The organism is Enterovibrio nigricans DSM 22720 (genome assembly GCF_900167155.1).
Classification (GTDB): domain Bacteria; phylum Pseudomonadota; class Gammaproteobacteria; order Enterobacterales; family Vibrionaceae; genus Enterovibrio; species Enterovibrio nigricans.
In genome coordinates, this window is sequence record NZ_FUXU01000030.1 from 1 (window position 1) to 49775 (window position 49775).

Genomic DNA, 49775 nt, shown 5'->3' on the forward strand with positions numbered 1-49775 from the left:
CTATAGTGCGGAGAGCGTATTGATCACGAAAGAGTACTGTCCAATCTCTTTCCTACTCTCGTGCCTTTTGGCCACAGCGTATTAACCACTTCCGCTGATCCTCGTATAACGCACCTTACATGGATTCACTTACGTTCATCATACCGACACCCTAGCACTTACCCGATTTGTGGTTATCAGGAGGAACGTCCTCTCACGATTCCATTCCCGTCCCATGATTTACTGGACTTCGTTACATTGTCGGATCCGCTGCTTTATTCAGGATCCTAGGGTCATCTGGTGATACAGATGGTTCACTCTTATCGCGGTGAACAGCGCTTCATACGACTTCAGGTCGCACGGAACAGAAAAGAGTTACCAACTTGGGAAACACCGTTTCTCACCGACAGAGCTTTGCGCACTGATTTTACGATCGCTAAAAGCCGATGCAGAGGCCTACCTTGGTGAACCCGTCCGTGAAGTGGTGATTTCCGTTCCTGCCTATTTCAGTGATCAACAGCGAAAACAGGTTCACCACGCGGCTGAACTCGCTGATTTGATCGCCGTGCGGCTTATCAACGAACCCACAGCCGCGTGCCTTGCGTATAGCCTCCATGAGTCTCACGAGCGACGCTTTCTTGTTTTTGACCTTGGCGGCGGCACGTTTGATGTCACTGTCGTCGAGCACGCTGACGGCTTTGTTGATGTACGCGCCTCCGCTGGCGATAACCGATTGGGGGGCGAAGACTTCACCCATAATCTCGCCGATTTTGTCCTCGATAAAATCAGCAAAGACTTTATCGACATCACACTGGCAGACAAAGCCAAAATTCTCAGAGCATGTGAAATAGCAAAGCGCGAAAATGCGCCAGAAATGCGAGTTTTCTTACCCGAACCCTTTTCCCGCAACGTCACCATAACGCAACACGAGCTTGATGACGTATGGAAAACATCACTGCTACGCCTGTCCCAACCTTTGCGCCAAGCACTCAGCGATGCACGAATTTCACCTCAGGATATTGATGAACTCATTTTCGTGGGCGGCGCGACGCGCTTACGTCAAGTACAGCAACTGGCAACGCGGCTCATCGGTCGCTTTGGTCAATCGTCACTCGATCCCGACCTCGTTGTCGCGATGGGCGCAGCGACGCAAGCAGCCTGCCGCTTACGAGACGAAGCAGTTGAAGAAATTGTTCTTACTGATGTCAGCCCATTTAGCTTAGGCGTAGCCTCCAATCGTAATGGCCAAGTTGATGTATTCAGCCCCATCATCGAACGAAACACGGTCATTCCTACGTCTCGTGTAGAGCGCTACTACACGACCACAGATCAGCAGAACAAAGTCCGTATTGCCGTGTATCAAGGTGAACGTTTTTGGGTAAGAGAGAACATCAAAATTGATGAATTCGAGATAGAAGTGCCGGAAAACAAAGCGGGAGATGAAGCCATTGATGTGCGATTCAGTTATGACATCAATGGGTTTCTTGAAGTCGATGTCACTGTCGTTTCCAGCCAAATTTCTACACAGAAAGTCATCGACAGAACCCCAGTTGGCATGAGTGACGATGACAAAAAGGCCAGCCGAGAACGTCTCGCAGGGCTGAAAGTTCATCCTCGCGATAAACTGCCAAATATCGCATTATCTGAAAAACTCAATCGTCTCTATGAAGAAAAATTGGCCGACGAACGGTACATTGTGGAGCAACTGATTGTTCAATTTACCCGAGCCTTGGACACCCAAGATGAGAGGACAATTCGAGATGTACGAAAAGAGGTGGACAGACAATTAAAAATTTGGGGATTTTAGTACTTCACGTGGAAAATGCCCCCAACAACGTGTCACCAGCCCTGTTACCTTGCAAATCATCAATTTCCTGCAAGACGTAAAACGCGTCTGTTTTGCTAACACAAGTTTAAAACACCCAAAGAAATACAAACAGCGATTGTAATGAGAGTGAGAATAACGAAAACTTTTAACTTTCTTACCTATAAATGACCTTTCAATGCGTGCTTATCCAAGAGGACTTGGGCTACGCTCTATATCCGAAACAACCTAAAGATGTCTGAATTCAGAAGGTGTTAGTACATTCTAATGTAATTAACAAAAATGACGTCGAGGCAAATTCCCGTCGGAAATGGCCTTTCTTTTTTAGGGGTATTTAACGAATAAATCAGCGTTCAACCGCAATGCCTTAGGGTACAAAGTTAAACACTATGCTGTCGATCGGTACCTTTTTATAAAGAGATCACTGCACCGACAATTCACGGTACAGACAACCCGTTGTACAGACAAAGGGGCCTCGTTTTTAACGTCATTTAATCTCGCTGGCCAAGTCATATTTAGGTCGTTTGGATAAAACCGACAATTACTCATGCCGGTTTTTAATTCTCTATATTGCGCGTTCCAATATTTATTAATTAAAGGAATAGTTCACGTTATGACTAAAGTAATTTTTCAAGGCAACGCTATTACACTTGCTGGCTCTTTTCCTCAAGTAGGAACACAAGCACCCGAATTCACATTATGTGGTGCAGATCTTTCTGATGTTGTACTGACATCACTGCGAGGTAAGCGAGTCGTACTAAACATCTTCCCAAGCATTGACACGCCTGTGTGTGCACTTGGCGTAAAGGCATTCAACGAAAGAGCTGCAAATTCACAAAATACCGTCGTACTGTGTATTTCTGCCGATTTGCCGTTTGCTACGGCACGTTTTTGCGCAGCTGAAGGTATTGAAAACGTAGCAACTGCATCGTTTTTCCGTGCTCCAGAATTTGCTGAATTATACGGCGTTAAATTAGCGGAAGGCCCACTAACAGGACTCGCAGCGCGCGCTGTTATTGTTATTAACGAAGAGGGACTCGTTACTCATGCAGAACTTGTTTCTGAAATAACAAATGAACCAAATTACGATGCAGCGATGACCACTCTGGGGTAAATAATAATGAGAAACACCATATTTCTAACAACCTTACTTTTGTCTAGCAACGCTGTAGCTGAATTCTCAACGACCGAAGCAACCGCTCCTTTCGGCGAACAACAAGTTGTTACTCTGGAAGAGACAAATACCTTTAATTTGTCAGGTTCAGCGATCAAAGTTGGTGATTACATGCCATCCGCGCATTTGATGACGTCGGATCTTAAGCCTTTTGACACCAGTGCAGAAGATGATCAAGTAAAGATTTACAGTGTACTCACCTCCGTTGATACCCCAGTATGCGTACAGCAAGCGATTGATTTATCCAAGCATATCGCTTCACGTAAAGCAGACCTTAAAGGTATCGCGTTTTACGCAATTAGCGCTGATACCCCATTCGCCCAGCAGCGCTTTATCAAGCAACATGAAATGAATGACATTGTTTATTTGTCTGATTCTTCAAAGCATCAGTTCGGCTTGAAAACAGGGTCTCATATTGAGGAACTAGGCTTACTAACACGCAGCATTATTGTGACCGACAAAAATAACAAGATTGTCTACACACAACGTGTGCCCGAGCTAACAACCATTCCAGATTTAGAGCGTGCGATTTCAGTCGCGCAGGAAAATCTATAGTGCTTGGGACAATGGCATAACCCCGAGACTATTCGGGGACTTTAGAATAAACCACCTACGTCTATAGGTGGTTTCATTTATTCCCACTGAGAATCGAAGAGAAATCCCGTTACAGACTGGTACAAAGCTGGGATAATACGCAACCTAAAGCCCACGTAGATAAAGCACTCTGCTTTCTATGATGGTACTAAGCAATACTCAAATCATCAGGATTTTTTATGCGCGCCTTTGTACTTCGAGCACGTTCAGCACCGACTAACAGCCAGCAACTGTTAGCCTCCGTGGGCCAAGAAGCCCACACTGAAATTTTGGCTCATACCTTAATGAATTCAATCTTCGTTGCTCAATCCCACCGCGACGACGTCATTGTTTATTTGGTTCTCGAAAGCGCGCAAGATTACTCTCGCACGATTTGCTTTAAACTTAATGAGATCAGCGATTTCAACGGCTTTCATGAGCAAGCATTGCTAGGTAAAGTTGCAAAAGCGCTGGATGCATCGGTTGGCATGACGAAAGAACAAATGCGACAGGTTGAACCTGGAATCACGGTTCAAACGATGAGCTTTGAAAGGCTTTTGCAGGATCTGGTTGAAGATTATCAAGTCTATATGATGGATAAGAAAGGCACGCCAATTCGTGAAGAAGAGTTCAAAGGCGATGTTTGTTTTCTCTTGACTGACCACATCCCTATGCCAAAGAAAACCTTTAACAGCATGAAACGCATGGGTGTGAAGAAGATAAGCTTGGGGCCAAAAATGCTCTTCGCTTCGCAATGTGTTGTCATCATTCAAAACGAGTTGGATCTTCAGCTCTCGTAGACAAAGAAAACCCAAACGAATGTTTGGGTTTTCTTTTAATCAGACACCTGAGATTGTTGTGCTAACTCTTGAACTTTCGCGATCAACATTTCAGGGTTTGAATAGGCGTAGTAATTGACAACGACGCTGTCTGTCGCCGACTTAATGACAACCGAAAACTCACTCGGCTTCGTTTCAACCACATCTTGCCAATGAATCAACGCCTCACCTTTCGCTATATAGCTGTCAGTCACTTTCGTTCGGTATGAGTCAAACACCCAAAAGACCGATATAAACAAAGCCACCGCTGCCATCACCGCGTACATCAACGTCATCAGAACACCGTGTGCTTCATCAGACAAAATAAGCTTGATATTCAGGATACAAAACGACAACCCTAGCACCAAAATAATCAGGGCCAGCGGTTTGTTCAATTCAGCGTAATTTTGGTTGTCTGTGGGGCTTACTGTCATCGCACCACCTTTGATTGATTTACTTTTTAAACCCAAGCACCTTGCGCATGTTTACCGTTCGCGTCGCCACTACACTTCTGTTCCATCCCCCTTTGGCGTACAAAGGCGAAAGATGTGAAACAGTATAGAAATGCGCAAACACGTTTACCAACGCAAGAAATGGGGACTTAAAAAGTAAAGCAGCAAAACAGGTAAATAGCGAATAACCTATATACTTATTTTTGTTTGATTTTTCGAGAATCGGCTGCGATAACCGCCATACAAGTAAACCTTGTATTAGTGTCATAAAAACTGCTGCACCGATCACAGATTCAGTATCGAAAGACGATGACGTCAGGACTGACATGGGAAACACAAAAAACCAAACCAGCACCATAGCTATCGACATAAATGTCAGTTGTTTCCGACTGTAGGTTGATGCATGTTCCCCTTTTTTTTCAATATCTTGATCTAATTTTCTTCGGTACATGTTTTCTAGCTGTAACACCGCAATATCGGTAATATCTTGCTGCAACGGCGTCTGCATCGCTCTTCGATTTGACAATTCTTTAAGCGGCAATAAATTGTACCCTGCCCCGTTCAGACCCAAATGCAGTTGAGTCAACAGCAACGACATAGGGTAATGAAAACACTTCGCCTCCTCGATGGGATCAACTTCTTCAATTTGGCTTGGCAGACTGAACCATTCTTTATTCGTCGTTAACATCGCATGCAAAAACTCGGGTTTAGCGTACTCATAGCTTTCTTTTACCCAGTCATTTTCTTCTCGAACGGTAAGTAAGCTTTGTTGTTGCCAATCAACAACCGCTTGAAGATGAGGGCTATCGCTCGACACAGCCGCAACCAAATTCCAAAGTACGACTGCCTCATCAAAACTGTCATTTGTTAACAGTCTCGACAATGCCATGATGGCGAGCAAATCCCCGTTCTTACCCTTTTCAATAAGCGATGCACGCTCTTCGTCTTCTAGCACGGTTACCTGTCGATCAACGATGAGACGAAAAACAAACTGCTCCGGATAGCGATTCAGCTGTTGAACGGCATCGGGAAGGTAAACGTCCGGTTGTTTCGCAAAGGGTAGCAAGAGACCGATCTCAAGCTCCTTTTGAGCGTCTGGGAGAGCGCTCAACTCACTTATAATGTCCCGTTTATCGGCTCCCCCCGTTGCTAAATGCGAATAAAACCATAGTGCCCAATCAAACACGCCTTCAAAAGGTGCATCAGCCCAGCAACTGGATAAACAAACGTCGCGATTGATGGCACGATAGAAGCACAAGGCATCCGCATAATGCGGGGAAAACGAACGGTCACGGAATTCCTCAAATACAATAACCTGGGCCTCTTCCAACTGCCTAAACCAGCTATCAGGTAGAAGTGGATGGCGACGAATGCTTTCTAGCCAGTCTGGTTTAGACATCGAAGATAACTCTTCATAACTCAAAGGCTCCACACTGAACATTGCATCACTTTCATACGCAGAAAGCTTTGCCTGTAACGTGTCGCAGCCCTTTGCTTTGCTCAGTGCATCACTTACCCACTGTTCTGCCAGCAGCATCAATGTTTGTCGGTTGCCTGATTCAAATTGTTGAGCAGAGTGCAGCGCATTTTTAATTTGTTTTAACCACGCCCAACTCCCTGAATGTCCCGCCCACAATGCGCCACCAATTAACTGCCAGAATTCAGATAGCCCCACTAAATCGAGTCGATGGTTAATACTCCCATCATCTTGATCTAACAGCTGTCCATGCAACCAATTAAATAATCGCCATTCCGCAGAATTATCACTTTTAATCAATAGCCTACGTTCAGCTCGCCAATAAACAGCAGGAAGAGGCATCCAGTTTTGACGTAGAAATGCAGCGCAGACGGGCAGCAAACTGTCGTCACCGACCGTGCTGCGAAAAAGCAAATCTGCCACTTCGGGAAACGCGTTTAACGCCAGTAAACGGGTTGTGATAACACTGACCAGATCCGCCCTGTCAAACAAAAACGCCACATCAACCATAATTTCCCATTGCTGCAGCGAAAGTGATGAGGCTGAACGTTGGCACAGTTCATCAAGCCCCGAATTGAGCACAGAATCAGACGTTAATCCGCACGCAACAGCACATCTGAGCAATATAAACTGGGTTTCAATTCGGTGGCCGTGTAACGCAACAATTGGCTGGCTAAACAAATAATCAATCGCTTCTGGCTGACCAATACTCAACGCAACTTCTAGGGGGCGTGAAAAACCGAGAATCGCCCGTTGTTCAGCATGGCTTAACCATTGAAGCTCTCCTAGCGGAATAAGAAACGGTTGTTTTTGCCAATCATCAATAAACTCGCCGAGTTCTTGCTGCTCTTCTGTGCCACGCAAATAAGACTGCCAACCAAGTCGTTCCCAAAAGACATGCACGATGGGTGGTGGCAACCAACGATTTGCCATCACTGCTTTCAATACATACAGGGAAATTTCTTCTTGTTGGCTAATAGAAAGCATCATCACTGATTCGGCCCATTGTTGCCAAATGCTCAGATTCATTCTATTTTCTGCGCTTGCCAGAATCATATCAAACTGCGCGATTTCAGACAGTTCTGACGTTTGTCTAACATCACTCGACGCGAGAGGAACATGTGTCTCCGAATCGGATTCGAGTCGAGACGAGATATGCGTCAATGCTTCTTCGTAGGCACGTCTCACACGCTGGAAGCCGTCAGGGTCCTCTTCTGGATGATGGAGGCGAACCTGTTTCCGATACGCTTTTTTTATCAGCGCATCGTCCAGCGTTTCATCAATTCCAAGGATTTCCCATATTGTCATTATTTGACCTCGGGTTCTTCGTTTAAAATGGCTATCAGTGACTCCGGTGCATCCAATTCGGGTAATGGCACTCCCCAGTCTAGCCAATGAATCGGGCAGTCTTTGTCATTTTCAATATCCTCGAAAAAGCGACTGAAACTGACGTGGAAACCATCATTGAGGAGGTAGGGCACATTCACCAAATCATCATCTTCATCGTGAATATAGTCCCAATAGTTTCTACCAAAAATGAAGCTATGCAGGTATTCTGACCACCCCGCAAATCGATGACGAATCTGCTTGCTTAAAAAATTCAGCAAAAACGCACATTCCTCCTGAGTCACTTTGCCCAAGCAAAAGCCCGCGCGAACAAAAAACCCTGCTCGGCTATAGTCCCACGCCAGAAAACCAAATTTACCTGAATGTCGGTATGTCGCATCAAGATATCGCATTTCCGCTTTCGCGACTTCACTGTGAACGGCGTGGATCCTTTCCTCCCACTCTTTGCCTGTCATGCAAGCACGTCTGCCAAATTCATTGCGCCAAATGTCACCATGAACCTCCCCCATTGCGAGCCGATGGATCATTTCATGCCATTCTCTACGCGTCGAAATCCCCCACCATTCAACAAAACTTTTCTCCCAATCACTCACGTCTTCAACCTGACGTCTGAGTTCAGGGAGTAAATAATCAAAATCTTGGCGGTTATAACTGATCTGCGGAGCGGCGATGGCCAGCCACCATTGGCAATGAGGTTGTCGAGGATCTAATGCATATCGATGAGAGGAAGGCATCTAAATTACCCAGCTATAAACTCAGTATGTAGCCATTAAGTTTACTTGGGCACTTATGAAAGGTACATGCAGAGCCCGTCAGCATGTTTAAAAATTGGCGATTGATCAGCAGAGGAATCTGCTCTTTCCCTGCACATGTGCCAGTAGCCAGTAGCCAGTAGACAGTAGCCAGTAGCCAGTAGCCAGTAGCCAGTAGCCAGTAGCCAGTGAGTATTATTCAGTTATCAGAATAGCGGCCAACCGGAGCATCCAATTGGCCGCTTTCCCGACGACATCACGCGGTACAGATACACGTTAAGCAAGCATTCACCAAAGTGCCTGCTTTTTTAACTCGGTATACGCATCCATAACGTGCCCAGGGATAAACTGTTCCGTTTGGTAGCCCAACGCTGGATAGTCTCTGATTCGTTCAAAATCCGCGATCGTCGCCGCCACAACTGCGTCAAAAGGCAAATCTTCATTGGCATATTCAACAAAGGGAATCGGGGGTGATGTGACCAGCACCTCGTCCACCAGCTCAGGCCACTGCTTCATAAACGTCGCATAGGATCGCCGTTCCATAAACGGTTTCTGAACCAACAAAATACGTTTGAAATCCAGCCCTTTCTCTTTCATTAACTGATAAGAAAAACGAACGTTCTCGCCGGTATTTGTTGCAGTTGTTTCCAGAATCATTGCGGCATCCGGTACCCCTTCATCTCGCATGAGCTCGGCAAAGGTTTCTGCCTCTGACTTATCAAACACACCGTCAGTAAAACGGCCAGATCCCCCCGAAATCATGATGTAAGGGGCAAACCCTTGTCGGTATAGTGCAGCAGCATATTCAGCCACACGGATATCGTTACTGCCTAGCACAAAAATGCAGTCCGACAGCTGTGGGGAGTGGCCCAATATGTGGTAATTCCAGATGGTCTCGATATGTTGATATAAATGAGATGGCATAAGCGAATATCTTGAATGTTTTGTAGTGGTTTTTTTTACCTTTACCATTTGAAAGTTTCAAATAGTTGACACTGTAAGTATGGTTCCACCCAAAGTTTTTTAACTATTCATCTTTTCTGTGCCTATTTCGGCCCATTTTTATTGGCGCATTGAAACCCATGCATTAAACGCCAACGACAAAATTCAGGTATAAAAAAGCCGCGCAATCGCGCGGCTTTTTTATCAAGGTGTAGAAATTACACTTTCTTCACGAACTCAGATTTCAGCTTCATCGCGCCGATACCGTCAATTTTACAATCGATGTCGTGGTCACCGTCTACTAGACGGATATTCTTAACCTTGGTGCCTACTTTAACCACCAGTGAAGAACCCTTCACTTTCAGGTCTTTGATGACAGTAACTGTGTCGCCATCTTGCAGCACGTTACCGTTTGAGTCTTTGATAACCTTTGTATCTTCAGCATCTGCAGATGCGTCTTGAGACCACTCATTGCCACACTCTGGACAGACGTATAGTGCACCGTCTTCGTAAGTATATTCTGAGTTGCACTGTGGGCAGTTTGGTAAAGACATGTTGATTACCTCGGTTAACATGGGCAAAGAGGGCGTAGTCTAAACCAAGATAAGGCATTCGGATATAGCGAAAAGTGATAAGCACATACTTTTTATGTGTTTAAAGATATTTACACTGTACACATAGGCTTAAAGTCGCGGGATTATTATCCGATAGTGCGTGAAAAACAGCTCATTTTAGGGGCTACACATACGGTATACCTTACCTTCAGCCTACAACGAAATCTGCACACCTTCACATAACGAGAAAAAGTTAATTCACAACTATAAATTCACAAAATCAATACGATCACGCGCTTCCCCTACCAAAACCTTGTCAATCCTGATACGTCACTCATCCCATCATTCAACACACCAACACATTGGCAAACAGCTCCCTTTTTGAGGGCCTGCAGGTTTTCCATCGCCTGCTAGACTCTTCGCAGTAATTATTTATTTTTTAATGAGTTATCTATCAATTAAGGGAAATAACCATGAATGCCCTGTCCATTCGTCAACGGTTGTCGCTTATCATCATCATTGCCGTACTGTCTTTGGTTTCTGTCACCATCGTTTCTCTCATACTTAAGCGAGAAAACATGTTGGAAGACCGCAAGAACCAAATTCAAGTACTGGTAGAAACGGCCGAAACGCTCGTCACACGTCTGTACAGCAAAGCAGAGGCGGGTGAAATCAGTATGAACGAAGCGAAGGCGCGCGCGATTACTGCGTTAGATGCAATGCGCTACGGTGATAATGGTTATTTTATGATTTACGGCATGGATTCGGTGATGGTCCATCACCCTATAAGCGCCAAATTAATTGGTCGAAACCTCGCCAACCTTCAGGACACAAACGGCGTTTATATCATTAAAGAACAGGTTGCGGCTGCGCAAAAAGGCGGTGGGTTCGTTGAGTATCAATGGAAAAAAGCAGGGAATGACGATAAACCCTACCCTAAGATTGCCTACTCGTTACCGTTTAAACCGTGGGGATGGGTGCTGAATACCGGGCTCTATGTTGATGACATCGATGCTATTTTCTATTCAGATATGAAACGTTTACTCTTGCTGGTCACGCTTATCGCAGCGTTCCTCGTCGCCGTTTCCATCACTATCGCCAGAAGCATCACAGCCCCCATCGCTAATCTGCAAACCCTACTCCATGCAGCAGAAAAAAACCTCGATTTGACAGTCCGTTTCAGACCGAAGGGGAACAATGAGATATCCCAGTTAGGACGCGCCTTCAATAATTTAATGTGCGCTTTTGAAGAAACGCTGTCTGGTATTGCTAAAGGTGCGAATCAGCTAAATCAGGAAGTCGCTAAGCTGGAAAACCTCTCGAACCACATTGTCGGCGTCTCTACGCGTCAATCTGAGGACACGGTCAATATAGCCGCTCTTGTTGAAGAATTTGCCGCAAGCATTAATACAATCTCACATGACGCCGACCAAATGAAATCGCTGTCCAATGAAAGTGGTGTTCAGGCCCAACTTGGTGCCACCACCATGCGACAAACTATTCAGAATATGGATCAGATGTCGGAGAAGTCTCAACACTCTAGTGCCGCCGTTTCTGAACTAGACCAGCATTCGAAGGAAATTGAAGGCATTATTAGTGTCATTAACGATGTGGCCGAGCAAACCAATTTACTCGCTCTCAACGCTGCCATTGAAGCGGCTCGCGCGGGCGACCAAGGCAGAGGATTTGCCGTTGTGGCGGACGAGGTCCGAAACCTTGCAGTTCGCACATCGGATTCCACCAAACAGATTGCGTCGACGATTCAAGAGTTACGCTCTGGTATCGAAACTACCGTCACTCGAATCGAAGACAGCCTTACCGTGGTCAATGACAACATGACGCAGACTCACTCTGCCGAGCAATCCGTTCGCGAAATGCACCAGAAATCGCAGGATCTCATCGATATCATTGAAGAAGTGTCACGTTCATTGCATGAGCAATCCATTGCAAATCAAGAACTCGCTCGACGGATTCAAGCCATTGCCGATATGGCGACAAACAATCATCAATCTGCATTTGATGTGCAAGGCTCAGCGCGAGAGGTGAACACATTGGTCACTGACTTTAGGCGCTCGGTCGGGCGCTTTAAGGTGTCGACGGCCGTTTAAATACTCCCCCGCCTTCAAATGAAAATGCCTCATCCTTTTGATGGGGCATTTTCTATGAGCTAGAGCAAACAACGGCGATTTCTGGTACTCAGAAAACCCATACAAGAAAAAGCCCGTGAATATTTTCACGGGCTTTTTCTTTGCTCAAACGCTGCTTAAGACGCTTTGTCGAGCTTTTTCTCTTTCAGCCAGCCACCATGACGCTGACGTTTGTGAACATGGCACGGTAGACCTTCATTTGGCTGCGTCCACGGTGATTCCTCAATGGCCAATTTCATATCTTGGTAACCACTGTCACTGCGTAAACGTATAGAACGACGAGAAAACTCAGTGTCACTCAATGGAATATGGCCCGTTAGCGGGTCGAACGTGATATGCACGATATCAATTTTCTTACCGGCTTTGAGCGAGGTAACATCTGGCACTTGTTTGCTGTCCACCAGCTCAGGTGCTTTAGACAAAACGTGGTCAAGGTTTCGCTTCGCAATCAAGGCTTCAATATGTTCACAAGTTCGGCTGGCATACTGAATTTCTTTCTCACGCCATAACACTTCACTCATGGTTTTTGGCATGTCACCCACAGCGTTCCACAAATCAACCATGAATATCAGCAGTTCTTCATCGCCTGCTAAATCAAGAATGCCGTTCAGCGGCGTGTTAGACACCACACCACCATCCCAATAATGGTCGGTACCAACTTTTGTTGCAGGAAATCCAGGAGGCAGCGAACCACTTGCGACTGCATGCGCAGGGATCATCTTGTCGCTTTCACTGTCGAAGAAGACCAGCTCTCCGTCAGTCACGCGTGTTGCGCCCACCGTTAGACGTGCCTTCTTTGAATTGATCAAATCCCAATCTGCGAGATCTTCTAACGTAGAAAATAGAGGGGTTGTATCATAGAAGCTTGTCGCAGCTTCCCCGGGAGCAGCCAACCACGGACTTACCGGACGTGGAACAAAAAAATCTGGCTGCCCAAACATGAGTGCTTGCGTCGCACTGGCTGTATTGAAGGCTGTGGCCATTTGAGGTGGAAGAAGTGCGTCTGTTCCGGGGCGAGAAATTCGGTGCCAGAATTCTTCGAGTTTAGATAAGCGCTCTTCGGGTTTATTTCCCGCCAGCACAGCGGCATTCAGAGCACCAATAGATATCCCTGCAAACCAATCTGGCGTATAGCCCGCCTCTTGTAGCGCTTGATACGCACCAATATGATACGCACCCAGCGCGCCTCCGCCTTGAAGTACCAAACATACCGTTGGCTTTTTCTTTCGTCTCGTTGTCGCCATTCCATCACCTTTTCTGTGAGAGTTTAAAAGATACCTCCTTGTGTATAGACCAAGTATTTAGACACATTGTGAATAGTTCCCTTCGGCACCTAACAAGTTAAACGAACTCACATAACCCCCTAGAAACCTTTCATAAATTACAATATCACGCGTAAAACTTGAGATCAGACGCCTTTCGCGGCTTCGCACAAAGTAGACATATTGCTACTAGCTACCTGCTATTTTTAGAGAAAGGAAATGATGGTTGTGACAATACCGAGGCTGACATGGAAAACGTATTCTCCCGTAAAGATGACTCACTGTACGCGAATCCATACTCTTTTCTCAGACTTCCCATGGTCAAAGACCCTACCGACACGGCGGCAGAAATCGTCGTTTTGGGTATGCCTTATGACATGGCGACAACAGGTCGTTCTGGTGCTCGACTGGGTCCTGATGCCATTCGTCGTGCGTCTGTCAATCTGGCATGGGAAGGACACCGTTACCCATGGCCTTTTGACCTGAGAGAAACATGCAATATTGTTGACGCAGGGGATTTAATTTTCACCTGTGGTGACAGTGAGGATTTCGTCAATATGGCGGCTGAAGCCGTGGGGTTGATTCTAAATTCCGATAAAACGCTGCTAACGTTAGGTGGCGATCACTTTATCACCCTCCCGCTTCTTCGTGCCCACCACGCGAAACATGGCAAGATGGCATTGATCCATTTTGATGCCCATACGGACACTTACAGCCAGGGGAGCCGCTTTGATCACGGCACTATGTTCTATCATGCGCCAAAGGAAGGTTTGATTGATGCCCCATCATCCGTCCAAATTGGCATACGAACTGATTATGACAAAGAAAATCATGAGTTTAACGTTATATGCGCGGAAGCGGCCAACGATATGACACCGGAAGATATCGCAAATCATGTAAAAGCCCTTGTAGGCGATAAGCCCGCTTACATCACGTTCGATATTGACTGTCTTGACCCTGCATTTGCACCAGGCACAGGCACGCCGGTTATTGGGGGCATCACCTCAGACAAAGCATTGCGTATTTTGCGAGGGCTACGAGGCATCAACTTGGTCGGAATGGACGTTGTCGAAGTCAGCCCACCGTTTGATAACGCCGAAGTGACAGCGTTGGCAGGCGCGACAATTGCGACTGAGCTGCTTCACCTCTGGGCGTCTCAATAACGTTTAGACATACACCGATGAAGTCCAACAACGCGGAGAGTTACCCCGCGTTTCTTTTGTCTTCCTGTCGTTCTATCAGAGGGTGTGACTCGATAAAGTGCTCTACATCTTTGCGATAAGATGGATAAAACATATTCGGCGCATGGCCGCAGCCTAGGTAGTAATTTACAGACATGTCAGGCTGCTCATCACGCATGCGTTTTACAATCTCTTTTGTCAGCACATCGGAGTGCAAACCGTGCATCAGCATAAGTGGTTGACGTAACCGTTTAAATTGACGCCACAGGTTTATGGGAGGGCCTTCAGGATCATATCCAGCCAAAATATTGGGGTCATAATGCGTCGTGTACTCGCCGTTATCTAGCCGCCTGACTGATGCCGAAATCATGGTTTGCCACTGATGCGACGTATGAGGTCCAAAAGGCTGGTAGAGCGTTTGGAGGTATTGGTTAATATCGTTATGGTATTTAAAAGAAGGGGGGGAATTTACATAGTTGACAATACGTTGCAATGCGTTTTTTGGTACTTCCGGCCCGATATCATTCAGCACTAGCGTACCGATACGATTGGCATAAGCATTATGAGAGGCCAGAAGCATGCCAATCAGTCCGCCCATGCTTGTGCCCACCCAATGCACCTTTTCACAGCGATAAAAATCCATGAGCTTGAGCGCAAGTTCAACATAGTTCGTGTAACAATACTCTTTAGTGGGTGAATCCGCCCATTGTGAAAGTCCTCTCCCCAACGCGTCCGGTGCAATCACACGGAAGCCCTTGGATGCCAGTTCATCTCCCAACTCGACAAAATCGATACTGTTTCTGGCTAAACCATGCCAACAGATGACGGTTTCACCGCCTTCTGGATTCCAAGTACGAACGTGTATTTCTCGGTTATTTAAGACCGGATACTGTTGAAGCATTTCTGACATAGGCAGACTCCCCTCCTGAGTCTTAAATTATTTGACTTAATTCACGTTTTCTCAACTTTTTAGCGGGAAATAATTTGTCAGGTGAAACGCGTGAACATCCTTTCACCATTCAACACCCTGAAATCAGGTTGTTTCGTGCTGTTTAGCCTTCGACAGTGATAACATTCGAAACCATTTACACGAGATAAAGAATTGAATAATGGAAAAAATTCTTATTAGCGCCTGTTTATTTGGGCAAAAAGTTCGCTACAACGGCAGTGACCTCATGCTGGCACAAACCGATTTAGAGACGCTTGGCGAAATCGCAGAACTCATTCCATTTTGTCCTGAAGTTGCTGGCGGATTAACCACGCCTCGCCCCCCTGCAGAAATTTTCCCTGCCAATGGTGAAAAGGTACTCGATGGTTCTGCAACTATAAAAACCACGGACGGTAATAACGTCACTCGCGCCTTCATCTCGGGTGCTCAGCAAGCATTGTCTTTGTGTCAACAACACAAGATCCGATACGCTATTTTAACCGAATCAAGCCCTTCTTGTGGTTCGAGCCTGATTTACAACGGAAAGTTTGAAGGAGAGAAAACTGAAGGACAAGGCGTTACTACTGCCTTGCTACGCCAATCAGGTATTCAGGTGTTCAGTCAATTCACATTAGAAGCGCTCATCGAACAGCTTAAAACCGAAACGGATACACCCACACTGCCTGTTTAAAGGTAAAGGCAGTGAGAGGATAAGAGTTTTAGACGTAGATGTCTTGGAATAAGTGTCTTGGTAATAGATGTATTGGTATACATCTCTAGGTACAGATGTCTTAGGTTTATTTTTCATCAGACCTTAGCACTAACTCAACCCGCCTGTTTTGTTTCTGTCCATCCTCATTGAGGTTATTGGCAACAGGCGCGTATTCACCCACACCCGCTGCAGTAAGCTGCTTTTTGGGGATTTGGTGATTATGGGTCAGTACTTTCACTACCGCATTTGCGCGTTTTTCTGCCAATTTCTGGTTATACCCTTTAGCTCCTTTATCATCGGTATGCCCTACCACATAGAATGCCCCATTGGGATTCGCTTTTAAATATGTGGCTAGGGTATCCATCACGGCTTCTGATTCCGGTAGCATTTTGTCGCTGTCGAACTCAAACAACAGCCCATCAAGCGCGACATGCCCTTCTTGGGCCATCTTGTCTGTGAGACCGTCGAGGTCGATCACCACTCTGTCATCGACAAGCTCAGTTTCTTCGACGATACGCAGTTCACCCCATAAGCCACCTTTAAAGCCAATAACATACACCATGACATGTACGTCACCTTCGGGTCGTTCAAGTTTATATAACCCGTAGTGCTGGCTTTCATCGTTACCAATCTGAGCTAGCGCTTTAAGGGGCTCATTGAGACTCGCTTCACGGCCGCATTCTTCCTTGCCCTTACAGCGAAATGACGGTTTGAAACCCAATTTGGTTAAGGCTGAGTGATAGTTCGCATACACTTCATATTCCGAGTACTGACGCGGCAGCTGATATTGAATATCGGTCACTTTTCCTTCTTGAGAAACGATTTGAGGCTGACGCTTATTAAACCCAGTAAGAAGGCGAGCTTCGCCAAAACCTAGGTGTACATAATCTTGAATCCAAGCTCCCGGCAATCGCTGAATCATCGGGTGATCAGCACTGCCTTCAATGTCCTTTTGGCTCAGATCGTTAAACGTGATGACCTCAGGCTCACTATCCAAATAACTCGTATTTGTGACTATCAAATCAAGGGGTTCTGGGATTTCTTCCAACACATCCACCTGCAGCCCTACGCCTTTTGACCACCTCGCTGAAAACACAGACACCGTGATGGGTTTCGTTGCGGAAGGGATCCTGGCAACAATGATGGCAGGGGCATTTTTCGAAATTTGATCTTTAGGTTGGATAATCGGCCAGATAACCCGCTTGGGGTTACCACAGGCTTTTTCACCCTCGCAGGAAAAGAGTATTTCTCCCCCTAGCATGTTTATCTGAGCGCGATAGTTGTTTAGGACATTGGATGTATCATAAGAAGGAGGAAGCGCGTAAGCATATCGACTCAGACGTCCACCAACGTCACGCGTTATCAGCGTTCCTTTTTCAGATCCAATGATTGCAGGAAAATGGGTATAGTGACGAACACTCTTCTCTTTTAGCTCCGCATCAGGAAACGGGCTAAACAAATCCGCTGCATTCACGCCAGTGGCGAGCAATGAAGATGCGACAAGAAACAACATCGCTTTCTGGGTCTTTTTAAAGCCAACGTGCATCACTTCTCCCCCTTAAAACACATTTTCCCGCGAACACTCCACCAAGACGCTGGTAACGGTAGCGTCATGATCCCCCACGCTCACGTATTTTCCATCGCCAACAAACGCAACCGCTAAGTTCTTAGATTGAAGATAGGGTGCACGTGCTCTGCAATCTTTAGGTGGCTCAATCGCAATTTGATCTGCTTGGGACTGCGCCAAACCACGCCAATCCGAGACTGAAACATAAAGCACTCCATACTCATTTTTGTTTTTTCATTCCAAGGCCTTTTTATGCGGCATCCACATAAAAAGGCTTGTCACACAAGGTGGCAATGTCTTGTCCGTTTTGAATCAGTGTGTCTTTGCTTCCCGCCAACAGTTTTTCCCGTTTACCTGACGCAAATAGCACCGCTAACTCAAACACTTTTCTTCCATAGCGATCACGACTGATTAAGGCTCGGGAAACCGCAAAACCTCGAATTGCATCAAGGTTCGCTTCAAACCGATAAATGGAATAAAGGCTAGATATCTTGCGAGCAAACTGGCGAGTATTTGGGTTGATCACGATTTGATGGTTAAGAAATGTCATGTGCCAACCAAACGCCGTACATACCGACCAGTAAAAGATTTTTTCACCACTATTCACACTTCCTAACACGGCAAGAAAAACAGAAGTCGCTAAAAGGAGTAAGCCAAATACCTTGAGCCCTGTGCCACCGCCAAGCCTCAGTCGAATATCACCAGAACGGGCATCCCTCATCTTCTTCATCTTGTTTATGCACTCAATACGCTGAATAGGTACAAAGCCGTGGCTGCAATCATCGCGGCAGGAAACGCAAACAGCAGTCGCCACAACGAACCGTGGACCTGATATTCCAAATACGCATCTTGCGATGACGCATTCAAGGGATAGACGTTTGCGGAAGACTTTGCGCTTACAGAAACCTTGTCGCTTGCCGAAAAAAGAGGCTGGATATTGGGCCAGTCAGAGACATGATCAAACACCTCAATGCCATGTTGCACACCCAGAAAATCAGCCAGTTCTGCCGTTTGTTCAAAGTTGCCGATGCTGTTTCGCCAAACACGCTCTCCCTTCGCGCTCAGCTCAAGCCAACAGCCTTTTTTATACTCAATGATGGGGGTCACCGTCAGTTTGCAATCAGAAACAAGCCAGAAAGTCACCTGAGACAGCGAAAGGCCACGCCATCCAACACAATGCGCGATACGATTTCGACCGAAAATGAAGCGTTCCCTGCAGGAAAAAAACACAGTACAGAGAAGGGAAAGAAAGATTGCACAGCCAATAAAAAAAACCTCATTGCCTGTGCCTCTTACGACAGAAACAACGGCCATCACGACTGAACTTACTAAGGGAATAAGACAGACAACACCCAGCACCACAAAAATTTTTTGCTTTACCCCAACAAGGTAATACTGGCCAAGCTCATCTTTTTTAAGGTGGTAGCGCGCGCCCCAATACAAATCCTGATAAGTGATGTTCATCCACGTCCCTGCGGTATGCCACTTGAACAATTACCATACTGGTGCAGTGATAATCGGTCGATATCGAAGGTGTGTTAATAGTTAGACATTCGAAGAGTTTGAACAAAGAAGTGATGTCACTTGCCAGCAATGAGGAGGAATGAAGACGACATCTAAAAGGACAAGAGGAGGAGTAAGAGCCTCGTTTGAGGCTCTTGGTAACAGGTACTCAGTCGTGCCAAAAAAAACGAATCATTATTCGCACGTTTGTTGAAGTGAAGGCGCGTTTGCTCAACCACGGCCAACACAACATCACTTGCCGCTTGCAGTGATTTAACGGGCAAATATTCATAGATGGAATGGAAGTTGTGTGCGCCCGTAAACAAATTAGGGCAAGGCAAGCCATTTTGAGACAGAATTGAACCATCATAGCCGCCACGCATTGGAATCACGTTTGGCGTAATGCCGCATTGCGCATAGGCTGCTTTTGCAATATCGATAGGGTAACGGTTTTCGCCTTTCAGGCTGTTTTCGACGTTGGAGTAACGATCAGAGACGGTTAAGGTCACACTGCCTTCTCCCCACAGTGCATTGCAGCTGGTCTCCATCGCTTTCATGAACACTTTGCGCTGTTCATAACCTTCTTCGGTAAAATCGCGAATATCAAGGGTCAGAACAGTTTGTGCGCTGTTGCCGTGCAGCTCTTTTACCCAGTAGTAACCTTCGCGGCCTTCTGTGTATTGAGGAGCCTCACCCCCCGGCAGCATGGCAATGAATTTGTGCGCCATCAGCAGCGAGTTCTTCAGCTTTCCTTTGGCGGACATTGGATGCGCAGACTGACCGTGGAAAATCACTTTCACATCGCCCGCATTCCAGTTTTCATACACCAAGTCGCCGATCGCACAGCAATCCAACGTGTAGGCAAAATCAGCACCAAACGCGTCTACATCAAACGCCTTAGCACCGCGAAGGCCTACTTCTTCGTCAGGAAGGAAACCGACCTTGATGGTGCCGTGAGGGATCTCAGGGTTCGCTTTCAAATGTGCCAGCACGTTCATGATGGCTGCAATCGCTGCTTTGTCATCTGCGCCCAGCAAGCTAGTACCATCAGTCACGATGATGTCGTCACCCATGTAGTTTTCTAGTTCTGGGAATTCAGACTGCTTCAGATAAATGCCCAGGTCAGCATTCAAGCAAAGATCAGCACCGGAATACGGCAAAATTTGCGCATGCGTATCAGTATCACGCTCTGCACTGGTATCCAGATGACCGAAAAATGCCACGGTCGGGATATCTTGGTTGGTATTGGCAGGTAACGTCGCGGTAACAATGCATTTTTCATTGACGTTAACGTCTTCCAGTCCAAGCTCTAACAGTTCTTTTTCCAAGTGACGGGCAAGTTCCCACTGCCCATTTGAGGACGGTATTTGGCCTTCAGCGGCATTTTTGCGATTGCAGGTAGTGTTGAATTGGGTGTAACGGATAAAACGACTAACAATATCCACGGTGCGCCCTTTCTATATACTTCGGAAAATTGCCGTCAATATAAGCACCTATCCCACAATAAAACGTGATGTGCACCGCTTTTATTTTGAAAGAAAGCAGATATTTACTTCGTAAAATCAGCAAGTAAACAAGGTGTTACACATCTGTTCCCACTTCGCATTGTCTGCATTTATAACCCGTTACCTGGCGTATGAATTTTGTTCTGTTCGCGTTACCATTTACCCGTGAGTTCAACGCCTCTTTTTCCTAACACAATGGAACGTGAATGCTTTCAATTCCTCTTCCCTTTGTCGCTTCCTTACTTTTGCTTCTCACCGCCATTATTGTGAGGGTAAAGCAGCCCCACTCAGGAATAAAAACGATGGGGTTTATTCTTCTTTGCGCACTCGCAACCGCCATCGTCGGGTTAAGGTGGAGCTTTGATATCGCTCTGCTTAGATTCCTTCAGCCCATTACTGGCGCATTTATCCCCATGGCAGCATGGCTCTGCTTTGCCAGAGCACATGGCAATCACTCTCGACCTTGGCGCCATCTAATCGGCCCTCTTGCCGTGACCATCTGCGCGTTTAACCATGAGTTATGGTTAAATGCCGTCGACATACTCCTTGTCAGCCTGTATTTGGGGTATGGCAGCTTCCTTATCGCCTCGTCTTTCTCGATACCCGCTGGCGTTCGGATATCCACAATTCGTAACGTTGTCGTCGCTGAACGCACCGCTGGCGGGTTACTCCTGTTTTCAGCCCTCATTGATGGCGTCTTAAGTTACGATTTTATGGTGAACAACGCTGAGCACGTGCAGCTAATCCTTTCCACCAGCTATCTTGTGCTTATCCCTGCAATTGTATTTACCGTTGTTATTGTCAGCGCCAGCGTACCGTCAAGCGTGAAACATTCTCAGGAAGAAACGGCCTCATCCCCCACTTCAACAGCAAGCCTGATAGGTCACATCGATGCCAAAAATATCGTCAATAAATTCGACGTTCTTATGAAAGAAAAACAAGCATTTCTCGACCCAGACTTAACGTTGAATCGATTAGCCAGAAAACTCGGCATTCCGGCAAGGCAAATATCTTCAGCTGTGAATCAAATCTACGGAGAGAATATTTCCAAAGTCATGAACGGATACAGGATTGAATTTGCCAAGCAACTCCTGATAAGCACGAATGAGAGTATTACCGCGATCTATCTTCAATCAGGCTTTCAAACCAAATCGAATTTCAATCGCGAGTTTTTGCGTATTACAGGAATATCGCCTTCGGCATTTAGGCAAAAAGGTGAATAACGAATAGCTACACCGCAAAAATTGTCTGTTCGACCAAAGCCCTTACTTTCTCATTGGGAATCCGTGAGCATTAACTAAACCCTCACGCTGCTTAATTAAATCAATAATGAGACATGTGAATTATTTCCTATACTCACAAGTAACTCATCTATTGATAGGGGATTTATCAATGAGCTCTTTACGTTGCATCATCGGCGCACTTTGGGTGTTTTCCTGTTCAGTTGCTGCCGAAGTTGGCGTCACCGACAACACGATCACCTTTGGTATGAGTAATGCCCTATCTGGCCCTGCATCGGGGTTAGGTAATGGCGTAAAAGCAGGAACGCTCGCCTACTTTGAGAAGATTAATCAGCAAGGTGGTGTTCACGGCAGACAAATAAAAGTCATCTCGCTGGATGACGGCTATGAGCCAGATCGCGCAGCAAAAAACGCGAAGCGTCTCATCTATACCGATAAAGTGTTCGCGTTGGTCAGCTTTGTAGGTACACCAACATCGAAAGCGGTTGTGCCTGAAGTCAACCGTGCAAAAATCCCTTATATCGGCCCTTTTACGGGTGCCGAGTTCCTGCGAACACCAGCCAACAAAAATATCTTTAACGTTAGGGCAAGCTACTTTAATGAAACCGAAAAACTGGTCGATCATTTCATTAATGACCTTGGCTATAAAAAGATTGCGGTTTTTATTCAAGATGACGGATACGGTGCAGCGGGCAAAGCCGGCGTGCAACGTGCATTGAGACAACGAGGATTGAAAATCCACGCGGAAGGCAGATATCAGAGAAACACCTTAAACGTGGAACAAGGATTGAACAGCATCATGGCGAAGCAACCCGACGCTGTGATTATGGTGGGTGCGTACAAAGCCTGCGGTGCCTTTATCAAAATGGCACGCAGCAAAAATTTCACGCCTAAGTTCGCCAATATTTCCTTTGTTGGTACAAAAAAACTTATCGCGGAACTCGGCCCTGATGGCGATGGCAGTTACATTTCTCAGGTCATGCCTAATCCCGATGAAAGCACGTTACAAATTTAAGAAAGATCTAGGCAACTACGGTGTCGACAGCCCGTATTACACTCAGCTTGAAGGCTATCTCAATGCAATGGTCATTGTAGAAGCGTTAAATGAAGCAGGCTCTCACTTAACAAGAGACCGCTTTGTGAATGCCATGGAAGGCATGAAAAACAAAGATTTTGGTGGTTTGCAGGTCAATTTCGGAAAATCTGACCGCCAAGGTTTAGACGATGTCTATCTCACTAAAATTGAAAACGGCAAAGCAGTCCCTATCCAAAAGATGAAGTGATCGTATGACAAAGTGGATAACGCTCTTTTCAAGGCTCTCCCTGCGCTATCGTATCTTGCTGCCATTGATTGGCAGCATTACGATATTCCTGACCGTCGCAGCCCTTTTCTTTCATCAGATGACCTCGACAGAGCTTTCGAGGATCCAACAGGGCAAAGTCGAATCATTGGCAAACTTTTTAAAACAATCAAGCACGACATACATCCTTAATTACGACTTGTCTGCACTGGAAGATTTCGTCAAAGTCGGTATGCAGGATGACGATATCGACCACATTGAATTTGTCGACGGCCAAGGTATCCCGTACACGGAAATTCAGCCCAAGGCTATCACATCAGACGCGCAGACATACTCTGAAGAGATACTGTCACAAGACGGTGATCTGCTCGGTACGCTGAATATCGTCTACAACGAGAAAAACTCCACTGCGGCCCTTCAGCGAAATTTACAAGTCGTTCTGTTTTGCTTTTTTGCCATCATCGCCCTGTTGTGCGGGATTATTTATGTTGTTGCTTCGCGCCTTTCTAGGCCGTTGATTGCCATTACACAAGATCTCGCCTCAGTGTCCGATGCGGCACTTGATAACTCTCGCCTTGTCTTAAAAGGGGCGGAAGATTTGGCAGACGGCGTGGAAAAACAGCGTGCAGCGCTTGATTCAAACGTGTCGGCTATTTCCCAAATTACCGAAATGGTGAAACAGACTAACGAAAATGTGCTGAGTTGTTTGGATGTCTCAAAAGGCACGCTTGAACTCAGCAGTGCTGGCAGCAAGAACATGGATCAAATGGCGCACTCTGTTGTACTCATTGAGAACTCAAATAAACAGTTGCGCGAAATTAATGACATTATTCAGAAAATTTCGGATTACACCAAGGTCATCCATGACATCGTTTTTCAAACCAAGCTCCTGTCGCTCAATGCCTCTATTGAAGCTGAACGCGCAGGAGAGCATGGCCGTGGGTTCGCAGTTGTCGCGCAGGAAGTGGGACAACTGGCATTGATGTCGGGTCAGGCTTCTCAAGACATTGATAAGTTGCTGAAAGATTCGATGGCCACCGTCGGAGAAATCGTCAAAGAAACGGAAATTCGTGTGAAGGAAAGTAAAACACTGTCAGAACAAACACAAGTGAGCTTTTCAAGTATTTCTGAACAAATTCAAGGGTTAGCGAAAGAAATAGATTCTTTCAGTGAAGCGTTTAACCAACAAATGAAAGGCATTGTTCAGGTTAACTCCGCCATGGAGTCCATGGCTGGCATTGTTAACCACAATCATCATATTGCCAGTGAGACGTCGCAGGTATCAATGAGCTACAAAGAACAAAGCCTAAAACTCAAGCAAGTCACAGATACCATTAAAGATTTGATCAAAGGGAGCAAGAAAGCGTCCTGATTTCTTGCTCACTTAATTGGTCGAGCAAGGTATTAGAAATCACACTCCGCACTGAACGTCAGTCTCTCGTGCGTGTAAGGGTGATCAAACGACAGCTGTTCAGCGTGTAGATGCAACCGAGCATCCTTTTCACCGTAAAGACTGTCGCCAATCATTGGCATGTTCAGCCCTAGGTGGTGCGCACAATGCACGCGAAGTTGGTGAGTGCGGCCAGTTTTCGGGTACATATGTAACTTGCTACGGCCCGCTTCAACCTGAATCACCTGCCAATATGTCGTCGCAGGCTTACCGTGTTCAAAACAGACCAACTGGCGTGGCCTATCATCAGGGTCGCCGCGCATAGGCAAATTAATTTCACCTTGCGGCTGTTCTACTACCCCTTCCACCATCGCAATATAACGCTTTTCCACACCACGCGTTATAAATTGCTTCTGTAAGCTCTTGTTTGCGCGTCTTGTCAGGGCAAACACCAACAAACCCGACGTCGCCATATCTAAACGGTGCAGTACAAAAGGGCCTTCGACATCAGGGAACAGAGCCTGAACGCGAGTGTAAGCCGAATCATTTATGGTTTTACCAGGAACGGACAGTAGGCCAGAAGGCTTGTTGACCACGACAATGGCATCATCTTGATAGATAACGTCTAACGTTTTATCTTCCCCCCAGTTCCTTTCAAGTGGGTTCGGATCGACGGTTAGCCCTTCCAACATATGATTCAAAATAGGATTACATTTCCCATGACAAGATGGGTAAAACGTTTTGTGTTGGCGCACTTCAGATTTCGGTGACACTCCCCACCAAAACTCGGCCATCGCCAACGGTGTAAAGCCGTGTTTATACGCATAATGCAGCAACTTAGGTGCCGCACACTCTCCCGCTCCAGCAGGCGGTACCGGGTGAGTAGTGGGTGCGAAGATGTCTTTGAGGGATTTTGCCTCCCCGCGTGCATTCAGAAAACGATATTGCTCAAACAACTTGTTTTGAAGAGCGTTAGACAAGGTTTTACGTTCTTGCTTCGCGAGCGCGATTTCAGTCGTTAACGCCGTTAGTGCCGATTGAACCAGACCGATTTTTTCGTCCCACTCCAATTTAAGGTATTTGAGCACATTCTTTTCAGCGACGCTTAGCTTGGCTAAGCCGTCTAAGGCTAAAGTTAGTGCGTCCCCTGTAAGGGTTGACTCCGCCTGTATACGTTGTTCTTTACGCGCCGCTCGTCCCTCAATCATAGCTTGACGTTGCTGTTGTTCTAGCTGGTTATAATCGCTTTGATGCTGTGCCAACTGCGCAGCCAATTCTGACAACAACGGGTTGGCAGTGAGCGTTTTCACTTTGGAATTAAGTACCGTTATGCATTCCAACTCCTGTTGGAAAAAGCACTCCTCAGCCAGCATATCAAACACAGGCGGCACAAAATGGGGCAATAGGTTTTGCTCAGCGATTTTGCCCGAAAACGCACTGAAATAACCTAACTCACCTTGCGGCGATCGCACTAACAGCACACCAAACATTTTTCCTGTTCCCGAATCCACGGAAAGTTCATGCTTATCGGTCAGGCCAAAATCATGCTGCCAGTCAGATTGGGTAACGAGGTGTTGCTGCAATTCATTCGCTGCGAGTACACACAGTGGATGCGGCTGATAGTAAAACGGAAACGTAAACGCACTTGGCAGCTCGAATTGATCGATAGTGGCATTAAAACGGGTAAAAAATTCGTCTGATTGGTGCATGGTCAAATTCTATCAGCGACACAAAGGAGGCGCGATTTTACCTGTTTAAACGAGGAATACCACCTCGCTGGACAGCCGCATAGTGAGCATAACCTTCTGGTGGTATAAAGGCAGGCCGTAAGGCAAGGATAACTGTTTAAATTTTGTGTTGTTTCGACGAATTAACCGCCCTTTAGCCCTTCCCCACGGCAGGATGAAATGCATTAAAAAAGCCAACAGTACCTGACTGCTGGCTTTTTGAAAGTACGTAACCGTTTGAATGGATTGCGTAGATTGCCTATGGCTGAATCACGCTGCCGTACTCATCGACCTGAACCACGTAGATCGATCTGTCGCTGCCATTTGCGGCGGAATCCTTACCATCAAACGTGATAGAAAAGGCACCTTTGTTGCCGACGGGGGTGATGTCGAAGTTCAAGCTGTTGTCGCTGGTGTCCTGGCCTGTGAAGGCCAATTGCTTGCCGACTTTTTCACCATCAGAATTGTATTTCTGAACGCGGACTTCGTAGCGTTGGCTGTCACCGATTGCCGCCCAAACAATCACATAGTCCCCAGCAGTACCGACACCGACAACTTTAGCTGGACCATGCCCCCCCGTCGCTATGAACTTATCAACCGCAGAGCTCGACTCACCATTTTCATCAAAGTGTTGCATGTAAGTGTGCCATTCACCACTTTCTATCCCACGCCAAACCACGACAAACTTACCCTCAGTCCCAATCGTTGTGATTGATGGAGAGTCGTTGGCAGTAGTACCAGATAGACTGAGTGTTTTGATAGAATTACCTATTGGTTTGTTGATTCGACCATCCATCAGAGCCAATTTAACCACCCCGCCAGATGAACCAACAACTGCGTATTTGCTGTTAGCAATACCGACAATATTAGTTTCTTTATCTGCGTTGCCATCCGTACCGCCGATGTTGAGCGTTTGTGTGCTGCCAATGGTGCTGCCCGCAGAAGATAGCATCGCGATATTAGTGGCTGTACCCGTCGAACCTTGGCGCCAAGAAATGGCGTAGTTGCTATTGCTCAATACGGTGATTTCTGGCGCGGAGACAATAGGGTAACCGTTTGAGTTAGCAGAAACCGCACCCACTACACTGGCATTACCTACTTTGTCGCCATTGATATCAAGAAGCTGCATGTATATAGAGAAACTGGTCTGCCAGACGATCACGCTGGTATTACCCGAATGTGCAGAGGTGACCGATCTGAGTTCTGAAGGTCCCAGATCCATGACGGGTCCCATCGTCGCGCCATTATGCTCACTAGGGTTGGCATAAATTACCTGCGCATAGGAATGTACTACAAGGTTGGCGTTGTTGTTGTAACCCGTCCATGTTGCCAGCATATCGCCCTTGTCGTTCAACATGGTTATCTCAGGCGATTCTATTTTCTCCCTCGTGCCGAACGTCAGCTCTTCACCTTTGAGCGTACCGTCTGCGTTAAAGCTTTGCAGATAGACTTTATTGTTCCCGTGGTAATTACCATCCCATCCACGCCAAACGACCGTATAACTGCCATCTGGATTGGTGGTGGTTACATAAGCAGAATCATCGGGGGTATTATTTCCATTTCCTTCCAAACTCTTCGTGCCAGTACCGGAACCATCGTCGTCAGCGATAACAATCGAGGCACTGCTAAGATCACTCTTGTCATCTTTCGTCCAAGCGCTAATGGTGAAGCTTTCACTATTTTCAGCTGTACTGTCGTCCATAGTAGGAATAGCGATACGGACAGACGTTATGCCTTGTGGCAAGGTGAGTTTTGTCAGCGTCGAGGAAATTGCGCTCGTGCCCGTCGTTCCGTCTGAGTAATGCAGCGTCACTGTGTTGAGATAATCGCTGTTAAGCACAGCGCTACCGTCGGTAAGAGACAAACTCAGTGTCGCTGTCGAGCTTTTGGTTTCCTCGTCCAAATTAACAGTCGCATTGGCTACTGATCCTTCGCTCACAGACGCTGAGCCGAGTGTAATTCCCGTTACCTCAGGGTTTAGCTCGCTTGGGAAAACGGTTTTGGGATAACACGTGTGATCTTTTGATGTTACGGTTCCCATTGCGCTGATTCTGCTAGGAAAAAGGCCGACACGCACTTTCTCACCAGTCGATGGCAGCAGACGAAATAGCGCATTACTGTTCACGTTCCCAGATACATTTTGGTTCTTCGCCGAAACCAACAATTGACCATTTTGATCCAACGTTGCTGCCGTTACGAAATCAATAAAGTGGAAGGCTTTTAGTGATGCTGCACCGGTGGTTGTATCTATCTTAAGAGTACGATTGTTAGTAACAAACAGAAGCTCGCCTTCGTAAAACACAAACGAGCCCCAACTGGTGAAGCCACCAAAGCGTAAGTTGTCTTCGAAATTACCTACATTGGTCGTTTCACCCGTTTCAGGGTCTATTTTGAAAATTGTCATGGCATCAGATGCGAACAGCTCGCCCGTATCTGGATGAAATGCCATACGCAAGATTTGCTTATTGACTGTGGGTCCCACCGTATGCTTTCCGGTTTTAGGATCCATATAGGCAAGCTGGTATTGATTGAGCGTCTTGCCATGTAGGTCAAGCCCTGCATATTCATCTGCTGAGAAATCACTTTCTGGGACTTCAACATGGAAAGCAGTAGGCTGTGTTGTATTCGTATAGTAGAGGCGATCGGAGATGGGGTTATACGACATCGCAGGTCCGCTAAACACAGTGCGAGAGTGATAAGTGGAACGATTCACCGCATCTGTCGCATAAATGCCAGTCATTTTGTCCAATTCTTGAACATCCAAAAGAAGGCCAACGTGGTTACGCCCTGCATTCATTGAATATACGTTACCCGCACAGCTTGCTATCGCTTGCGCCGACGCGAGCGCTCCAGCTAAAACTGCTATTGAAATCAAAGATTTTTTCATCGTGAATGATACCCATCGTCCATAATTTTTAGTTAGCGTATACACCCCACTCTACGCGCCTTTTTCCAGCACACGTTTTTCGATGAATGATGATGTTCGCTAGAGCTTATTCACTTACTTTGAATAGGTCTTTCTCATTATTGATACACATCTTGTTTTTGATGTTTTTTAATCAGACTCTTGCACCTTATATGACGCTCAAGCATGAGATACGAATGGCTCTAGTTAAACGCAAAGTATGGGTAATGAATGAGAATAGATTGCTCTGACGACAGATGACCAAACGGCAGAAATTCACTCAACGCGCTTACCATTGATGTTGGCTACCACTAATTCATCGATGCTTATAAACGAGGATCCATTAGAAGACGACGATTCAACTTTTTCCCGGATCGTGATGCCATTTCCAACACCAATATTCTGGGTAAACACGGCATTTGATACCACACCCGTTGCTGTTTCGACGTATTTAATCTTCAACACCATCTGGCAGGTGTCGAATGTCTTCGATTGAACGGTTATGGTTTCATTTTTCACGTAAGTCATGGAGTAGTCGTACGTCGCGGATTCAGCTCCCCCCGTGATTTCAGTCACAGTCGGGTAACTACGTGTTTGTCCCGCAGCAAGATCAAAATCAAGCGCAATACCACTCGGCTGGTACACGACTTCCTCGGTTCCGTCATTGGAGCCTAGGGTTGTAATAGAAGGTTTGCCGTCATTGGCAACAACATACGTGGTTGTAGCATCTGAGCCTGTAGATGTTATTTCGAGTACGTCTGACACCCCTTGGTAAGTAAGCTTCTTGATAACTTCAGTCGTGGTAACGTTATTCGGTTGGGTAACACCATTGCTCGTCACTGAGCGTATTTCCTGCACTCTCGTACCCACTAAATATAACGAAGCGTTATAACATGCAGATGCAGTATTATTTCGCCCGCTGCCACTACCGCCGTCAGTTCCATCCCCACCACTACCACCACCGCAGCCAGAAAGCACAAGCAGTGTTACACCAAATGCTATGTTTTTCATCGTTCCCTCGCCTTTCTAACGCAACGCCTATTGGTATAAAAGCGAGTATAAAATGACGTAAACGGCGTAAATTGCATCCATATTGAGAATGCCCTTTGATTAGTTGTGGCTAAACCAATGCACGCTAATATTGGATAAAAATTGAGTAAGTATTAATGTGACAGTTTGCCTTTTACGTTAAACCCTCACAGAAATTCATTGCAATCACGCAGCCGACACTTCATTCGGATACAAAAGCACTCCTCTCATCATTCCCCCTGTTCCGAGAAGTATGTCAATTTCGGCGGTTTCATCGTAACCCATTGGTATTATTGCGGTGTCCATTCTCTATAAATCCAACCACATCACTAAAGATTTGCTTGTGCAGCGCTTCCCTATTCGCCCCCTTCCCATCGAGGCACACGATACCATCGCCCGGTTCCTCTTGATTTAACAGGTCAACCGCGCCGTCTTTGCATAACTGCATAAAGCTAAAATGGGACGCTTGCTCATAGACTTTGTAACGTCTGTTTTGTAGCGGAATATGCTCTGCGAGATAACCTGATTCTTGCGCTTGCGGGAGGTCTCCAATGTCTATGCCTGCCGCCAAAATCAGTACTGGCGTTTTTACTCCGTTTAAACTCATGGGTGAAAAGCTTCTGGCCATGCCTAAATCGAAACTCACCACCCTTTTCACCCGGTGATCCACCAACTGGTGCCTTTCAGGTTCATTTAGCTGCTTGTTGCTTAAACCTAATTCGTCCGACAGCCCGCATACCCTTGGATTGGGAAAGAGCGTGCATTGGGTTTTGAACGTTTCTCGGTCGAACCCTGCACCCGCGAGTTGCAGTACGCTCCATCCGCCTAACGAGTGGCCGATAGCCGTAACATCTGTTGTATCCAACAGGCCTCGCCACGCACTTTTTTCAAGCATATAGGTCAGCACGCGGCTTAAATCTCTCGGTCTTTGCCACCATTTCGCAGCATTCTCTATAGTACGATCGTAAGTGGTTGTACCGGGATGATCGGGCGCGACGACCACATAACCTTTCTGCTCGGTTGGAAACCAAATGGAGACATTGAGTGAACGATTGGGGTCATCATGCAATGTGATTTGCGTAAAACCAACGGACCCCGCTCGCGCTGCATTTAGGCTACACATCATTAAAATGAGGGTTACTAGTAACTGCTTCATGGTGGATTCCTTCTGTTCATCAATCTGAGTCAAGAATGATGCAGAGGCAGTAACCATGCGACCTAGAACAGGATCGAGGACGTACTAAAAAACAATAAAGGTACCGATTTTTCGGTAATGCTGACGAAAATAACAAATTTGACGGGACACAGGGGCATCGATGGCTAAACAGCAAACGCCAATAAATACCCCTGCTTATTCAAGCTAGCACCATCCCGTTCAATCTAACGAGACAATGCTTTCAGCCGCTGACTCATAAAATCCTTTTTCCCATGCGGCTCACCAAATTGATAGTTTGACCATGTCATCACGGTTCTTCTTCCGTTCAACTCGTTGGTCATATCTAGATTGAGCGGCCGCCACCGACCATTCTCAGGCAAGGTATATTCTGACAACAGCAGCGTTTTTTCATGGACACCACGGCGGTTATAAAATACCACTTTCTGTGCTCTGAAATCTTGGGTATCCACCCAAATCACCCGCTTGGTATATCCAGAGTTTTCATTCTTCGGATAGGTTTCTATGACTTCGCAGGTCAGTTCGCTCCCCGGACACGCTTCAGTCCGTAACCACTTGTAGGTGTACTCATCCACTTCCTGTTTTGCCAAATCTTCATACGAAAATTCAGACGACACGAATTTCCTCGACACGTTTGAGCTGGATATCCGTTTTGTACGCGAAGCCGCGGGAAGGTATAGCCATTGATTGTCATCTTCTGGCTCTGTTTTGGCGTGAGTGAGCAGCGCTATTCCCCGCATGTCACCAGGGGATTCAAACACCAGCACATTGTACTCACTTGGCGAATTACCCAAATCTTCCAACGTTACGCTACGAAACGATCGTTTCACTTCACGATTGCCAAGATGCAGAATCATTTCCCCATCAGCGCTCGACGTGCCATAGCCGCTGTAGGATTTATCCATTTTCTCGGCGATTTCACGCCCCTTTTTCGCATCATTGTTTGGGTCACTTCCCGCCTCATTGGCCATGAGTCCTGACGTGACCATCACGAGTGCCGACAGTATCCAAGATAAATATTTCACCTTCTTATACCTCCTGAATCGAGTGATGGCGCATTTTTTTATCGGCGACGATCAATAGCGCTGGAACAAAGAGAAAATCGTAAAGCAGCGCCGTGAGCACGACGCCAAACGCCAGCAAACCCAGATTGGCGTTAATCGCAAAGCTGGATGTCGCCATCACGGCAAAACCCAGTGCTATCACAAGGGTGGTCACCACCAGTGCCAACCCCACGCCGGAATACACATCAATCACCGCTTGTTCTACAGAATTGCCCCTTCGGCGCGAGTCCTGATATTTGGTCAGAATATACACGGTGTCATCCACGACGATGCCCATGACCATGGCACCGACGACAGAAACGGCAAGATTGATCTCACCCACAAAATAGCCCCAGATCCCAAGCACGATCAGAATGGGTAGGAGATTCGGTATCAAACTGAAAACCCCCATTTTCCAAGACCGCCAGGCCAGCGAAAGTAAAAATGAGATGGTAATGATGGTCGTGAGATTTCCCATTAACATCGACAGACTGTTTCGTTCAGACACGTAAGCAAACGCGAGTGATAGCCCTGTGCCCGCAGTACCGGCAAGCAAAGGTGCGTGCTCCTCCATCCAAACATTTGCGGCCTGCTCAATGGTAATAGTTTCCGCAGAGGAGAGATTGTCCGTCATGATTGACACGCGTGACGACGCATAATCCGGCGTGACCCTGTCACTCAGGCTGTGTCCATACGGTGCGGATATCTCATAGGTGGTTAGCAACTGCGCACTAAGATAAGGGTCATCAGGTAAAACAGGGGACGGTGTGTTATTGAACGCTTGATGTAATCTGGCTAGGTGGTCGGGCAACGCGATAACTGAATTCACATGAGGCTGCACACGGAGCCAGTCAGCAAACGCGTCCAGTTGTTTCAAGTAATCAGGGTCGGCGACCGTCTTTCCGTCAGGGGCATCAAATGAGTATTCAATTAACCCCATACCACCCCAATGCGCCTGAACTAAATCGGTCTGCACGCGAAAGCTGTTCCGGTCGTCGAAATATTCAACGAAATTGTCGTTGAAATGTATCAGTTGCATGCCGAGCAGCGCGGTCACTGCTAACGTTGAGAAAACAAACAGGATCCATCGGGCATTATCGCAAACCCGCATGGCTAATCGACCAAAGTGAATCTTGGGCAGTTTTGGCAGCGGCTTTTTCCGTCGTTCCAACCACGTTTTCAACACCAGTGGTGTCAACGTTAGATTGATAATCAAACTGGTCAAAACACCTAACGCAGCGATGGTACCCAACTCACCAAACGGTGCGACATCCGAGAAATTTAGGCTCATAAACCCAACAAACGTCGTCAGGTTTGTCAGAGAGAGCGGAATAACGTTATAGGCCATGGCCCCAAGCACCACATTGTGTGGTTTTACCTTGGGCATGTTTTGCCGAAAGTGATAGGTTTTTGCGATGATGTGGACGGCATTCGCGACCGCTAACACAAGAATAATTAACGGCGCAGCTCCCGATGCCGTATTGAGCTGAAACCCCATCCAAGCCACTGCGCCAACCGCACCGAGAATACTACATAAGATCACCATTAAAACCGTTAATGAGAGAACAACCGCGCGGAATACTGCACCAATCAGCACCAAAACCAATACGATCATAGCGGGCACTAACGAGCCGGAATCAGCGTCACTGGCTTCCGTCAGCGCATAGTCGAGCATGACCAGCCCTGTTAAATAAATCTGGTAGTCGGGATACTGCTCAAGATATGTTTTTTGTAGTTCACGGGCATGAAGCGCAACTTTTTTCACGGCCTGTAGGTCATCACTCGACATCGAGACGGTTAGAAATACCGTCGCGACCTGCCCATTTTTAGCCACCAGATTCCCCATTACATCTGGCCGGTCTTGGAAAAATCGTGTCAGTGCTTGTTGAGTCTCAGGGCTATTTTCATCGCCAGAGAGAATGAGATCATCAACGATCATCCCGTTGCCATCGGCATCCGCAATAGGATCGATAAAATTCACCAACGAGGTAACCTTTCTGGCATAAGGAGATAACCAAAGTTCGTCCGTCAGCATTCTTATCAAGGTGAGTGTTTTCGGGCTTGTGGCTGATTCACCATCCGGTGGGACCACCACAAACATGACGTTTTCATCTTTGGAATAGTTGGCTTCCAGCTCATCCAGCGCCACTTTCTCTGGAGAACCGACCGCCAAAAACACGCGGGCCGAATTATTTACTTCCAGTTTCGCCAACCCACCCGCGAACATCAAGAGTGTACTGAGTACGACTACCAGCGTGACTTTCGGATGGGTAAGTACCGATGACACCAAGCGCATCAACCACCGCTCGACACCCGATGTTTCATCTCGATATTCACTCATTAAATACCCGTCCCTTCTTGTCATTGTACAAAGCCATAAAATGCGACTGACAAATGCGGATACTGGGTAACTGTGCCTCCGCAAACGTCAGTCCTTCTGCTTTCATCGCATTGATGCTAGTGCGGTCGAACATCCAGTTCCGACTGGCGATATCCAAATTTGTCCGACAAAACGCATTGAAGGCACGAACACGTGTGGACAGTCCGCGATAGTCGAGAGCGTCATTGGTGGGCGCCCATTCCAATGAGTCAGGCTGCCCGATTTCTTCAAACAGCAATGACCATAGCGCTTCCATAGTAGGGGCTTGTGAAGAATCTGACGCCAGATTGATGATTTGACCATTTAATGGTTTTTTGAGGGCATGCTGCATCACGGAAATAACGGCGTCCTGATGGACAAAATTCATTCGAGCTTGAGGGCAAGCAAGGCGCATAACATCGATGTGACCGGGTAGCAGACGCTTTGCCCCATCCCATAACTGATAAATACCATACCGTTTCCCCGCATAGCGTCCTGTGCGACTGTCACCAATCACTACTGATGGACGCACAATAAGATAATCAAGACCAGAAGCCGCAACCAGTCGTTCAGCTTTGCGCTTTGTTTGGGTATACAGTGTTAGATCGTCGCCTTCATCGCCATAGATCCGCTCTTCAATCGCCCCTTCACTAACGGCCGGCGCAAATGCCGTAGATATGTAGATGTGCTTATCAATCCCTTTCGCTTTCGATTGTTCGAGTATCCAGCCCGTCAGTACCACATTGACGGCATTCAGGTTTTCTTCGTTGAAATATTCCACAGAGCCGATGCAATTTATCACCATATCGACCCCATCCAGTTCAGGGGCATCAAACACCTTGTCATCAAAACGAATGGTCGTGATCAACGCCGCTAGTGCTTTTTCATTTAGCGGGAAGCCCTCCCCTGCTGCGTCCAGCGTTTCCCTTGCCAGTGTGACGATGTCTTTTTTTAATGCCTCAAACGACTCAGGGTCTCTGGATGCCATCACCAATTGATGACATCCCTCCATAAGTACCGCCGCTGCAACCAAACGTCCTACATATCCATTCGCACCTAACACAAGTATTCGCATAGGCTTTTCGTCCTTGTTAAAGCCAGGCGAACGTGCTCCATCACGAAATAGAGCCATCACCCGGCAGTCCATGTTAATGACAACAACGGTTTCCTGAGATATCCGCTTTGTTTTTGGGTTGCCATTTGGAGGCGTCATCATCGACCAGAGAGGAAAGTAATGGCGCGACTCGGTTGGGATCCAGACCAATCCGATCTATTTTGTCCATATAGGTATCGATCGCATCGATGCGCAATTGATCTAAATCCTGTTCGATCACGCCAAGCGACACGGTAGAACATTTGATTTGAAGCTGGTCACACAGGCTGAAACAGTTGTAATTAACCATGCTCATCATGGCTGGCATCACTGCCTTGTGTGCCAGTTCAAACGCGCGATGCACCTTTTCATCATCAACGTCGAGCATACGATGGATTTCATCAACACCATGCTGAAGGTGTGCGATTTCTTCGACTAAAATGCTCGCGGCTAAGCGAGTGGTGTGCCTGTCCGTATTGCGTTGTAGCGCCGTGTAGGCCACGGTCGCAAAGGTTTCAACCATGATGTCTTGCGCGATAATGCAGACGTTAAATCCCCTTCTCGCGCTCGCTCTTTGACGAAGCGACCAATCTCTTTCCATTGTGGCTCTACCATGGTTTTCATGGTTGGAAAGTCGATATGCTTGCCGAGTCTGGAGAGCGCATTGATATGCCCCCCTTCATCTCGGGCCTGTTTCACAACGTGGATTTTCTCATCCACGTCTTCGATGAGTGGAACCATGGTGGTGTAGTTGTTCACTGCCATGATTTCACCCGATATCGTGTTGGTCACCACATACGCCAACAAATCTTTGTAGGCTTGGTTTTCAACACGTTGCGTTTCTATCATTAGGTTTGACACGTCTATTCTCCTTCATGTCCACTGGACAGTGACGTTGATAGGGAAAGCAGAGGACAAAGAAGCAGAGACGGTGCAATGCTTCTTGAAATTCCGTTCGATTGAAGCGCGGTTCTGACTGCTTAAACCGCCTCCATCGCTTGCCGTAATCGTCACATTTATTTCTCTGATACGCGGATAGCCCTCTTCGCCTTTATGTACCGTAATTTGTGCGTCAGTGACTATGCAGCCTTCGTGCGTCTTGGCACCGTGAAAGCGCATATGCTCCAACAGTGATGCTGACAAACAATGCCCTACAGCACTTCCAAGTAACGCAGGCGTTGATGGCCCGCTGTTGTTACCCACAGGATCAGGTTCATCACTTAAATAAGGTTCACCCGCTTGGTTGCCATGCTCACTGGCGACATTTTTGAACAGGTAATCCGTTTGATAGGTCAGCTGCACATCGAACAATCGGGTGTCTAGCGACTTCAGTTCCATACGCGTTCATTCCTTGTATTAGGGAGGTTAAAAGCAACAGCATCCAAGTTCTCTGTTGCCGAAGGCAGGTGGTTACAGGCACTGATGGCAGTCACTCTCCCATCTTTCATATCGACTCGGGCGGTGCAGGCTTCCAAGCAACCGTCCAACCGATGAGAGGCCATCAAAATCGTGGTGCCTGATTGCTGGCGCGCCAGCAGAATTTCGTTCACTGTCTGAACGTTGGCTTCATCAAGTGCAGACAAGGGCTCGTCCATCAACAGCAGATCTGGATCCCCAGCCAACGCGCGTGCAATTGACACACGCTGTTGCTGACCACCGGAGAGCTCGGACGGATAGCGATTCGCAAACTGAGCGATAGCTAACTCTTCCATTACCGACAGGGCCTTTTGCTGTTTTTCCTGCAATGTGCATTTTTCGCGGCATTCGAAACCCATGCAGACGTTTTCCAACGCGGTGAGCTGCTCAAATAGGGCCGGTGTTTGAAAAACAGTGCCCGTTCGCGTACCCGGGCAGCACTCCCATTTGCGACACCAACAATCCACTGGCACACCAAACTTCAGAGCCTGACCACTGCTGAGCGGCGTTAAGTTATTCAATACACTTAACAGTGTCGATTTACCGCATCCGCTGGGGCCCACCAACATGTACCACGCCCCTGTCGGGACGGAGAGATTGATACCATTTAACACAGAGACCGATTCCTGCGCCGCAGGCGCGGAAAACCAGCCACTTAATATTCCGGATGTTGCGCCTGACACAATACGCACCTTGGCATCTTGAAGAAGCAAAGCCGGCTTCGAGAGATTAGGGCTAGGCAATGACTGACGTGAAAACATTGGCATCTCCCCGATTAGCCTTGAGGCCAAACCTCAATACGGTTTTCCAATGGCATAGGCGTTTCACTGTCAGGCCCAAACCAGCGATTGTAGATAGTCAGGTATTCACCGCTGGATTCAATTTCCTGTAGGGCTCGATTAATGGCGTCTCGCATCTTGCTGTCATTTTCAATCACACCAAGGCCATCTTGCTTCATACCGATCGCCTCACCGCTCAGCACCGTCAACTCCGGATTCGGTTTGGCGTAGCTCGCCAGCACTTCCGCATCTTCTGCCCAACCATCAATCTTTCCAGACAGCACGGCATTCATCGCTATATGCTTACTACCAAACTCAATAATGTCTTCTTCATTGACCGGATGACCATTTTTCTCCAGCCAGTGCTTCCAGTTACCAATGGAATGACTGCCACGGTTCATACCCACCTTCTTTCCCACCAGATCGTCCAGTGATTTCGCACCGTCTTTTCTTACCAAAAAGGTTTGCGCCGACCAGAAATAGGTTTGTGAAAAATCCACCGCATCATCCCGCTTCCATGTGTGGCTCATTGACGCCGCCGCCATATCAATCTTGCCGTTTTGCAGGTAAGTAATACGGGTGATTTCATCAACCGGAACACGCGTCATTTTGACACCCAATTTATCGGCAACGGCGTTGGCAATATCGACATCAAATCCCACCCATTGCCCTGCGCCATCAATAAAGGAATGGGGCGGGTTGTCCTGACGGATACCAACGATAATCTCACCCCGTTCTTTTACCTTGTCGATAACCGAGCCGTTTTCCGTTGCTTGGGCCGGCGAAAAGAAAAAAGCCAACCATGCGGTGATGAAAAAGGCAGTTCTTTGGAACATAAACTCTCCTTAGTTGATGCTTCGGGTCATTGTGTACGTTGACCGAAAGACGGTGTGACGCAGCCCCTCACCAACAAGGTTCAGTAGCTGCACGTTGAAAAAATAGAGAGCGGAACAAATCGCAAAAATGGTCAGCCAATCAGAAAGGCGATAAGCGCGGCTAGCGAGTAAATTTGTTAGCGCACTCAACTCCAGCAATCCAATCAATATGACGATGCTGGTGTCCTTAAACAGCGAGACAAAATGGGTATGCATCGCTGGGAAGCTCTTTTTAAATACCCAGTAGGCGCGAAATCGGGCGTAACGGGCCAGAAGCCCGAGCTTCAACACATCCTCTACCCGCACCAAACTTTCGGGGTACAAGTGAAGATACTTGGCAAAAATGGGCACCAGGTGCGACATGGAATAAAGCGTCAATGCCAGAATGCCTTTTGTGAAGGTCTCTAACGGCAGAAAAAAGTCGATAGTGAAAATAATCACCAAGGGCGGTATAGCCCTAAGCAACGCAAAACTGGCACCTGCCCCCACCTGTGAAAACTGACGTTTGCTACATACGCAGACCAACACATAAGAAAGAGGCACTGATAAGGCAATCGTGGAAAGAAACAAACACCATGTCAGCACAAGACCTCCGGGCTGTGCATGAGGCAAGCCTATCAACATCTTCTGAGCAATCTCCAAGCCGCCTTCCATACGCTACTGTCCCCTACCCTGCACTGCTCCCTAGGGATGAGAGTCGTGTAAAGAAATCCATATATTCATTATATCGAGATATACCGATATATGGATTTCAATTGTGAGACCAGAGAAAATGGTTCATTGGCTCAATGGGTTATGAAACTGTGTGTTTTTGGTGGCAGCATGTTAGTATTCAACTAGCCACACCTCCGATGTGTTGATAAAGGTGCGATTTACAACACGCATAGATGTGGATGTAATTTGTGACGCTTACTCATTGACTCTCGGTCTGACTATTATTCACAGAAACCTCTATAACTATGAATTCAGAAGAATCAGCAAAGATATTCGCTGCGCTTGCGCAGGAAACAAGACTGGATGTGTTTAGGCTTCTGATCAAAGCCGGGGGAAAAGGCTTATCTTCTGGTGAGGTAGCCGAACGATTAAGCATCCGCCAAAACACTATGTCTACTAACCTCTCGATCCTACACAATGCAAAACTGGTACGTCGAAAACGGTCGGGACGCATGATCCATTACTCTATCAATATGGAAACCATCGGCATACTTCTTACCTTTTTGCTAGAGCAGTGCTGTGGGGGTGAAAGTGATATGGTAAAGGACTTGGTAAGTAGCCTACAAAGCGGATTCAGTCAGTCAGACTGAATGTCCCTTTCACATCACGTCGGCGTTTAAGCCGTTTAACAAGCTGATTCCCCGCTATGTGAATGGTGGAGCCCAGTAGCATAAACAGCAACGTAGCAAGCGCAAGATAAGGGATAACCAGCGCCGTCTCGATAACGCCCGTACGCATAGCAGCAAAAATACCAGAAATCGGAAACATCGAGATAAACGCCGTATTGTGAAGATGGTGAACCAGTCTGGCTGATACGGTTGGGATAAGCGCTGGCGCACACTCAAGGAAGATGAGCTTTACCCGTACCCATACACTGGGATGAAGCGTTACCATGTACTCCATCGTGTCAGGTTTGATGGTCGAAATCGCCGCTTCAATGATTTTTGCCAAATGCCCAGAACTGGAAAACGCCAACCCAACGACAATAAAAACAGCAGTCACGCTAAAACCCCAAGCCACTCCGGGAATTGCACCTTCAAGATCCAATCCAGAAAAATAAGGCGCCAGCCCTATGTTCCCCATTAAAAGCACAAACACCACAGTCGGCACGCCACGGGATACTTCGATGAGCAGCCCTGCTATCACGCGCACTAAAATAGATTGGCTTCGACCGCAAAGCACATAGATCAGGGCAAACAGTAAACTGAATGTCGCCGATGACACAAAAAAAAATATTGTCGTTACGGTTGGCTCAACAAAAGACGCCAACAATATACGCAGTTCATTACCTGCCATTTTATTCCGTTTCACTCATCAATTTGGTTCACGCGAACAGCTGATAAATCAGTCCCCATGCAAAAGAACCAACAAGCGCGAAGCCGACATAGAAGATAACAACCTGAATACGCGCAACTGCCACAACTGCAATCATTGCAGGAATAGAGGTAATACCGCCCGCAATCAGAAATGCCATTCCTGCTCCTGGCTGCATGCCCTTATTAATAAGCTCTGCGATAAGTGGTACTGCAACATAGCCGTTGATATACGCAGGGACACCAATAAGGGTTGCCCAGAGGATCGGCGCTTGCGTATCTCCGCCAAAAGACGATGCTACCCATTCGGTCGGCACGTACGCCACAAGCAAGCTTTCAAGCAAAAAAGCGAACGCCAGCCACTTCAACAGCAACAACATAATATTGGTGGCTTTTTCGATGAACACTGCCTTACGCGGTGCTTCTTCCCAGAATCGCCATACGGGTTTATCCGTTTGGGTTAACGTCGTGGTATCGCCTGTCACTGATGGTTTTAGAGGGTTAAGAAGATAGCCCGCTCGCTGAGCAAAATATACCGCCCACCCCGCGGTTAAACCCAATACTATGGCGCCAAGCGCTTTGAGCGTGGCAAACTCCCAGCCAACTATGCCAGCCGTAAGAAGATACATAACGGGGTCTATAACGGGGCTTGCTATCCAAAACGCCATTACAGGTGCTAACGGCACACCCATAGCCAACATGGCGGCAATCAAGGGGATCACGCCACAAGAGCAAAATGGTGACAATGCGCCAAACATCGCAGCTGTCACAATGACAACGGCTTGACGCCCTTGCAGCGCATTGGCAATCAAACTGTCTGCCTGCGTGGCCGAGACATACGCATAAATCAGTGACGACGCCAGAATAAAAGGGACGATTAATACAAACGTGTCGCCCATAAACCGAAGTGAAATGGCAAATTGTTGCGGATCTATCACTGCGATTAAAAGTAGCGTCAGTAAAAAAACCGTCCAAACCGGCTCCAGAAACGTCCGGTGATAGCCAAAATTAATCAGCCCAGAAACAATACTGGCCATACATACCCCCTCCCTTGAGTTCACTTTTCATCATTCATTACCTACTATTCAATATATCAAGAGAAATGGATATGTCAGGAACACCGAGATGTTTTTAACCAGGCTGCTCAATAGTGAGAAGGTAAGAAAGAGACGGCCAACGTTGCTTTTGAGGGCGTTATTGTTTGTCGTTTCAGTCAATGTCACTCCGCTCACTTTGGCTGAATCACTCTCTGGAGAAATCTCATTTGGCTACCTGCAATATTGGGAACACCGCGACGGGTTTGCGCCCAACCAGACACAGATAGACATCATTCCACGCATTCGGACAGATATGTCGGATGACGTATTTTTGATTTTTGAACCCGGCCTCAGGGCCAGAAACCGCAGTGACGACTCGCCATTTTTTGCCCCTTACAAAAGCCGTCTCGTTGCTTATCTCGCACAATGGGAAATGACGGTGGGATACGACATCGTATTTTGGGGAGCAAGTGAAGGTGCACAAATTCTCGACATTCTGAACCAACGAGATCTCGGCTCTGACTTCAATGGAGACACCAAGCTAGGTCAGCCACTCATCAATCTATCTGGGTATATCGGTGATGGACTGGCAACCTTCTACTACCTTCCCTACACACCCAAGCGGCGATTTCGGGCAGACACAGAGCGACTCTCATCAGGGTTTTCGATTGACAGTGACAATACGTACTGGCAAGACAACCAGAACGCCTACTATCCCGGATTTGCAGCGCGGTATGCCTACTCGTTCGACGCTGTTGATATTGCCTTGGTGGGTTTTCATGGTATCAACCGTGAACCCGCCTTTTTGCTCGATGCTGGCCAGTTTTCGCCCTTGTATACCGTCGGAACACAAATGGGGCTCGACATACAATGGGTTACGGGAAATCTACTGACCAAAGTTGAAATCCTGAATTCTTCAAAAGCACCCACTCAACAAGGTCATTTTGAGGAAACAACGCAGTATGTCGTTGGGGGCGAGTACAGCATGTTTGATGTATTCAGTAGCGGTATTGACGTGAGATGGGTGGGTGAATACAGCAACAATACGTTAGGCGATGCCTTGCTGTCTCTCTATCAACACGATGTATTGTTGGCCATGCACACCTCATTCAATGACGTGGATGCGACTGCGTTAAGCCTTTCTCTGCTTCATGATGTCGACCACCACAGCAATATTTTGGAAGCAACACTGACTCGGCGGATCAACCAGAACGTCGAATTGGCAATTTCCCTATTCGATTTTTCTGGTATGTCGCCCGCTGATTTTTTCTTTGGGCTGGAAACAGACAACTACGGTGAAATGACTGTCACTTACTACTTTTAAGTCAGCGGCTCACTATCACGCTTTCCCGCTCTGACAATGAAAGTCCATGCAGCAAAAGCCGAAAATTAGACGCCAATTTTACGCCTACCTCAATTTGCGCGGGCTGTCTGATTAAATACAAAAACGGCCCGATCAATTGGTCGAGCCGTTTTCGAAACAGAGACGTTCAAATTGCGTTGAGAACAGTCTGTTTAGGGAGATGCTGAGGCTTAGTCGTTCAGAGCACGAACCAGCGCAGCAATACCTTCCCAATCACCGTTGTCCATCATGTCGGTTGGAACCATCCAAGTACCGCCACACGCCAGAACAGATTTGATTGACAGGTAATCTTCCACGTTCGACAGGCTAATACCACCTGTCGGCATGAAGTTTACTGGGTAAACAGCGGTCAGTGCTTTCAGCATGTTAACGCCGCCTGAAGGCTCAGCAGGGAAGAATTTCAGAGTACGCAGACCCATTTCCATTGCTTGTTCAACCAGACTTGGGTTGTTAACACCCGGTACGATTTGCACGTTACGCTGTTGGCAGTATTTCACGGTAGTTGGGTTGAAACCCGGGCTAACGATGAAATCCACACCTGCATCGATTGCAATGTCTACTTGCTCAGTGGTCAGCACAGTACCCGCACCAATCAGCATCTCTGGGTATGCGTCACGCATGATACGGATGGACTCTGCAGCCGCTTCAGTACGGAAAGTCACTTCAGCACATGGCAGACCGTTTTCCATCAGTACCTTCGCCAGAGGCAGCGCGTGCGCTACGTCGTTGATTGCGATTACCGGTACAATACGGATTTCTTTTAGACGTTGTTCGATGGTTTTCATAAATTACCCTTAAAGAATGAAGCTCAATACTGCAACAATGATGAATGCGATACCGCCCAGAAGCGTTTCCATTACAGTCCAAGTTTTCAGTGTTGTTTTCTCATCCATGTCTAGCAGACGAGATACCAGCCAGAAGCCAGAGTCGTTAAAGTGTGACAATACGGTAGCACCACCCGCGATAGAAATCACGATGAAGCACAGATCCAGCTCGCTCAAGCCTGGGGTTGCAGCAACGACAGGTGCAATCAGAGCAGCAGTCGTGGTCAACGCTACAGTTGCAGAACCTTGCGCAACACGTAGACAGGTAGAGATGACGAATGCCGCTACAATCACTGGCATGCCAGTGTCAGTCAGTGCACCCGCAAGCGCATCACCGATACCGCTCGCACGAAGAACACCACCGAACATGCCGCCCGCACCTGTTACCAAGATTACGCCACAGATTGGAGCCAGTGAATCACCACACAGTTTTTCCAGTTTCGCCATGCCGTAGTCTTTTGCGAATACCGCCAGACACACAAGCAGAGTGATCAGAAGTGCTACCGGTGTTTTACCCAGCATACGTAGGAATTCTACTAGCGGGGTTTTACCGTCAATCACACCAGCTACCGCTAGAGTATTCAGGCCAGTGTCCAGACAGATCAGCAGTACAGGCAGAACCAGAATGGTCATTACTGTGCCAAACTTAGGCAGTTTCTTCTCATCAACGATGTTGTCGCTGTTGAAGAACGCTTTTGACAGTGGAATGTTGAATTTCTCACCTGCGTACAGACCGAACAGGTAAGCACCCAAGTACCAAGTAGGAATGGCAACCAGAATACCAACCATCAGCAGCAGACCAATGTTTGCGCCAAGGAATTCAGCCGCGGCAACAGGACCTGGGTGCGGCGGTACAAAACCGTGCATTACGGCAAATGCACCCGCTGAAGGCAATGCGTATTTAATTGGAGAGCCACCAAAACGAGCAGCAACGCTCAAGATGATTGGCATCATTACAACCAGACCCGCATCGAAGAAAATTGGGAAGCCAAATAGCAACGATGCAACACCCAGTGCGAAAGGCGCACGTTCTTTACCGAAACGACCAATCAGCGTATCTGCCAGTACTTTCGCACCACCAGTCACTTCAAGGATCTTACCAATCATTGCACCTAGACCAACCAGAAGTGCAACAGAGGCTAACGTGCCACCGAAACCACCCATCATGGTAGGAACAACTTGTTCAGAAGTTACGCCAGTGGCGATTGCAGTTACCAAACTTACGATAGTAAGTGCAGAAAAAGCATGAATTTTTAATTTAATAATCAATACTAGCAACGCAGCGATTGAAAGCACTGCAATGGTCAGTAGGAATGTAGGGTCAGAGGCTTGGGCTAGCTGATCCATGAGTTCACCTTATCTAAATTGTAGTTTGTGTGGTAGTTCACATTTATCTAAGTTACCGGTAACATGAATAAGATAAACCCATATTTTCAAGTGATGTCAAAAAATGGGATCACGCGCAAGTTTGGTGAATGAGGAAATTATGGCAGGTAGTAGTGTCATCGTGATGGGCGTATGCGCATCAGGCAAAAGCACAATTGGTGAGAACATCGCGAAGAAGATGAACCGCAAGTTCATTGACGGTGACGACCTTCACCCACGCGCAAACATCCAGAAGATGGCGTCTGGTCAACCACTGAACGATGACGACCGCATGCCGTGGTTGGAGCGTATCCGCGATGCAGCATTCAGCCTTGAAAGCAAAAACGAACACGGTGTGATCGTGTGCTCCGCACTGAAAAAGAAATACCGTGACCAAATTCGCGAAGGTAACGAGAACGTGACCTTCCTATTCCTAGACGGAAGTAAAGAACTGATCCTTGATCGTATGCGTGCACGCTCTGGGCACTTCATGAAAGAAAACATGGTGAACAGCCAGTTCGAAACACTCGAACACCCAGCCGGCGAAGCAAACACCCTTGTAATTAGTATTGACGGCACAATCGACGACGTAATTGAACGTTCGGTTATCGCCCTACAAAAGAAAGAAGAAAACGCATAATGACACACCAAATCGTCATCGACGTAACCCAGCGTCTCATCGAGCGCAGTAAAGAAGCGCGTGCTGCATTTTTTGCGCGCACCAAAGCACAGGCAGACATCGGGAAAGCAAGCAAAAGCCTGACGTGTGGCAACCTTGCACACGCGGTTGCCGCATCTTGTGCGACTGAAAAGAAACGTATTCTAGATTTCACGCATGCTAACGTTGCGTTGATCAGTGCCTACAACGACATGTTGAGCGCACACCAGCCATACCAGACTTACCCAGATCAAATTAAGAAGACACTGGCTGAATACGGCCACACTTCACAAGTGGCGGGTTGTGTACCGGCAATGTGTGATGGCGTGACGCAAGGTCAAGCGGGCATGGACATGTCTTTGTTCTCTCGTGACCTGATCGCGCAATCTACTGCGCTATCGCTAAGCCACAATGTGTTCGACGCCACTCTGCTTCTGGGAATCTGCGACAAAATCGCACCTGGACAGTTGATGGGTGCACTGGCGTATGCTCACCTTCCAACGGCGTTTGTACCAGCAGGTCTGATGCCTACCGGTATCAGCAACGAAGAGAAAGTTGACGTTCGCCAGAAATACGCAGCAGGTGAAGTCGGTAAAGACGCGCTTCAAGATATGGAATGCCGCGCTTACCACGCACCGGGTACCTGTACTTTCTACGGCACAGCAAACACCAACCAGTTGGTATTCGAAGCAATGGGTCTGATGCTGCCAGGTTCTGCGTTCATTCACCCTAACACTGATCTGCGTACCGCATTGACTGATTACGCATCGGTGAAAATCGCATCCATGACGGCAGGCACGGAAAACTTCCGTCCACTTTCTGATGTAGTGACCGAGCAGAGCCTGATCAATGGTGTTATTGCCCTTCTGGCTTCAGGTGGCAGTACTAACCACACCATCCACATGCTGGCTGTTGCACGTGCTGCAGGCATCCTGCTGACATGGCAAGACATCAGCGACCTGTCTGAAGTGGTACCTCTTCTGGCGCGCGTATATCCAAACGGCCCAGCAGACATGAACGCCTTCCAAGAAGCTGGCGGCGTGCCTGCGCTGATGAAACGTCTGGACGAAGCGAATCTTCTTAACCGCGACGTGAAACCCGTGTTCGGCGACTTTGAAGGCCAAATGACGCTGCCTGCGCTGAACGATGGCAAAGTTGAATGGACAGCTATCGAAAACAGCCTGAACGCAGACGTTATTGCTGCGGCTGGTGAAGTATTCCAAAGCACGGGCGGTACCCGCGTGATCAAGGGTAACTTGGGTACCGCCGTTGTTAAGGTGTCAGCGGTTAAAGAAGACCAGCGCATCATCGAAGCACCAGCAGTGGTATTCACATGCCAGCATGCGGTTGAAGCGGCTTACAAACGCGGAGAGTTGAACAAAGACTGCATCGTGGTTGTCACTCACAATGGTCCTGCTGCGAACGGTATGCCAGAACTGCACAAACTGATGCCAATTCTAGGTAACATCCAGAAAGCAGGTTTCAAAGTTGCACTGGTGACTGACGGCCGTCTTTCTGGCGCATCGGGTAAAATCCCTTCTGCTATCCACCTGTCGCCAGAAGCGCTTCGTGGGGGTGCAATCGGTCTGGTACGTGACGGCGACGTACTAAGCCTAAACTGCCAAACGGGTGAGCTAAACAACTTGGCTGACATGTCTGGTCGCGAAGCGATTGAATTGGACACTGAATCTCTGCAAGAGACTTGGGGTCGCAATATGTTCCGAGTCATGCGTCATGCAGTAACCAGCGCGGAAGAAGGTGCGAGCTTTATCGTTTAATACCGATAAATGTCATAGAACATAAAAAGGGCGGATTGATATCCGCCCTTTTTATAGCATCTCGCGTAAACAGAAGTATTACAGACTCGCCATTACCGCGTTGTAATACACTTCTGGCGTGGCTTCGTTTGCAACGACTTTACCCGCTACATCCGCGCGAACAGAAGCAATAACCTGTGGTTGCGCTACGTCTTCAACATCCAGAATTTCAAGCATTGCTGTCAGGTGAGCACCTGAGCCTTGAGACGTTTCTTCAAGCACTTTGTCGAAGTTATCTTGAATAAACTGAGCCGCTTTCACTTCACTACCTTTACACGTATCTTCAGATGAGATTTTTGAAGAAACCGCCGTCGTACCCAAATCCCAAATAACGTTTGAGATCGCAGCAGCTGTACCATTATCTTCAAAAATCATCGCGCCGATACCGCACTGCGTCCAAGGATTAAAATCGTTACTCTCTGCTGCCATCGCCTGACCAGCGAAAAGCGTACCTGCTGTAACAGCCACTAAAGTCCATTTGTTCATTGTAATCACCAATATAGAGAAAAGTTAACGGCGTACTCAAACACCTCGTCATAGCGAACGGATGTTCTAAAATCAACGCTTCGATTCGCAAACAAACGCTGCTCCCATACGAGGTAGTTTTTGTGCTCCGCACTATCATTTACGTAAATTTGACTGCCTAGTTTTATCGAGCTTGCCCAATATGGGGAGGCAGTCACTATTCCCCCAATCTCAATACCGCTCAATACGTTTGCATTTTTAAATGTGTTGATCTGCAGTTCCCCGGTAGCCGCAGCGTAGCCAGCAAAACCGTCAAGGAACTCCCAGCCTTTTCCTATCAAACCGCTCACATAAACGTCAGAACAGTTCGCGCAATCCAAGCGTGTAGGTCTGTACCCCGCGGACACCCCCCACGCATAGCGTTTATCGTCAGGCAGTCCTGTTTGCGAAACATTCAAGTTCAAAATATCGAACAATGTAAACTCACGTAATTGCCACCTGTCTTCGTCGATTCCATAGAGAAGCCGTAGATCAAACGTATTGAGTTGAGAGTATGGAATTCTCGCCGCATTGAGATTCAACAGATCGTAATAGTTCGCCTTAAAGCGAAATTCCAGCCCTTCACCAAATGCGCCGTTATATAAAGGCGAAACCTGTAGCATAGCTGTATTTTGAGAATGATGAGGCGGGGATTGTTCGAGAACGGACAATTGAGTATCCCCGGGCGGCAATAAAAATCGTTTTGTTAATAATATCCTTCTCTTGTTCGCTTGCTCTTTCGTTAATCCACTATTTTTCACATCAACAAATGCGTAATAATCATAAAGTGTGTCGATGATTTTTTTTGCCGATTCTTCATCGTGCTTGTCTAAAATAGAAGAGATATATTCAGCATGTCGTTGGCTTTGTTGCTTAAATCGATGGAACTAAATCTAGAAGCTACGATCTGATCGGCTACACCCATCAATCGTCGTAGTCTCATGTCTAAACCTCGTTACAAAACAACTAACTGGAAGCAGTACAACAAAGCCTTAATCAACCGTGGTTCTCTGACCTTTTGGATTGATGAGGAAACGATAGCTGAGTGGAAACAAAACAAACAAGGCAAGCGTGGTAGACCTCGCCGATTCAGCGACTTAGCCATTACTACCGCACTGATGGTGAAACGCATTTTCTCTATGCCATTGAG

General features: G+C 47.2%; 47 protein-coding genes. 16 read left to right on the forward strand and 31 right to left on the reverse strand.

Going from position 1 to position 49775, the window contains the following annotated elements:
- The first annotated feature begins 307 nt into the window (after nucleotides 1–307).
- The 4 genes from B5D35_RS12030 (at nucleotide 308) to trmY (ending at nucleotide 4351) form a co-directional block, all read left to right on the forward strand.
- The gene (locus B5D35_RS12030) at nucleotides 308–1786 is read left to right on the forward strand and encodes an Hsp70 family protein (RefSeq protein ID WP_244556574.1); all 1479 of its coding nucleotides are present in this window, start codon (nucleotides 308–310) and stop codon (nucleotides 1784–1786) included.
- A gap of 631 nt (nucleotides 1787–2417) precedes the next feature.
- The gene (tpx, locus tag B5D35_RS12035; protein WP_078752822.1) at nucleotides 2418–2918 is read left to right on the forward strand and encodes a thiol peroxidase; all 501 of its coding nucleotides are present in this window, start codon (nucleotides 2418–2420) and stop codon (nucleotides 2916–2918) included.
- Nucleotides 2919–2924: 6 nt separating this feature from the next.
- Complete coding sequence (locus B5D35_RS12040) at nucleotides 2925–3533, forward strand: peroxiredoxin (protein ID WP_078752823.1); 609 nt, start codon at nucleotides 2925–2927, stop codon at nucleotides 3531–3533.
- A 218-nt stretch (nucleotides 3534–3751) separates the two neighbouring features.
- Nucleotides 3752–4351 (forward strand): tRNA (pseudouridine(54)-N(1))-methyltransferase TrmY, encoded by a 600-nt coding sequence (gene trmY / locus B5D35_RS12045; RefSeq protein WP_078752824.1) that lies wholly within the window; start codon nucleotides 3752–3754, stop codon nucleotides 4349–4351.
- Nucleotides 4352–4386: 35 nt separating this feature from the next.
- On the opposite strand, the gene B5D35_RS12050 is transcribed toward trmY, so the two are convergent.
- The 5 genes from B5D35_RS12050 to B5D35_RS12070 all read right to left on the reverse strand — a co-directional run bounded on the left by B5D35_RS12050 (nucleotide 4387) and on the right by B5D35_RS12070 (nucleotide 9893).
- Nucleotides 4387–4803 carry a hypothetical protein gene (locus B5D35_RS12050; protein WP_139367758.1) on the reverse strand — a complete coding sequence of 139 codons (417 nt, stop codon included), beginning with the start codon at nucleotides 4801–4803 and terminating at the stop codon, nucleotides 4387–4389.
- 19 nt (nucleotides 4804–4822) lie between these two features.
- A complete protein-coding gene (locus B5D35_RS12055) occupies nucleotides 4823–7606 on the reverse strand; it encodes a J domain-containing protein (protein ID WP_078752826.1) in 2784 nt (927 codons plus the stop codon).
- Nucleotides 7606–8379 (reverse strand): DUF1266 domain-containing protein, encoded by a 774-nt coding sequence (locus B5D35_RS12060; protein ID WP_078752827.1) that lies wholly within the window; start codon nucleotides 8377–8379, stop codon nucleotides 7606–7608. Before B5D35_RS12060 ends, B5D35_RS12055 begins: the two co-directional genes overlap by 1 nt.
- A 306-nt stretch (nucleotides 8380–8685) precedes the next feature.
- Nucleotides 8686–9321 (reverse strand): YdcF family protein, encoded by a 636-nt coding sequence (locus B5D35_RS12065; RefSeq protein WP_078752828.1) that lies wholly within the window; start codon nucleotides 9319–9321, stop codon nucleotides 8686–8688.
- 236 nt (nucleotides 9322–9557) lie between these two features.
- Entirely contained in the window at nucleotides 9558–9893 is a 336-nt protein-coding gene (locus B5D35_RS12070) for a zinc ribbon domain-containing protein YjdM (RefSeq protein ID WP_078752829.1), read from the reverse strand.
- Between the two features lie 473 nt (nucleotides 9894–10366).
- Here B5D35_RS12070 and B5D35_RS12075 point away from each other — a divergent pair, with 473 nt between their 5' ends.
- On the forward strand, nucleotides 10367–12001 hold the full coding sequence (locus B5D35_RS12075) for a methyl-accepting chemotaxis protein (protein WP_078752830.1): 1635 nt from the start codon (nucleotides 10367–10369) through the stop codon (nucleotides 11999–12001).
- 155 nt (nucleotides 12002–12156) lie between these two features.
- On the opposite strand, the gene B5D35_RS12080 is transcribed toward B5D35_RS12075, so the two are convergent.
- A complete protein-coding gene (locus B5D35_RS12080) occupies nucleotides 12157–13284 on the reverse strand; it encodes a patatin-like phospholipase family protein (protein WP_078752831.1) in 1128 nt (375 codons plus the stop codon).
- A 266-nt stretch (nucleotides 13285–13550) separates the two neighbouring features.
- Between B5D35_RS12080 and speB the strand changes: the two genes are divergently transcribed.
- The gene (gene speB, locus B5D35_RS12085) at nucleotides 13551–14465 is read left to right on the forward strand and encodes an agmatinase (RefSeq protein ID WP_078752832.1); all 915 of its coding nucleotides are present in this window, start codon (nucleotides 13551–13553) and stop codon (nucleotides 14463–14465) included.
- A 40-nt stretch (nucleotides 14466–14505) separates the two neighbouring features.
- On the opposite strand, the gene B5D35_RS12090 is transcribed toward speB, so the two are convergent.
- Nucleotides 14506–15393 carry an alpha/beta fold hydrolase gene (locus tag B5D35_RS12090; protein ID WP_078752833.1) on the reverse strand — a complete coding sequence of 296 codons (888 nt, stop codon included), beginning with the start codon at nucleotides 15391–15393 and terminating at the stop codon, nucleotides 14506–14508.
- A 199-nt stretch (nucleotides 15394–15592) separates the two neighbouring features.
- On the opposite strand from B5D35_RS12090, the gene B5D35_RS12095 reads away from it, so the two are divergent.
- A complete protein-coding gene (locus B5D35_RS12095) occupies nucleotides 15593–16102 on the forward strand; it encodes a 2-thiouracil desulfurase family protein (RefSeq protein ID WP_170915172.1) in 510 nt (169 codons plus the stop codon).
- A 106-nt stretch (nucleotides 16103–16208) separates the two neighbouring features.
- On the opposite strand, the gene B5D35_RS12100 is transcribed toward B5D35_RS12095, so the two are convergent.
- The 5 genes from B5D35_RS12100 to pepT form a co-directional block, all read right to left on the reverse strand.
- A complete protein-coding gene (locus B5D35_RS12100) occupies nucleotides 16209–17669 on the reverse strand; it encodes an OmpA family protein (protein WP_078752834.1) in 1461 nt (486 codons plus the stop codon).
- Between the two features lie 12 nt (nucleotides 17670–17681).
- Nucleotides 17682–17903 carry a hypothetical protein gene (locus tag B5D35_RS12105; RefSeq protein WP_078752835.1) on the reverse strand — a complete coding sequence of 74 codons (222 nt, stop codon included), beginning with the start codon at nucleotides 17901–17903 and terminating at the stop codon, nucleotides 17682–17684.
- Nucleotides 17904–17940: 37 nt separating this feature from the next.
- Complete coding sequence (locus B5D35_RS12110) at nucleotides 17941–18420, reverse strand: hypothetical protein (RefSeq protein WP_101210130.1); 480 nt, start codon at nucleotides 18418–18420, stop codon at nucleotides 17941–17943.
- A 5-nt stretch (nucleotides 18421–18425) separates the two neighbouring features.
- Nucleotides 18426–19154 carry a hypothetical protein gene (locus tag B5D35_RS24560; protein ID WP_078752837.1) on the reverse strand — a complete coding sequence of 243 codons (729 nt, stop codon included), beginning with the start codon at nucleotides 19152–19154 and terminating at the stop codon, nucleotides 18426–18428.
- A 152-nt stretch (nucleotides 19155–19306) separates the two neighbouring features.
- The gene (gene pepT / locus B5D35_RS12120) at nucleotides 19307–20638 is read right to left on the reverse strand and encodes a peptidase T (RefSeq protein WP_078752838.1); all 1332 of its coding nucleotides are present in this window, start codon (nucleotides 20636–20638) and stop codon (nucleotides 19307–19309) included.
- A 266-nt stretch (nucleotides 20639–20904) separates the two neighbouring features.
- Here pepT and B5D35_RS12125 point away from each other — a divergent pair, with 266 nt between their 5' ends.
- From B5D35_RS12125 to B5D35_RS12135, 4 genes are all read left to right on the forward strand, one after another.
- Nucleotides 20905–21921: a helix-turn-helix domain-containing protein gene (locus tag B5D35_RS12125; RefSeq protein ID WP_078752839.1), complete on the forward strand. Its 1017-nt coding sequence runs from the start codon at nucleotides 20905–20907 to the stop codon at nucleotides 21919–21921.
- Between the two features lie 169 nt (nucleotides 21922–22090).
- Nucleotides 22091–22954 carry an ABC transporter substrate-binding protein gene (locus B5D35_RS12130; RefSeq protein WP_269808647.1) on the forward strand — a complete coding sequence of 288 codons (864 nt, stop codon included), beginning with the start codon at nucleotides 22091–22093 and terminating at the stop codon, nucleotides 22952–22954.
- A complete protein-coding gene (locus B5D35_RS25210) occupies nucleotides 22932–23222 on the forward strand; it encodes an ABC transporter substrate-binding protein (protein ID WP_269808648.1) in 291 nt (96 codons plus the stop codon). The genes B5D35_RS12130 and B5D35_RS25210 overlap by 23 nt, the downstream gene beginning before the upstream one ends.
- 4 nt (nucleotides 23223–23226) lie before the next feature.
- Entirely contained in the window at nucleotides 23227–24612 is a 1386-nt protein-coding gene (locus tag B5D35_RS12135) for a methyl-accepting chemotaxis protein (RefSeq protein WP_078752840.1), read from the forward strand.
- 32 nt (nucleotides 24613–24644) lie between these two features.
- Here the strand turns inward: B5D35_RS12135 and B5D35_RS12140 are convergent, their stop codons facing one another.
- The 13 genes from B5D35_RS12140 to B5D35_RS12195 form a co-directional block, all read right to left on the reverse strand.
- On the reverse strand, nucleotides 24645–26339 hold the full coding sequence (locus B5D35_RS12140) for an RluA family pseudouridine synthase (protein WP_078752841.1): 1695 nt from the start codon (nucleotides 26337–26339) through the stop codon (nucleotides 24645–24647).
- 277 nt (nucleotides 26340–26616) lie between these two features.
- Nucleotides 26617–29244 (reverse strand): NHL repeat-containing protein, encoded by a 2628-nt coding sequence (locus B5D35_RS12145; protein WP_078752842.1) that lies wholly within the window; start codon nucleotides 29242–29244, stop codon nucleotides 26617–26619.
- A gap of 294 nt (nucleotides 29245–29538) precedes the next feature.
- Nucleotides 29539–30273 carry a hypothetical protein gene (locus tag B5D35_RS12150; protein ID WP_078752843.1) on the reverse strand — a complete coding sequence of 245 codons (735 nt, stop codon included), beginning with the start codon at nucleotides 30271–30273 and terminating at the stop codon, nucleotides 29539–29541.
- Nucleotides 30274–30562: 289 nt separating this feature from the next.
- The gene (locus tag B5D35_RS12155) at nucleotides 30563–31447 is read right to left on the reverse strand and encodes an alpha/beta hydrolase family protein (protein WP_078752844.1); all 885 of its coding nucleotides are present in this window, start codon (nucleotides 31445–31447) and stop codon (nucleotides 30563–30565) included.
- Between the two features lie 224 nt (nucleotides 31448–31671).
- Nucleotides 31672–32490 (reverse strand): outer membrane lipoprotein-sorting protein, encoded by an 819-nt coding sequence (locus B5D35_RS12160; RefSeq protein WP_244556575.1) that lies wholly within the window; start codon nucleotides 32488–32490, stop codon nucleotides 31672–31674.
- A 4-nt stretch (nucleotides 32491–32494) separates the two neighbouring features.
- The gene (locus B5D35_RS12165; RefSeq protein WP_078752846.1) at nucleotides 32495–34849 is read right to left on the reverse strand and encodes an efflux RND transporter permease subunit; all 2355 of its coding nucleotides are present in this window, start codon (nucleotides 34847–34849) and stop codon (nucleotides 32495–32497) included.
- Complete coding sequence (locus tag B5D35_RS12170) at nucleotides 34842–35999, reverse strand: NAD-dependent epimerase/dehydratase family protein (RefSeq protein WP_244556576.1); 1158 nt, start codon at nucleotides 35997–35999, stop codon at nucleotides 34842–34844. The genes B5D35_RS12165 and B5D35_RS12170 overlap by 8 nt, the downstream gene beginning before the upstream one ends.
- Nucleotides 36000–36015: 16 nt before the next feature.
- On the reverse strand, nucleotides 36016–36483 hold the full coding sequence (locus B5D35_RS24875) for a long-chain fatty aldehyde decarbonylase (protein ID WP_244556577.1): 468 nt from the start codon (nucleotides 36481–36483) through the stop codon (nucleotides 36016–36018).
- Entirely contained in the window at nucleotides 36411–36821 is a 411-nt protein-coding gene (locus B5D35_RS24880; protein ID WP_244556578.1) for a hypothetical protein, read from the reverse strand. Before B5D35_RS24880 ends, B5D35_RS24875 begins: the two co-directional genes overlap by 73 nt.
- 12 nt (nucleotides 36822–36833) lie before the next feature.
- Complete coding sequence (locus B5D35_RS12180) at nucleotides 36834–37298, reverse strand: OsmC family protein (protein ID WP_078752847.1); 465 nt, start codon at nucleotides 37296–37298, stop codon at nucleotides 36834–36836.
- A complete protein-coding gene (locus B5D35_RS12185; protein ID WP_078752848.1) occupies nucleotides 37289–38137 on the reverse strand; it encodes an ABC transporter ATP-binding protein in 849 nt (282 codons plus the stop codon). Before B5D35_RS12185 ends, B5D35_RS12180 begins: the two co-directional genes overlap by 10 nt.
- 14 nt (nucleotides 38138–38151) lie before the next feature.
- Complete coding sequence (locus tag B5D35_RS12190; RefSeq protein ID WP_078752849.1) at nucleotides 38152–38991, reverse strand: transporter substrate-binding domain-containing protein; 840 nt, start codon at nucleotides 38989–38991, stop codon at nucleotides 38152–38154.
- A gap of 9 nt (nucleotides 38992–39000) precedes the next feature.
- Nucleotides 39001–39684: a hypothetical protein gene (locus B5D35_RS12195; protein ID WP_078752850.1), complete on the reverse strand. Its 684-nt coding sequence runs from the start codon at nucleotides 39682–39684 to the stop codon at nucleotides 39001–39003.
- Between the two features lie 305 nt (nucleotides 39685–39989).
- Here B5D35_RS12195 and B5D35_RS12200 point away from each other — a divergent pair, with 305 nt between their 5' ends.
- On the forward strand, nucleotides 39990–40334 hold the full coding sequence (locus B5D35_RS12200; RefSeq protein ID WP_078752851.1) for an ArsR/SmtB family transcription factor: 345 nt from the start codon (nucleotides 39990–39992) through the stop codon (nucleotides 40332–40334).
- On the opposite strand, the gene B5D35_RS12205 is transcribed toward B5D35_RS12200, so the two are convergent.
- Both B5D35_RS12205 and B5D35_RS12210 read right to left on the reverse strand, forming a co-directional pair.
- Nucleotides 40318–41040, reverse strand: coding sequence for a hypothetical protein (locus B5D35_RS12205; protein WP_078752852.1), 723 nt, complete (start codon nucleotides 41038–41040; stop codon nucleotides 40318–40320). The genes B5D35_RS12200 and B5D35_RS12205 overlap by 17 nt on opposite strands.
- A gap of 28 nt (nucleotides 41041–41068) precedes the next feature.
- Entirely contained in the window at nucleotides 41069–42094 is a 1026-nt protein-coding gene (locus tag B5D35_RS12210; protein WP_078752853.1) for a permease, read from the reverse strand.
- A gap of 88 nt (nucleotides 42095–42182) precedes the next feature.
- On the opposite strand from B5D35_RS12210, the gene B5D35_RS12215 reads away from it, so the two are divergent.
- Nucleotides 42183–43418: a hypothetical protein gene (locus tag B5D35_RS12215; RefSeq protein WP_078752854.1), complete on the forward strand. Its 1236-nt coding sequence runs from the start codon at nucleotides 42183–42185 to the stop codon at nucleotides 43416–43418.
- A gap of 209 nt (nucleotides 43419–43627) precedes the next feature.
- Here B5D35_RS12215 and B5D35_RS12220 read toward each other — a convergent pair whose 3' ends face one another.
- Both B5D35_RS12220 and B5D35_RS12225 read right to left on the reverse strand, forming a co-directional pair.
- Nucleotides 43628–44242 (reverse strand): bifunctional 4-hydroxy-2-oxoglutarate aldolase/2-dehydro-3-deoxy-phosphogluconate aldolase, encoded by a 615-nt coding sequence (locus B5D35_RS12220; RefSeq protein ID WP_078752855.1) that lies wholly within the window; start codon nucleotides 44240–44242, stop codon nucleotides 43628–43630.
- Nucleotides 44243–44251: 9 nt separating this feature from the next.
- Nucleotides 44252–45628: a GntP family permease gene (locus tag B5D35_RS12225; protein WP_078752856.1), complete on the reverse strand. Its 1377-nt coding sequence runs from the start codon at nucleotides 45626–45628 to the stop codon at nucleotides 44252–44254.
- A 139-nt stretch (nucleotides 45629–45767) separates the two neighbouring features.
- Here B5D35_RS12225 and B5D35_RS12230 point away from each other — a divergent pair, with 139 nt between their 5' ends.
- Nucleotides 45768–46286 (forward strand): gluconokinase, encoded by a 519-nt coding sequence (locus tag B5D35_RS12230; RefSeq protein WP_078752857.1) that lies wholly within the window; start codon nucleotides 45768–45770, stop codon nucleotides 46284–46286.
- On the forward strand, nucleotides 46286–48082 hold the full coding sequence (edd, locus tag B5D35_RS12235; protein WP_078752858.1) for a phosphogluconate dehydratase: 1797 nt from the start codon (nucleotides 46286–46288) through the stop codon (nucleotides 48080–48082). The genes B5D35_RS12230 and edd overlap by 1 nt, the downstream gene beginning before the upstream one ends.
- Before the next feature lie 78 nt (nucleotides 48083–48160).
- Here the strand turns inward: edd and B5D35_RS12240 are convergent, their stop codons facing one another.
- Together B5D35_RS12240 and B5D35_RS12245 are read right to left on the reverse strand one after the other, a co-directional pair.
- Complete coding sequence (locus B5D35_RS12240) at nucleotides 48161–48607, reverse strand: DUF3015 family protein (RefSeq protein ID WP_078752859.1); 447 nt, start codon at nucleotides 48605–48607, stop codon at nucleotides 48161–48163.
- A 5-nt stretch (nucleotides 48608–48612) separates the two neighbouring features.
- Nucleotides 48613–49296, reverse strand: coding sequence for a DUF7840 domain-containing protein (locus B5D35_RS12245; RefSeq protein WP_139367759.1), 684 nt, complete (start codon nucleotides 49294–49296; stop codon nucleotides 48613–48615).
- A gap of 270 nt (nucleotides 49297–49566) precedes the next feature.
- On the opposite strand from B5D35_RS12245, the gene B5D35_RS12250 reads away from it, so the two are divergent.
- Nucleotides 49567–49775 (forward strand): transposase (locus B5D35_RS12250; protein WP_170915173.1); only part of this gene is annotated, 209 nt, incomplete at its 3' end.

What these genes read in the sequence shown, in the direction of transcription:
- B5D35_RS24875 (WP_244556577.1), bottom strand. Translation starts at nt 36,483, where the DNA reads ATGGTTGAAACCTTTGCGACCGTGGCCTACACGGCGCTACAACGCAAT.
- B5D35_RS12205 (WP_078752852.1), bottom strand. Translation starts at nt 41,040, where the DNA reads ATGGCAGGTAATGAACTGCGTATATTGTTGGCGTCTTTTGTTGAGCCA.
- B5D35_RS12130 (WP_269808647.1), top strand. Translation starts at nt 22,091, where the DNA reads ATGAGCTCTTTACGTTGCATCATCGGCGCACTTTGGGTGTTTTCCTGT.
- B5D35_RS12240 (WP_078752859.1), bottom strand. Translation starts at nt 48,607, where the DNA reads ATGAACAAATGGACTTTAGTGGCTGTTACAGCAGGTACGCTTTTCGCT.
- B5D35_RS12050 (WP_139367758.1), bottom strand. Translation starts at nt 4,803, where the DNA reads ATGACAGTAAGCCCCACAGACAACCAAAATTACGCTGAATTGAACAAA.
- trmY (WP_078752824.1), top strand. Translation starts at nt 3,752, where the DNA reads ATGCGCGCCTTTGTACTTCGAGCACGTTCAGCACCGACTAACAGCCAG.
- B5D35_RS12150 (WP_078752843.1), bottom strand. Translation starts at nt 30,273, where the DNA reads ATGAAAAACATAGCATTTGGTGTAACACTGCTTGTGCTTTCTGGCTGC.
- B5D35_RS12090 (WP_078752833.1), bottom strand. Translation starts at nt 15,393, where the DNA reads ATGTCAGAAATGCTTCAACAGTATCCGGTCTTAAATAACCGAGAAATA.
- B5D35_RS12060 (WP_078752827.1), bottom strand. Translation starts at nt 8,379, where the DNA reads ATGCCTTCCTCTCATCGATATGCATTAGATCCTCGACAACCTCATTGC.
- B5D35_RS24560 (WP_078752837.1), bottom strand. Translation starts at nt 19,154, where the DNA reads ATGAACATCACTTATCAGGATTTGTATTGGGGCGCGCGCTACCACCTT.
- B5D35_RS12140 (WP_078752841.1), bottom strand. Translation starts at nt 26,339, where the DNA reads ATGCACCAATCAGACGAATTTTTTACCCGTTTTAATGCCACTATCGAT.
- B5D35_RS12230 (WP_078752857.1), top strand. Translation starts at nt 45,768, where the DNA reads ATGGCAGGTAGTAGTGTCATCGTGATGGGCGTATGCGCATCAGGCAAA.
- edd (WP_078752858.1), top strand. Translation starts at nt 46,286, where the DNA reads ATGACACACCAAATCGTCATCGACGTAACCCAGCGTCTCATCGAGCGC.
- B5D35_RS12225 (WP_078752856.1), bottom strand. Translation starts at nt 45,628, where the DNA reads ATGGATCAGCTAGCCCAAGCCTCTGACCCTACATTCCTACTGACCATT.
- tpx (WP_078752822.1), top strand. Translation starts at nt 2,418, where the DNA reads ATGACTAAAGTAATTTTTCAAGGCAACGCTATTACACTTGCTGGCTCT.
- B5D35_RS12075 (WP_078752830.1), top strand. Translation starts at nt 10,367, where the DNA reads ATGAATGCCCTGTCCATTCGTCAACGGTTGTCGCTTATCATCATCATT.
- B5D35_RS12080 (WP_078752831.1), bottom strand. Translation starts at nt 13,284, where the DNA reads ATGGCGACAACGAGACGAAAGAAAAAGCCAACGGTATGTTTGGTACTT.
- speB (WP_078752832.1), top strand. Translation starts at nt 13,551, where the DNA reads ATGGAAAACGTATTCTCCCGTAAAGATGACTCACTGTACGCGAATCCA.
- B5D35_RS12165 (WP_078752846.1), bottom strand. Translation starts at nt 34,849, where the DNA reads ATGAGTGAATATCGAGATGAAACATCGGGTGTCGAGCGGTGGTTGATG.
- B5D35_RS12195 (WP_078752850.1), bottom strand. Translation starts at nt 39,684, where the DNA reads ATGGAAGGCGGCTTGGAGATTGCTCAGAAGATGTTGATAGGCTTGCCT.
- B5D35_RS12200 (WP_078752851.1), top strand. Translation starts at nt 39,990, where the DNA reads ATGAATTCAGAAGAATCAGCAAAGATATTCGCTGCGCTTGCGCAGGAA.
- B5D35_RS12110 (WP_101210130.1), bottom strand. Translation starts at nt 18,420, where the DNA reads ATGAAGAAGATGAGGGATGCCCGTTCTGGTGATATTCGACTGAGGCTT.
- B5D35_RS12125 (WP_078752839.1), top strand. Translation starts at nt 20,905, where the DNA reads ATGCTTTCAATTCCTCTTCCCTTTGTCGCTTCCTTACTTTTGCTTCTC.
- B5D35_RS25210 (WP_269808648.1), top strand. Translation starts at nt 22,932, where the DNA reads ATGAAAGCACGTTACAAATTTAAGAAAGATCTAGGCAACTACGGTGTC.
- B5D35_RS12180 (WP_078752847.1), bottom strand. Translation starts at nt 37,298, where the DNA reads ATGGAACTGAAGTCGCTAGACACCCGATTGTTCGATGTGCAGCTGACC.
- B5D35_RS12065 (WP_078752828.1), bottom strand. Translation starts at nt 9,321, where the DNA reads ATGCCATCTCATTTATATCAACATATCGAGACCATCTGGAATTACCAC.
- B5D35_RS12190 (WP_078752849.1), bottom strand. Translation starts at nt 38,991, where the DNA reads ATGTTCCAAAGAACTGCCTTTTTCATCACCGCATGGTTGGCTTTTTTC.
- B5D35_RS12170 (WP_244556576.1), bottom strand. Translation starts at nt 35,999, where the DNA reads ATGGCTCTATTTCGTGATGGAGCACGTTCGCCTGGCTTTAACAAGGAC.
- B5D35_RS12055 (WP_078752826.1), bottom strand. Translation starts at nt 7,606, where the DNA reads ATGACAATATGGGAAATCCTTGGAATTGATGAAACGCTGGACGATGCG.
- B5D35_RS12185 (WP_078752848.1), bottom strand. Translation starts at nt 38,137, where the DNA reads ATGTTTTCACGTCAGTCATTGCCTAGCCCTAATCTCTCGAAGCCGGCT.
- B5D35_RS12210 (WP_078752853.1), bottom strand. Translation starts at nt 42,094, where the DNA reads ATGGCCAGTATTGTTTCTGGGCTGATTAATTTTGGCTATCACCGGACG.
- B5D35_RS12135 (WP_078752840.1), top strand. Translation starts at nt 23,227, where the DNA reads ATGACAAAGTGGATAACGCTCTTTTCAAGGCTCTCCCTGCGCTATCGT.
- B5D35_RS12155 (WP_078752844.1), bottom strand. Translation starts at nt 31,447, where the DNA reads ATGAAGCAGTTACTAGTAACCCTCATTTTAATGATGTGTAGCCTAAAT.
- B5D35_RS12040 (WP_078752823.1), top strand. Translation starts at nt 2,925, where the DNA reads ATGAGAAACACCATATTTCTAACAACCTTACTTTTGTCTAGCAACGCT.
- B5D35_RS12220 (WP_078752855.1), bottom strand. Translation starts at nt 44,242, where the DNA reads ATGAAAACCATCGAACAACGTCTAAAAGAAATCCGTATTGTACCGGTA.
- B5D35_RS12095 (WP_170915172.1), top strand. Translation starts at nt 15,593, where the DNA reads ATGGAAAAAATTCTTATTAGCGCCTGTTTATTTGGGCAAAAAGTTCGC.
- B5D35_RS12145 (WP_078752842.1), bottom strand. Translation starts at nt 29,244, where the DNA reads ATGAAAAAATCTTTGATTTCAATAGCAGTTTTAGCTGGAGCGCTCGCG.
- B5D35_RS12070 (WP_078752829.1), bottom strand. Translation starts at nt 9,893, where the DNA reads ATGTCTTTACCAAACTGCCCACAGTGCAACTCAGAATATACTTACGAA.
- B5D35_RS12100 (WP_078752834.1), bottom strand. Translation starts at nt 17,669, where the DNA reads ATGCACGTTGGCTTTAAAAAGACCCAGAAAGCGATGTTGTTTCTTGTC.
- B5D35_RS12215 (WP_078752854.1), top strand. Translation starts at nt 42,183, where the DNA reads ATGTTTTTAACCAGGCTGCTCAATAGTGAGAAGGTAAGAAAGAGACGG.